Origin of the sequence: Mycobacterium sp., from assembly GCF_008709575.1 — a bacterium.
Taxonomy (GTDB): domain Bacteria; phylum Actinomycetota; class Actinomycetes; order Mycobacteriales; family Mycobacteriaceae; genus Mycobacterium.
The window spans coordinates 1-49,277 of record NZ_VYIK01000023.1; the positions used below are offsets into that span (position 1 = coordinate 1).

Sequence of the window (49,277 nt, forward strand, 5' to 3'; positions counted from 1 at the left end):
CCATGCGTGAGGCACCAACCACCGCTTCGCGCTCACTTTTAGCTGAGGCACCTCGTTTCAGGGGCTCGCACGGCCCGGCACGCAGCAGAAGTGGTGGTTGGCGGCCTCGGTGGCTCTCGCTCCGGCCGGGTCGAGCTCGGGCCCGCCCAGGCTTGCCGGCTGAATTGTCAGGACTGGCCGGTCTGCGTAGCGTGGTGACATGGCCGATGTGGGCTTGCAACAGCATGTGGACGAGGTCCGTGTTCTGCTGACCCGGGCTCGAGAGTTGTTCGGCGTCAATCCTGTCGAGCCGCCCACCGATATCGCGCCCGATCCCGCCCGGGTGGCGCCCTGGCTTGATTAGCCGCCCTGTCCGGGAACGTGCCTTCGGTTGCTGCGGCTCCGCGGGCGCAGGTCGTGTGCCATCAATTTCTCGATCGCCGCGCCGAGATCCTCGCTGGTGGGGACCTCCGCGGACGGGGTGTAGCCGGCTGCGACGATCTCGCCGCGGATCGCCATCAGCGCCTTGAGGTGGGACACGCCGGCAGTCAGCACGATGGCCTGCGCCAGAGTTGCGGCGTCGGTGGCCATCGCCGCCTCGCTCAGCGCGACGCTGTGCATCGATCCACCGCGACAGGAGCGAAAAAGGACGTGTCCGCTCGGGTGAACGGTGTCGTAAGCGGGATCGGCCTCCGGTGTCATTGACGGTCGTCAAAGGCGCTTGAACTCGTCGGCCGACACATCCTCGTGCTGCTCCCACAAGCTGGCCGACGTCGTCAGGTTGTGCGCGATCTCCGCATGGCTGTCGGCGAGCTGTTCGTAGCATTGACGGCGTTGCTCGAGCAGTTCGAGTCCGGCCGCCCGCAATTCGCCGAACACCGGCCCCAGCGAATCCAGGCTCTGCGCGATCGCCGCGTGTGTCGAGGGGATGGCCCGCAGATAGTCGGCGGTCTCTTCGTGGTGCGCGGCGGCTGCCCGCAAGTTCGCCGGCACCACCTGGATGCGATCTGCCATCCACGGTCTCCTTCTGACGAGCCGGCGAGCGCCACCGGCCATACCTCTATTGTGCTGCGACGGCGAAGGCCGCCGGTCTGGTGGGTGCCGGTGGGCCGGTCCTGGCCGGTGCGCTGACGCCGGCCGGCGCAGGAGGATGTTGCCAACCCAGAAAGGTCGGCCCGGCCACCACCGAGATGGGCTGTATCTGACCGTCGACGAGTGCTTCGCCGTTTCCCAGCGCCAGCGCATGGCGGGTGGTGAACATCCCGATATCTGCGGGCTGCACCTGCGCCGCGTCGATCGGGTCGGCGACCGCTGTTCCCGGTGCCGGGATGCTGATCCCCTGCTGGCGGAACGCATCGGCGATCGGTGTTCCGTCGACGGCGGCCTTGATCACCGCGGCCAGTTCCGGACTGGCGGCAGTGACCGTCTCGCCGTTGGGCAGGGTGAACGTCGTCGGACCGGTCGCCGGTTCGGATCCCGGCACCGGGTCCTGGTCGTCGACCCCGGTGTCGTCGGTGGGCGCCGCCGACGGTTGATCCTGCGGGTGCTCGGACCGCAAGTCCGGGTCGTCCGGCGCCGTCGGCGGCTGTGTCATTCCGTTGGCCGCCGGAAGGCCCGGAAACGTCAACCCGCCCGGGCTGCCCCAGTTGGGTGTCGATCCCGGTGCCCCGCCTCCCCCGAGGGTGGGCAGCACAGGCATCGGCGAGGTCGGCGCCGGCGCAGGCTGCGCCGGCGGGCCGTCGGCCACCTCGCCCGGGTCGTCGACCGACTCTGCCTCGCGACCAGGGTCCATCAAGGTCTGCGGGGGCACCGCCGGAATCCGATCGGCCCCGGCCGGCGAGGGCTCGACCGGCGCCGCCTCGTTCGCCGAAGCGTACAGCGCGGCCAAGGCCGCCATCAGCGCCGCCTTCGAGGTGTCGTCGAGGTCGGCGCCGGCGACCACGGCGCGTATTTCGCCGAGCTTGCCGATCAGGTAGCGGTGGAAATCGCGGGCCCCGGCGGGGGTGTCCAGATCGGTTCGCGCCCGTATCGCCGTCTCGACGTCGTGTTGCAGCTGGTCGAGCGCGTCTGCGCCGCCGACGGTTCTTTGGTGAGCGTTCAGGATCGCGGCAATAACCTGCAGGTCAATGTGGGCAGTTAACGAAGCTTGATGCGCCAGGGAAACCTCCGCGCTGCGGATCGAGTCCGCCGCACTGCCCGCCGGACGGTCGGGCGCGGGTTGGAAGACATCGGGATGGTAGCGCCGGATGGCGGCCAGCAGTGCGTCGCGCCGTTGGGGGCTCGCCGCAAACAACGTGACGGCGGCACCGAGGTCGTCGTCGGTGAGCCCGATGCGCCACGCGCTCGGATCACCGGTGCGGGCCGTGACACACTTGATCGCGGCGAGCACGTCGTCAATGGTCGTCATCGCCGAGACACGCGACCGGGCGCCAACATGCCGGCGACAGTAGTCATGCGGGATGACGCCGACAATTCACGTCGACCGGCACCCCCGTAATGTCCTTGCCGCCGGTTTTCAGCGCGACCCCGCATCGGGGCTGTATCGCCCGCGCAGCGACTCAAGCGCGGCCTTGTTGGCATGGTCGAGTTCGCGGGCGGCAGTGACGATGCTGATGATTTCTCGCTGTTTGGCGAGAAGAAACTTGTGGAATGCCCGCGCCCCCATGGGGGTATCGACGGCCAGAGCGGCCTGATTCTGCACAGCGGCTTCGATTTCCGCGCTAATCGCGTCCAGGCGATTGACTCCCTCGACGGTGGCCGCGTAAGCGTGCCGCAGCGCCGCGACCACCGCGTGGTCGGCGTCAGTCAGCTCGCCGTGCCGGTGCAGCAAAGCCGCCTGCCTGGCCCGGACAGCGGCCACCGAGGAGCTGGCCTGTTCTGCCATGGCATCAAGGTACTCAGCCGCCCCGCGGTCAACAACTCAACCGGCTGTCACAGCGGTCGCCGGATCTGCACATTGGTGCCCAGCGGACTGATTTGGACCGCGGCCCCGGCGTGCGGCGCTTCGACCACCAGATTGTTGCCGATCGCCATCTGCACGTGACCGGCGTGCGGGAAAACAAGATCGCCCGGGCGAACCTGTGAACGCGGTACCGCGATGCCGTCGTGAATCTGCTCGTAGGTGGTGCGGTCGAGGTGGAGTCCGGCCTGAGCGTACGACCATTGCGTCAACCCTGAGCAATCGAATCGGTCGGGGCCTGACGCGCCCCAGACATACGGCCGGCCCAACCGCGACAACGCCGCTCGGACCGCGATACCGGCCCGACTGTCGGGGGGCGGCAACCGCAACCCGGCTACGCTTCCGCCGCGCCGTCGCCGGGTCGGGTACCGCAGGCCCCGCAAAGCCGCCGCGTGTCGCCGGGCCTGCCGCCGGGCCGTAAGCACATGGGCGTGCTGCGCCCGCAATCGCGCTGCGCGGCGGCGAAGCGCCTCGCGGTACGCCATCGGGGTATCCGGGACTGCGGTGTCAGCGCGGGCTTCGTCGAGGACGCCTGTGGTCAGCCTGCGGGCCTGCGCATGGTCGTGCCGAGCCTGGTCGGTCACCGCCTCAACAGCGGCATCGACTGCCGTGCTCGATTGCCGGATGCGTCGGTTACGCTCGACCGCGAGTCGGTAGAGTTCATGTCCCCCGCCGGTGTTCGGCTCGGTAGCTTGTTCTGGTGCTTCGGCGCAATAAGCCCCGTTCATCGGGGCGGGGGTGGCAGCGCCGGCGAACAGGTCACACGCCCGGCTCAGTACTTCCAGTTCGCTGCTGCTCATCGGCGTGCCCTCCCACCGTCGTCCGCTGCCCCATGACCGATCGTGTCGGCGAAGGCCCGCACCCGCGGCAACGCTACCGGCGGGACGACACCGCGATTTCGGATGTCCCACAACTCCTCGGCGCTGACGCCCACGAGCGCGGCGATCACCGCCTCAGGCAGCGACGACTGCGCACACGCGCGGTCGAATCGCGCGCTTAGGCTCGTCGGCAAACGTTCGAGCAAGGTGCTGCGGGTTGCCTCGAGGGCGTGCAGATGGGCCAGGAGGCGGTCCGCGGAGTCCGAGCCGGCGGTGACGGCGACGCGCCAGGAGTTGGCGGCCAGCATCTCGGCCTTCACACACTGTCCGATCACAGAGAGAATATATGTCTCATAGTCGTTTGATGTCTTCACTGGTAACCGGGCAATCACCGAGTTGAGCGCCTCAAGCTGGGCTTCTGCGTATCCCTCGAGCACGTCGGTGTCGCTGTGCCGATCGACGACGACCGCCCCGGCGGGTCGTGCGGGCATCGCCTCGGCCGGCTTGGCCGCGAGCACGCGGGCCAGCTCGGCTTCCGCGTCGCCGGCGACGACCAACCGCGAATAGGTTCCCGGCGGCAAACCGAGACCGTTCTCGACCTTTTGAACTGTACTTTTATGCGGCCTGCGGGCACCGCGTTCGAGGTAGCTCAGGCCCATGACACTGACGCCGGTGACTGCTGCCAGGTCGGCCAACGACCAGTCGCGTGATTCGCGCAGGGCCCGAATCGCCGCCCCGGCCGACTCCCGACTCACCGCAGCCCTCCGGCCATATCCGGATAGTACACAGACCAGTCACCGCAACCGGGTATATACGATTTAATCTCTGTCGGCTTGCAAGGATTCCCGATAAGTGTATACGCTTTCTTCTACGTTTTCGACGAGGAGGCCGCGAGATGGGGTACCCCTGTTCAATCAACCCGGAACTGTGGTTTGGCTACGCCGACGACTACGACGGCGACGGTGCCGCCAAGGCGCGCGCCTACGAGGCATCGGCGACCGAGGCACGGCTGCTGTGCCTGCGCCAATGCCCGTTGGCTCAGCAGCGCCGCTGCGCCGGATACGCCGTCGAGCACGGGGAAGAGTACGGCGTCTGGGCCGGGGTCAAACTTCCCGGCGGTCAGTATCGCAAACGCCAGCAGCTCGCTCAGGCGCACGAAATCCTGCGCCGGATCGCCACCGGCGAGATCAACTCCCGGCAGCTGGCCGACAATGCCGCGTTGCTCGAGCGGAGCGAGCACCACGCTGTCCCGGTTGCCGCGGCGGTGTTCCATCTGGCCGCCGGCCGGATCGACCCCCGCTCAGCCGCCTGACGCGAATGGCGCGGTCGTTTCGGGATCGGTCCCGGTGCTGCCGCGGGACCCGTTCCGCCGACGGTGTCACCGTGGACCGTCTGCCGAGGATGTGAGCGGTCGTCTCGCTGTGCGTTCATATCTCCCGGAAGACCGACGCCACAATCCACCTGGGGATTACAAACCTCGCCCGGGGCCCGGCTCGAAATCGGGCAACGTCGGCCTCGGTGGTCTACCGCCGCTGAAAAATACACCGGACCCCAACTAGATCACGAGGGCGTCAAGCACGTATCCAGATTGCGCCGGGCGCCGCCGATATCGATCGCAACAAGGCGCGCGTCGTGTGACGCCTTGACCCCGCGATGGCGCCCGAAATGGCGACCGGGCGTGTTGACTGTGCATCCAGGGCGACGACACGCCGGCGTGATGTGCCTTGGATGCACGCTCTAATCCGCAGGCGCACATGCGATGCCGCAGGCGCACAGTCGACGGTAGCGCCGTTTTCCGAACCGCGTGGGCGAAGGGGGACTTGAACCCCCACGTCCCGAAGGACACTGGCACCTGAAGCCAGCGCGTCTGCCATTCCGCCACTCGCCCGAGGACAACCGCTGAAGCCTATCAGTGTAGTAGTCGGTTCCCCAGCCCTGCCGGTCCCCGGCGGCGACTGGCGCCATCGCGCGTCGGGCTCGCTTGCGGCGTCCGGGCTGCGTTTCTTCGGAGTTCGTCCCCGGTGGCTGAGCTGGCCCGATACCATGCGGGGGAGAAGAGAGGCGCTGCAACGCGCGGGATGCACACGAGAAGGTCCTCACCCGTGGCAGTGGCCCGCACAACCAGAGGGCAGGCGTTGGACATGGGCAGCCAGAAGGGGCTCGTTCGACGCGTCGAACGCAAACTTGAGTCCTCTGTCGAGGATGTGTTCGCCAGGATTTTCGGTGGCTCGATCGTGCCCGAGGAAGTGCACGCCATGGTGCGCCGGGAGGCGACCGACGGCATTCGCCTGCTACCGGGAAATCACATTTTGGCTCCGAACGCCTACGTCATTACCCTCGGTGTACACGACTACGAGAAACTGGGTACCGACCCCAATCTCAGGTCGGACGCTTTTGCTCAGCAGGTAGCCCGATACCTCAGCGAACAGGGGTGGCAAACGTATGGTGATGTGGTCGTCCGGTTCGAGCGGTCGCCGAGCCTGCATACCGGCCAGTTCCGTGTCCGCGGCACTGTCGACCCCGATGTGGCGCCCGATGTCGCGCCCCACCCGCCAGTCGGCGATTCCGCTCCCCCACAATCAGACCATGCGTTGACCGCAGAACCAGGAGTACCACCAATGACGGAGAATTCGAGCTATCCCGGCAGTCAGGGACAGGGACAGCCGGCCGACGATTATTACGATGATCGCTACGGGCCCGCAGAAGACGACATGCGTGGTGGTGAACCGGACCCGCGGTCGTCCTACCCGCCGCCGGAGCCGGGCGGCTACCCCGACCAGCGCGGCTACCCACCCAGGCAACCAGGCCCCGGCGGCTACCCCGACCAGCGCGGCTACCCGCCCAGGCAACCCGGCCCCGGCGGCTACCCCGACCAGCGCGGCTACCCGCCCAGGCAACCCGGCCCGGGCGGCTACCCCGACCGTCGCGGCTACCCGGAGCAAGGCGGTGGTTATCCGCCCTACGAACAGCGCCCCCCCGTCGGCTACGGCTATGACCGGGGCTATGACCGGGGCTATGACCAGGGTTACGGCCAGGGCCGTGGCCAGGATTACGAGCCCGGCTATGACGAGGGTTACGGCCAGACTTATGACCAGGGCTACGACCAGGGCCGTGACCAGGGTTACCAGCAGCGGGGCGGTGAATACGGACAACCCGCAGGCCAGGGTTACGCTGACTACGGCCGCGGACCCGGCGCTCCCGACGAGGGCGGCTACGACCAGCGTGGCTACCCGGGCGCTGGCTACGAGCAGGGTTACCCCGGTGCCGGGTACGACCCGTACCGGGGCGGCGGCTACGACCAGGGTTATCCGGGCCGACCGGGATATCCACCGCAAGACTATGCCGGCTACGGCGGTTATGCCGACGTCCCTCCCGCCGGCGGGGTGTCGGCGCCTCCTGGGGGTGGATACGGCGACGCGTCCCCGGACTACGACTACGGTCAGCCGGCGGCCGGCGGCGCGTATGACGACTCCGGTCAAGGCGGCTACGCCCCCGCCAGGCCCACGGTTACTCTGCAACTCGACGACGGCAGCGGTCGGACTTACCAACTGCGCGAAGGCACCAACATCGTGGGTCGCGGGCAAGATGCCCAATTCCGGCTACCGGACACCGGTGTATCGCGTCGCCACCTGGAAATCCGCTGGGACGGCCAGGTCGCGCTGCTCTCCGACCTCAACTCCACCAACGGCACCACCGTCAACAACGCGCCGGTTCAGGAGTGGCAGCTCGCCGACGGCGATGTAATCCGACTAGGCCATTCCGAGATCATCGTCCACATGCACTGAGGCCCGGGACTGGATCGAGCTGCCCGGCTTCACCCCGTGCCGAACGCCGTCCCAGTATCGTGACGTTGCTGATGTGCTCGGTGCGGCAGGCGCGGAGTACGCGAGCGCAGGACGGAGGGTACGCCAGATGCAGGGACTGGTACTGCAGCTGACGCGTGCCGGATTCTTGCTGCTGCTGTGGCTTTTCATCTGGTCGGTGTTGCGGATCCTGCGGACCGATATCTACGCCCCGACCGGCGCGGTGATGGTGCGCCGCGGCTTGCCGTTACGCGGCACCCTGCGGCCGGCAGGGCAGCGCGGGCGTGCCGCACGCTACCTGGTGGTGACGGAGGGAGCGCTGGTCGGGGCGCGCATCACGTTGAGCGGCCAGCCGGTGCTGATCGGCCGTGCCGACGACTCCACCCTGGTCCTTACCGATGACTACGCCTCGACGCGACACGCGCGGCTCTCGCAACGGGGTTCGGAATGGTATGTCGAGGATCTAGGATCGACCAACGGCACCTACCTCGACAGGGTGAAGGTAACCACGGCTGTCCGAGTCCCGATTGGCACGCCGATCCGGATCGGCAAAACGGTAATCGAGTTGCGCCCGTGACCCTGGTTTTGCGATATGCCGCCCGCAGTGATGTCGGCCTGGTGCGCTCCAACAACGAAGATTCTGTCTATGCCGGAGCCCGGCTGCTGGCGCTGGCCGACGGCATGGGCGGGCACGCCGCCGGCGAGGTGGCTTCGCAGTTGGTGATCGCCGCGCTGGCTCCGCTCGACGACGACGAACCCGGCGGCGATTTGCTGGCCAAGCTCGACGCCGCGGTGCGGGCCGGTAATGCGGCCATCGCCGCCCAAGTCGAGATGGATCCCGAACTGGAGGGCATGGGTACCACGCTCACCGCAATACTGTTCGCGGGCAACCGTCTTGGGCTGGTGCACATCGGCGACTCGCGCGGCTATCTGCTTCGTGACGGCGAACTCACCCAGATCACCAAGGACGACACGTTCGTCCAAACGCTCGTGGACGAGGGGCGGATCACCCGGGAAGAAGCCCACAGCCACCCGCAGCGCTCACTGATCATGCGAGCTTTGACCGGCCACGAGGTCGAGCCCACCCTGACCATGCGCGAGGTACGCGCCGGTGACCGGTACCTCCTCTGCTCGGACGGACTCTCCGACCCCGTCAGCGACGAGACCATCCTGGAGGCCCTAAAAATCCCCGATGTCGACGAGAGCGCCGACCGCCTGATCGAACTCGCCCTGCGCGGGGGTGGTCCCGACAACGTCACCGTAATCGTTGCCGACGTCGTCGATCACGACTACGGGCCCACCCAGCCGATCATCGCCGGAGCGGTGTCCGGCGACGACGGTGGGCAAGCGACCCGACCCAACACCGCCGCCACCCGGGCTTCGGCCATCAAGCCCCGCAAAAACGTGGTGCAACGCGTGCTGCCGCAAGGAGAAACCTTCGTCCGGCCTCGTCGCTCCCGCCGCCGCACGCTGATCGGCGTCGCACTGGCGGTGATGCTGGCGATTGCGGCACTGGCGTTCGGCCGCGCTGTGATCCGCAGTAATTACTACGTCACCAGCTACCACGACACCGTGTCCATCATGCGGGGCGTCCAGGGGTCGATTTTCGGGTTATCCCTGCACCAGCCGTACCTGATGGCCTGCATCAACAGTCGAAACGAGCTTTCGCAGATCAGCTACGGCCAGTCGGTGGGCGCCCTCAACTGCCGTCTGATGACACTGGCCGACCTGCAGCCGTCGGGACGCGCCCAGGTCGCCGCCGGGTTGCCGGCCGGCAGCCTCGAAGACGCCATCGCCCAGCTCCGCCATTTAGCGTCGACCGGGCTGCTGCCCCCCTGCCCGCCGCCGTCCCCGGCGACGCCGACCCCGACGGCGGCCGGTCCGCGACCGGCCCCGCCCCCACCATCGCGGGGCCCGTCGGCCCCGCAACACCCCTCCGGCCCGTTACCGACAACCGCCGCAGCACCGCCGACCGCGACACTCCCGTCACCGCCACTGCAGCCGGGAATCGACTGCCGGGCGGTCGCATGACAACACAGCCGCAACCGCCGGTCGCGGTAAAGCCTCCGATGCCGACCCGGCGCAACGCCGAACTGCTGCTGCTGTGCTTCGCGACCATCATCACCACGACGGCATTCGCTCTGGTGGCAGCCAATCAAGACCGCCGCGTGCATCGCGATCTCCTCACCTACGCCGCGGCTTTCCTGGCGTTGTTCGTCGTTGCGCACCTGGCTGTCCGGCGCTACGCGCCCTACGCGGATCCGCTGCTGCTGCCGGTGGTTGCGCTGATAAACGGCTTGGGCCTGGTGATGATCTATCGGCTGAGCCTGCCAGGCGACCTCTCCGATCGCGAGCATCCCGGAGCGAACCAACAGATGCTGTGGACGCTGATGGGCGTGGCCGCGTTCGCGATCGTGCTGACGCTGTTGCGCGACCACCGGCAACTCGCCCGCTACGGCTACATCTGCGGGTTGACCGGCCTCGTGCTGTTGGCGGCGCCGGCACTGCTGCCGGCGTCGTTTTCCGAACAGAACGGCGCCAAAATCTGGATTCGCTTTCCCGGCTTCTCGCTGCAGCCCGCCGAGTTCTCGAAAATTCTCCTGCTCATTTTCTTCGCGGCGGTGCTGGTGGCCAAGCGCGGGCTTTTCGTCAGCGCCGGCAAGCACGTTGCGGGCATGGACCTGCCGCGCCCACGCGACCTGGCGCCCTTGCTGGCGGCGTGGATCATTTCGGTCGGCGTCATGATTTTCGAAAAGGACTTGGGAACGTCGCTACTGCTGTACACGTCGTTTCTGCTGATCGTCTACATCGCCACCCAGCGGTTCAGCTGGATGGTGATCGGACTGGTGTTGTTCGCGTTGGGAAGCGCTGCGGCGTACTTCACGTTCGACCACGTCCGGATTCGGGTGCAAACCTGGCTGGATCCGTTCGCTGATCCCGAGGGCAACGGTTACCAACTGGTGCAGTCGTTGTTCAGCTTTGCCACCGGCGGCATTTTCGGCACCGGACTGGGCAACGGGCAACCCGGCACGGTTCCGGCGGCGTCCACTGATTTCATCATCGCCGCGTTCGGCGAGGAACTCGGCCTGGTCGGGCTGGCCGGCCTGCTATTGCTCTACACGATCGTCATCATCCGCGGCATGCGGACGGCGATCGCGGTACGCGACAGCTTCGGTAAGCTGCTGGCCGCCGGCCTCGCCTCGACGCTGGCCATCCAGTTGTTCATCGTCGTCGGTGGCGTGACCGAGCTCATCCCGCTGACCGGGCTGACCACACCGTGGCTGTCTTACGGCGGCTCCTCGCTGCTGGCCAACTATGTGCTGTTGGCCATCCTGGCGCGCATCTCGAATGCCGCGAGGCGTCCGTTGCGCACCCCGACGCGCAACACCTCGCCGATCGCCTCGGCGAGCACCGAGGTGATCGAGCGGGCATGAACGCGTCCCTGCGCCGGATCTCGCTGACCGTGATGGCGTTGATCGTCTTGCTGCTGTTCAATGCCACTTTGACCCAGGTTTTCACCGCCGACGGGCTGCGTGCCGATCCGCGCAATCAGCGGGTCCTGCTCGACGAGTACTCACGCCAGCGTGGCCAGATCACCGCCAACGGCCAACTGCTTGCCTACTCGGTAGCCACCGACAGCCGCTTTCGCTTCCTGCGCGTATACCCCGACCCGCTGGTATACGCACCGGTCACCGGGTTTTACTCACTGCGCTACTCGAGCACAGGTCTGGAACGCGCCGAGGACCCCGTGCTCAACGGTTCGGACCAGCGGCTGTTCGGTCGCCGGTTGGCCGATTTCTTCACCGGCCGCGACCCGCGCGGCGGCAACGTCGACACGACGATCAGCCCGCGCGTGCAGCAGGCCGGCTGGGACGCAATGCAACAGAGCTGCAGCGGTCCGTGCAAGGGGGCGGTGGTCGCGCTGGAACCCTCCACAGGCAAGATCCTCGCGCTGGTGTCCTCGCCGTCCTATGACCCCAATCTGCTGGCGTCGCACAACGTCGAGGAACAGTCGCGGGCCTGGCAACAACTCCGTGACGATCCGGCCTCGCCGCTGACCAATCGCGCTATCGCCGAGACCTACCCTCCCGGTTCGACCTTCAAGGTGATCACCACAGCCGCGGCCTTACAGAGCGGAGCCACCGCGGACGAGGAACTCACCGCGGCGCCCACGATCCCGCTACCCAACAGCACCGCCACCCTGGAGAACTTCGGCGGCGCTCCGTGCGGCGGCGGGCAGACGGTGTCGCTGGCCGAGGCGTTCGCCCGCTCATGCAACACCGCCTTCGTTCAGCTGGGCATGCTCACCGGCGTTGACTCTCTGCGCCGTACCGCACGGTCGTTCGGAATGGACATCGCCCCCGAACCGATTCCGCTGCAGGTCGCCGAATCTACGCTAGGCCCGATCCTGGACGCCGCCGCGCTGGGGATGTCGAGCATCGGTCAGAAGGACGTCGCGCTGACACCGCTGCAAAACGCGATGGTGGCGGCGACCATCGCCAACGGCGGTGTCACCATGGCGCCGTACCTGGTCGACAGCCTCAAGGGGCCCGACCTGGCCAACATCAGCACCACCGCCCCGATCAAACTTCGTCGCGCGGTGTCGCCGGAGGTCGCAGCTAAGCTAACGGAGTTGATGATCGGCGCCGAGAAACTCACCGGGCAGACCGGGGCCATCCCCGGCGTGCAGATAGCATCCAAGACCGGCACCGCCGAACACGGCACCGATCCGCGCAACACTCCACCGCACGCGTGGTACATCGCATTCGCACCCGCGCAACGCCCCAAAGTGGCCGTTGCGGTCCTGGTCGAAAATGGTGCCGACCGGCTCTCCGCAACCGGCGGCGCGCTCGCTGCGCCGATCGGGCGTGCCGTGATCGAGGCCGCGTTGCAGGGGGGGCCATGAGCCCACGGGTAGGGTTGACGCTGTCGGGTCGTTATCGGCTGCAGCGCCTGATCGCCACCGGCGGCATGGGACAGGTCTGGGAGGCAGTCGACAATCGTCTGGGTCGCCGGGTCGCGGTCAAAGTGCTCAAGAACGAGTTCTCCTCCGACCCTGAGTTCATCGAGCGATTCCGCACCGAGGCCCGCACGACTGCGATGCTCAACCATCCCGGCATCGCCAGCGTGCACGACTACGGCGAAACCCAGATCAACGGCGAAGGCCGGACCGCCTACCTGGTGATGGAGCTGGTGAACGGCGAGCCGCTGAACTCGGTGCTCAAGCGGACCGGCAAACTTTCGTTGCGCCATACGTTGGATATGCTCGAGCAAACCGGCCGTGCGTTGCAGGTCGCGCACGCCGCCGGCTTGGTGCATCGCGACGTCAAACCCGGCAACATCCTGATCACCCCGACCGGGCAGGTGAAGATCACCGACTTCGGGATCGCCAAAGCCGTCGACGCCGCGCCGGTGACGCAGACCGGCATGGTGATGGGCACCGCTCAATACATCGCCCCCGAACAGGCTCTCGGTCACGATGCGACCCCGGCGAGCGATGTCTACTCGCTGGGGGTCGTCGGCTACGAATGCCTGGCAGGTAAACGCCCGTTCAGCGGTGACGGCGCGCTCACGGTGGCGATGAAGCACATCAAGGACCCGCCGCCGCCGCTGCCCGCCGAGCTGCCCCCCAATGTGCGCGAACTCATCGAGATCACCTTGTCCAAAAACCCCGGCATGCGATACCGCAGCGGGGGGCCGTTCGCCGACGCCGTGGCCGCGGTCCGCGCGGGCCGCCGGCCTCCCCGGCCGGTCGGCGGCCGGGCCACCCCGACGGCTATTCCCTCCCCGGGTTCGTCCTCTGGTCCTTCCCCGGGTCCCGCGGGCCGTGGCAGGGCGGCAGCAACCAGCGCCATGACCCGGGCCCCGACCGCCCGGCGATCATCTCGGTCCGGGGCGGGCGGTCACCGCACGCCTCCGCCACGGCGCACCTTCTCGGCCGGGCAGCGCGCCCTGCTGTGGGCAGCCGGCGTGCTGGGCGCGCTGGCGATCATCATCGCGGTGCTGATCGTCATCAACTCGCGTGCCCAGACCGATCAGCCCCAACAGTCGACCCCGACCGTCACCGATACCGGAACCCCCGGGGGCGCGTCCCCCCCGGCGGGATCGGGGTCGGTTCCCGCGCACCCGTCGGATTGGACGGATCGTGCGGTGACGGGTAATCCTGGACTGCAACGCGGGCAGCCCGCCATTGGCGGGGCTCCCGCGCCGATGCATGCTTGCGACGCGTCGCCGGCCCGACACGAGAAACGGCAATGACCACCCCGCAACACCTGTCCGACCGCTACGAACTGGGCGAAATCCTCGGCTTCGGCGGGATGTCCGAGGTTCACTTGGCCCGCGACGTCCGGCTCCACCGTGACGTGGCGGTCAAGGTGTTGCGTGCCGATCTGGCCCGCGACCCGAGCTTTTATCTGCGCTTTCGCCGCGAAGCACAAAACGCTGCGGCGCTGAACCACCCGGCGATCGTCGCGGTGTACGACACCGGCGAGGCAGAAACCGACGCCGGGCCGCTGCCCTACATCGTGATGGAATACGTCAACGGCGTCACGCTGCGCGATATCGTCCACACCGAGGGTCCGATGCCACCGCAACGGGCCATCGAGGTGATTGCCGATGCCTGCCAGGCGCTGAACTTTTCCCACCAGCACGGCATCATCCACCGTGACGTCAAGCCGGCGAACATCATGATCAGCACTACCAACGCCGTCAAGGTGATGGATTTCGGCATCGCCCGGGCGATCGCCGACAGCGGGAACAACGTCACTCAAACCGCAGCGGTCATCGGAACGGCGCAATACCTCTCGCCCGAGCAGGCCCGCGGCGACACCGTCGATGCCCGCTCCGATGTCTACTCGCTGGGGTGCGTCCTTTACGAAATCCTGACCGGAGAACCGCCTTTCGTCGGCGACTCACCGGTCGCGGTCGCTTACCAGCATGTGCGCGAAGACCCCGTTCCGCCCTCGCAACGACATGGCGGCATCTCCCCCGAGCTCGACGCCGTCGTGCTCAAAGCCCTGGCCAAAAACCCGGAGAACCGCTACCAAACCGCCGCGGAGATGCGCGCCGACCTGGTCCGGGTGCACAACGGCGAGCAACCCGAGGCGCCCAAGGTGCTCACCGACGCCGAGCGGACCTCGCTGCTGGCGGCGAGCCATTCCGGTGATTCATCACGCTCGCACACCGACGCGCTGCCTCACCAGGAACCAGATTTCGCCGGTGACCGCAACGTCGGTTCGGTGGGCCGCTGGCTGATCGCGGTCGCGGTGCTGGCGGTGTTGACCGTCGTCGTCACGGTCGTCATCAACACCTTCGGCGGCAACATGCGCAGCGTGCAGGTGCCCGATGTGCGGGGCCAGACGTCCGCCGACGCCATCGCGACCCTGCAAAACCGCGGCTTCAAGACCCGCACCCAGCAAAAACCCGATTCGGCGGTGCCGCCCGACCACGTCATCGGCACCGATCCCGGCGCCAACGCCTCGGTAGCCGCCGGTGACGAGGTCACCCTGAACGTGTCTACCGGCCCTGAGCAGCGTCAGGTGCCTGACGTGTCGTCGCTGAGCTACGCCGCCGCGGTCAAGAAGCTGAAAGCAGCCGGTTTCGGGCGGTTTCGTCAGGTGGATTCGCCGTCGACTCCGGAGATGAAGGACCGGGTGCTGGCCACCAATCCGCCGGCCAATCAGACCTCGGCGATCACCAACGAGATCACCATCGTTGTCGGCTCCGGCCCGGCGACCAGAAAAGTTCCCGACGTCGCCGGACAGTCCGTCGAGCTCGCGAAGAACAACCTCAGCGTCTACGGGTTCGGCAAGTTCACCGAGGCCGAGGTCGACAATCCCCGCCCTGGCGGCGAAGTGATCGGCACCAATCCCCCCGCCGGTGCGACCGTGCCGGTGGACTCGGTGATCGAACTGCAGGTCTCCAAGGGCAACCAGTTTGTGATGCCCGACCTGTTGGGTCTGTTCTGGACCGAGGCCGAACCACAATTGCGGGCTCTGGGCTGGACCGGGGTACTGGTCAAGGGCGCCGACGTCGACGCCGGCGGCGCGGCGCACAACCGGGTCGTGTACCAAAGCCCCCCGGTGGGCCAGGGCGTCAACAAGGACGCCACTATCACGCTGAAGTTCGGTCAGTGACCCGAGCCCGCCGGGGAGCCGACGGTAGCCTGTGGCGGTGCAGATTTTAGTCGTCGACAACTACGACAGCTTCGTGTTCAACCTCGTTCAGTACCTCGGGCAGTTGGGAGTCACGGCAGCGGTCTGGCGTAACGACGACGCCCGGTTGTCCGACGCGGCCGCGATCACCAGCGAATTCGACGGGATCCTATTGAGCCCGGGCCCCGGAAAGCCCGAACGCGCAGGCGCGTCGATCAGCCTGGTCCACGCCTGTGCCACGACGGCTACGCCCCTCCTCGGGGTCTGTCTGGGTCACCAGGCTATTGGTGTCGCGTTCGGCGCCACCGTCGACCGCGCCCCCGAACTGCTGCACGGCAAGACCAGCAGCGTTTTTCATACGAATACCGGTGTGCTACAGGGGCTTCCAGATCCGTTCACGGCGACCCGGTACCACTCGCTGACGATCCTGCCGGACACCTTGCCGGCTGAGCTCGCAATTACCGCCCGCACGCGCAGCGGCGTGATCATGGGAGTGCAGCACACCGAGCTGCCGATCCACGGGGTTCAATTCCATCCCGAGTCGATCCTGACCGAAGGCGGGCACCGGGTGCTGGCCAACTGGTTGGCCGACTGCGGCCACGTCTGCGACGACGCATTGGTGCGGCGGCTGGAACGCCAAATTCAGGCCAGTGTGGGTGTGGCGGGGCCGCACGGCCGGCCGACGCTATCCGGCGCGGGTCATTCGGTTCAGTAGTTGAGCGGGCCGGTCGGCTCGGCGAAATGCATGCGTACCGGCTCGGTGTAACCGACGATGTGCACGTCTGCCACCGCTTCTTCGGTGTAGCCCAGACCGAACCGCGCGACATACTGCTTGTAGACATTCACCGGCGCAGCGGCGGCCAGCGCTGCCTGCATGGCCGCGGCGTTGCCGATAGCGCTGATGGTGTACGGCGGACTGTAGGTACGTCCGTTGAGCAGCAGCGTGTTTCCCACACAGCGTGGTGCCGACGTGGCGATGATGCGCTGGTCCTGCATCTGCACGGCCTCGGCGCCGGCGCTCCACAGCGCATTGAGCACGCCCTGGATGTCTTGCTGGTGCACAACCAGGTCGTCGGGGGCGGCATCGCGCGGGAATCGGCCGTTGGCGTCTCGCGCAGCATCGCTCAGCGTGACCACCACGCCCGGCCCGTGTAAGGGGTCCAAACCCGCGTCGGCGGCCAACTCCGCATTGCGCCGCAGCATCGCCGTCAGCGCAGCGTCGGCGGAGCGTCCGTGGGTGGCGTCCAGCCTGGTGGCCAGACTCTCGCGTTCGGTGCCCAGCCGATCCACCGAAGCCTGCGCCTGGCGCACCAGGTCGACCAGCCGCGGCGCGTCGCTGCGCCGGATCTCTTCGCCACCGGACACCCCGTGGGTCGCGCCCAACAGCAAGCCGGCGAGCAGACAGACCACCGGAACGCCGAGCCGCCACGGCGAGCGGCGGGCGATCGATCTGGCCATCGCTCTCCCTGCGTTGATCGCAGCGTGGGTTAATCTCTTAGCCGAACCCGTGCAGCCGTCTCCGCTATCGTTGCACGTTCCTGCAACACCGTGTCGTCGAGGTACCCATGCCCAAGTCAAAGGTCCGCAAAAAGAGCGATATCACCGTCACCGCGGTGAGCCGTACCCCGGTCAAGGTCAAGGCCGGGCCGTCCAGCGTGTGGTTCGTCGCGCTGTTCACGGGTTTGATGCTGATCGGCTTGATCTGGCTGATGGTGTTTCAGCTGGCGGCGACCGGTCCTGATGCGCCTGCGGTGCTGTCCTGGATGGCCAACCTGGGCCCGTGGAACTATGCAATTGCCTTCGCTTTCATGATCAGCGGGCTGCTGCTCACGATGCGGTGGCACTAAGAACGTGGCACTAAGAACGTGGCACTAAGAACTAAGCCATCGCTGGGGCCGTGCATCAATCACACCGGTGTGATTCATCCCCACTGTTGATAACCGTTGTGGATAACCGCATCGGCTCTGCTGGAATCCGGGGGTAGCGTGCATCCCAATCCGACCGAATGGGCCCCCTCGAGCGCCGCGATCGCTGGTGTGGGCGCTGTCGGTGTCGCCATGGCTATCGCCAGCGCGACCTTGGTCGAAGACACCGCGGGCCGGCTGTTGACCGGCATTGCCGCGGCCGGTCTGATCGTGTTCGCGAGCGCATCGTGGCGCGCGCGACCAAAGCTGGCAATCACCGCGGAGGGCCTGCAGGTGCGCGGATGGTGGCGGACGCAGTTGTTGCGCCGTCCAGACATCAAGATCATCCGGATCACGCAATTCCGTCGACTCGGACGCACGATGCGGCTGCTGGAGATCGACGCGGTCGACGGCCGGCTATTCGTGTTCTCGCGCTGGGATCTCGGCGGCGATCCGCTCGATACTCTCGACGCGCTCACGGCCGCCGGCTACGCCGGCGCTTGAGCCGCGGCGTCAGGAAATGGTGATCGACTCGATGACCACCGCCGTGATCGGCCGATCGCTCTGGTCGGTTGGGGTCGCGGCGATCTCGTCGACCACCTGTTGCGACTCCGGGTCGATCACCTCCCCGAAGATGGTGTGCCGGCGGTTCAGATGCGGCGTCTTATCGACGGTGATGAAAAACTGCGACCCATTGGTTCCCGGGCCCGCATTGGCCATCGCCAGCAGATAGGGCCTGTCGAACTGCAATTCGGGATGAAACTCGTCGGCGAACTTATAACCCGGACCGCCCCGTCCGGTTCCCGTCGGGTCGCCGCCCTGAATCATGAACCCGCTGATCACCCGGTGAAAAATCGCGCCGTCATAAAACGGGCCCGCGGTGCCGCCCGAGGCGTTCTGGGTCGAATATTCCTTCGTGCCCCGCGCCAGGCCGACAAAGTTCGCGACGGTCTTGGGTGCGTGGTTGCCGAACAGGGCGACCTTGATGTCGCCGCGGTTGGTGTGCAGGGTGGCAGTGGCAGTCTGAATGGGGCTGATGGTCACGCCATGACAGTCTGCCACCACCGCGGCGCACCCGGCCGGGCGGTGCCGACAGCGCACCCGATGCCGATGGTGGCAGGCTGGAAGTTCGACTACCAGCGCGGCAGAAAGGCGGCACATGACGGCGACAGATGACACCCGGTTGACTCCGCGGCAGCGACTGACCCGGGGCTTGAGGTACTCCGCCGTCGGGCCGGTGGACCTCACCCGCGGGCTGGTCGGGCTGGGCGTCCACTCCGCGCAGGCAGGGACCTCGACCCTGCGCCGGCGCTACCGCGACCGCCGGTTGGCTGCCGAGCTGCAATCGGCCCGGGACGCCGTCACCGCCGAATTGGCGGCCGCGCGTCAGGTGGTCGCCACTCTGCCGCAGGGGCGACACCCGGCCCGCCGGTCCTGCCACGCTGGACGGCGAATGTGGGTGATCACCGGCATCGTCGCGGTGGCGCTCAGCGGCGGCGCGGTCGCTTGGTCGATGGTGCGGCGCTCCGCGCGCCAGGACAGCTCGCCCCGCCCACCCAGCGTCGACGTGCACCAGCAACTGTAGGGCCGGTGGAGCCTAGGGGATTCGAACCCCTGACTTCTGCCTTGCAAAGGCAGCGCTCTACCAACTGAGCTAAGGCCCCGCTGCCGCCAGTGCGGCGACCGCAGCCCATGGCACCACCGGTGCTGCGAAGCGTCCCGGTGAACACCTGGTGGTGGGCCTAGGAGGACTCGAACCTCCGACCTCTTCGTTATCAGCGAAGCGCTCTAACCGCCTGAGCTATAGGCCCCAACACGCGCGCAGCCGAGCGCCGAGACTACCGCACCCAACCGTGCGCCCCCAAACCACATCGCCGGCCGCCCTAGTCGCGGTCGGCCAGCGTCACTTCGACGCCCCCGATCAGGTCGGTGGTCAGGTTGTAGACGAAGGCGCCTATCGTCGCCATCGCGGTCAACAGCACGATGTTGACCAGCCCGATCAGCAGCGCGCCGCCGAAGATCGTGCTGCCGGAGACCAGTTGGGTGCTGCCGCTGGTGTTGTTCAGCAGGTCGCCGACGTTGCTGTTGAGCTTGCTCCACACGCCCATGCCGCCGAGCACCAGGTACAGGAACGCAACGGCGATCATCCACACGAAAAACAGCGCCACCGAGAGCACCAAGGATACTTTCAGGGTGCTCCACGGGTCGATCCGGCGAATCTGCATACTGGCCCGCACCGGACCGCGCGGCCGCACACCTACCTGGACAACCCCGACGTGCCGGTCCCGGCCGGCACCGGTCGCCGCACCCCGAGCCCGGTCCTGGACGGGGTTGCGCGGAACCGGCCCGGACAGGTCGGGCAGTTCGCTGGGATAGGCCTCGGGCTCGGCCGCCGCTGTCCCAGTGGCGCCGGGCGGCGCTGCGCCTGCGACGAAGCGGCTCAGCCGCGCCTCGACGCCGGGCGTGTGCGCCGGCTGCGCTTCGTGCTGTACCGGCGCTGCGACCGGCGGGCGCTGCTGGGCTTGCCGGGGACGGCCGGCGCGCTGCAACGGGGCTGTCTCGCCGCCGCTCGATGCCCGGCCCGCAGGTGGCCGGTGCGGGCCGTCGCGCTGCATGGAGCCGGTCCCGTTCGGCTTGTCGCCCGGTTCGGGGGTTTTAGGCTCGTCCGGTGCACTCACCGCAACTCCTTAGCTGTGCACCCGGCCGCAGCAGCAGCCGGCGCGTGCATCATGTCGTCTCGGTACCCGCGTCGTCCTCACCGTCGGCCACACCGGCCTCTTCGGCGTTGCGGGCGATGGCTAACAGTGTGTCGCCCTCACCCAGGTTCATCAACCTGACCCCTTTGGTCTGACGTCCGGCCTTGCGAACTTGCCGCGCCGCCGTGCGGATCACCCCTCCGCTGGAGGTGATGGCGTACACCTCGCTGTCGTCGTCCACGATCAGCGCTCCAACCAGCTTGCCACGACGGGCGTCGTACTGGATGGTCAGGATGCCCTTGCCGCCGCGGCCCTGGGCGGGGTACTCCTCGATCGCCGTGCGTTTGGCGTATCCGCCGGATGTGGCTACCAGCAAATACGTGCCTTCCCGGACCACGTTGAGCGACAACAGGTAGTCGTCGGCGTTGAACCGCATACCCTGGACACCCGACGTCGCCCGGCCCATCGGCCGCAGCGCCTCGTCGGTCGCCGAGAACCGGATCGACTGCCCGTTGGCCGAGACCAGCAGCAGATCGTCGTCGGCAGAGCACAGCACCGCGCCGACCAGTTCGTCGCCGTCGCGCAGATTGATCGCGACGATCCCGCCCGAGCGGTTGGACTCGAAATCGCTCAGCTTGGTCTTTTTGACCAGGCCGTTGCGGGTCGCCAGCACCAAATACGGGGCATCGGTGTAGCTGCGGATCTGGATGACCTGGGCGATGCGCTCCTCCGGTTGGAACGCCAGCAGATTGGCGACGTGCTGTCCGCGGGCCGTGCGGGAGGCTTCGGGCAACTCGTACGCCTTGGCCCGGTATACCCGGCCTGCGGTGGTGAAGAACAAGATCCAGTCGTGTGTCGAACAGACGAAGAAGTGCCGGACGATGTCGTCCTGCTTCAAGCCGGCCCCCTGCACGCCCTTGCCGCCCCGTTTTTGGCTTCGGTACAGGTCGGTTTTGGTGCGCTTGGCGTAACCGGTCTCGGTGATGGTGACCACGACGTCCTCGCGGGCGATCAAGTCCTCGTCGCTTACCTCGCCGTCGGCGGCCACGATCCGGCTGCGGCGCTCGTCGCCGTACCTGTCGACGATCTCGGCCAGCTCGTCGCGAACGATCGTCCGCTGGCGTTCCGGTTTCGCCAGGATGTCTTCCAGGTCGGCGATCTCGGCCTCGATCTTGGCCAGGTCGTCGACGATGCGCTGACGCTCCAACGCCGCCAGCCGCCGCAGTTGCATGTCCAGGATGGCCTGCGCCTGGATCTCGTCGATGTCGAGCAGCTCGATCAGGCCGGCCCGGGCGATGTCCACGGTTTCCGATGCCCGGATCAGCGCGATCACCTCGTCGAGCGCGTCGAGCGCCTTGACCAGACCACGCAGGATATGTGCGCGTTCGTTGGCCTTGCGCAACCGGTAGGTCGTGCGCCGTACGATCACGTCGAGCTGATGCTCGACATAGTGGCGGATCATCTGGTCGAGCCGCAACGTGCGCGGCACCCCGTCGACGATCGCCAGCATGTTGGCGCCGAAGCTGGTCTGCAGCTGGGTGTGCTTGTAGAGGTTGTTGCACACCACCTTGGGCACGGCGTCGCGCTTGAGCTCGACGACGATGCGCAGACCGACCCGGTCGCTGCTCTGGTCTTCGATGTTGGCGATGCCGCCGAGTTTGCCGTCGCGGACCTGTTCGGCGATCGAGGCGATGAAGTTGTCGTGGTTGACCTGGTAGGGCAGCTCGGTGATGACCAGCGACGAGCGGCCGCGTGAGTCTTCTTCGACCGCGACGACACCGCGCATCCGGATCGACCCTCGCCCGGTCCGGTAGGCGTCGGTGATGCCTTCGGTGCCCACGATCAACCCCGCGGTGGGGAAATCCGGGCCTTTGACCCGCTCGGTGACCGCGGCCAGCGTTGTCTCTTCGTCGGCGTCGTAGTTGTCCAGCGCCCAAAACACCGCTTCGGCGAGCTCGCGCAGATTGTGCGGCGGGATGTTGGTGGCCATTCCCACCGCGATGCCGCCCGACCCGTTGGCCAGCAGATTGGGGAACCGGCTCGGAAGGACAGTCGGCTCCTGCACCCGGCCGTCGTAATTTGGAGTGAAATCGACTGTCTCTTCGTCGATCTCACGCAACATCTCCATTGCCAGCGGCGTCAGACGAGCTTCGGTGTAGCGCATCGCGGCCGGCGGATCATTGCCGGGCGAACCGAAGTTGCCCTGACCGTCGACCAGCGGGTAGCGCATAGACCACGGCTGGGCCATCCGCACCAGGGTGTCGTAGATCGAGGCGTCGCCGTGCGGATGGTAGTTCCCCATCGTCTCGGCAACGGAGCGAGCCGATTTCGCGTGGCTACGGTCCGGACGAAAACCCGAGTCGTACATCGCGTAGAGGACCCGGCGATGCACCGGTTTGAGGCCGTCTCGCACCTCTGGCAACGCCCGGCCGACGATAACGCTCATCGCGTAGTCGATGTAGCTGCGCTGCATCTCCTGCTGAATGTCGACCGGTTCGATCCGATCGGCAGCATCGCCGCCGGGCGGCAGCGTGGTATCAGTCATCTAGTCCTCGTTTGCCATCGAGCAGGGGAGCCAAGGCATCATCAGACATCCAAGAAACGAACGTCTTTGGCGTTGCGGGTGATGAAACTGCGGCGCGCGTCGACGTCTTCGCCCATCAAAATCGAGAACAGTTCGTCGGCTGCAGCGGCGTCATCGAGGGTGACCCGGCGCAGCACCCGAACCGAGGGATCCATCGTGGTTTCCCAGAGTTCCTTGGCGTCCATCTCACCCAGACCCTTGTAGCGCTGGATTCCGTCGTCTTTGTTGATCTTCTTCCCCGCTTTGAGTCCGGCCGCCAGCAGACCGTCGCGCTCGCGGTCGGAGTAGGCGAATTCGGGCTCGGAACGTTGCCACTTGAGCTTGTAGAGCGGGGGCTGAGCCAAGAACACGTGGCCGTTCTCGATCAGCGGCCGCATGAATCGGAACAACAGGGTGAGCAGCAATGTCGATATATGCTGGCCGTCGACGTCGGCGTCGGCCATCAACACGATCTTGTGGTAGCGCAGTTTGGAAATGTCGAACTCGTCGTGGATTCCGGTGCCCAGCGCGGTGATGATCGACTGCACCTCGGTGTTCTTTAGCACCCGATCGATTCGCGCCTTCTCGACGTTGATGATCTTCCCTCGTAACGGAAGGATCGCCTGGAACATCGAGTCGCGGCCGCTCTTGGCCGAGCCGCCAGCCGAATCACCTTCCACAACATACAGTTCCGAGCGTCGTGGATCCGTGGAACGGCAGTCTGCCAGCTTACCCGGAAGTCCACCCAGATCCGTTGCGCTCTTGCGGCGGACGAGTTCTCGCGCTTTACGGGCGGCGATCCGCGCCTGCGCAGACGACACCGCCTTGTTCACCACTGTCTTGGCGTCGGTGGGATTCGCCTCGAACCAGTGACTGAGCTGTTCATTACACACTTTTTGGACGAAAGACTTCACCTCGGTGTTGCCCAGCTTGGTTTTGGTTTGACCCTCGAACTGCGGTTCGGTGACCTTGACCGAGATCACGGCCGCGAGCCCTTCACGGATGTCGTCGCCGGTCAGGTTGGGGTCTTTGTCCTTGAGCAACTTGCGGTCTTTGGCATATTTGTTGACCACCGACGTCAACGCTGCCCGGAAACCCTCTTCGTGCGTGCCGCCTTCGTGGGTGTTGATCGTGTTGGCGAAGGTGTGCACCGATTCGGAATATCCGGCGTTCCACTGCATGGCGATCTCCACCTCGTGCCCGGGACCCTTGCCGGAGAAGTCGACGATCGTGCTGTGGATGGGATTTTTGGTCCGGTTGATGTGTTTGACGAAGTCGACCAACCCTCCGGGGTAGTGGAAGACGCGGTGTTTGACCTTGTGCGGGCCGTCACGTTCTTCGGCCCGGTCGTGCGCCGACCGCGGCGCCGCGGCGGTGTCGCTGACGACCTCGTCGACGATTTCCTCAGCGGTCACCCGTTCGTCGATCAGGTCGATGGTCAGGCCCTTGTTGAGAAACGCCATTTCCTGCAGCCGCCGAGCGACGGTCTCGAAGTCGTACTCGGTGGTCTCGAAAATGTCCGGGTCGGCCCAGAACCGGACGGTGGTTCCCGTCTTCGTTGTCTTCTCACCCTGTTTGAGGGTGCCGGGAACGGAGCGATCGTAGTGCTGAAACCACTCGTAGCCGTCGCGGGCGATTTCAACCTCGAGCCGCGTCGACAGGGCGTTGACCACCGAAACACCCACGCCGTGCAAGCCACCCGAGACCGCATAGGCGCCGTCGTCGCCGCCGAACTTGCCGCCGGCGTGCAGCTGGGTCATCACGACATCGACGGTGGGTATGCCCGTCGCATGCATGGCCACCGGGATACCGCGGCCGTCGTCGCGGACCTCGACTCCGCCGTCGGCGAGAATCTTCACGTCGACTCTGGTCGCGAAACCCGCCATCGCCTCGTCCACAGCGTTGTCGACGACCTCCCAGATCAGGTGATGCAGGCCCCGCTCCCCGGTAGAGCCGATATACATGCCCGGTCGTTTCCGGACAGCCTCCAGGCCTTCGAGAACCTGGATATCTCCGGCGTCGTAGGAGTTGCGGGCCTTTTTCTGGGCAGCCACAGTCGGAAAGCTCTCCTTGGGGTTGCACACGCGCAGTCCAGTCACTGCGCGCGGGTTCTCCTCCAGTCTACCGGCAATAGGCGCCCGCACCCATTCTGTGAGGGTGTTTCCACACAGCTGTCGGCGCCGTCCGCGGAATTTTTCGGCATGCTCTGGGTTGTGACGGCGGGCACGCCCGATCGCACTATTGTCGTGGCTTTAAGCCGACCTGGCCGAAACCGTCAGCCGTAGGTGTCGCGCGGCCCTCGCCCGGCGACATGCAGCGGTCCTTTACGCCACGACGGTGCGGCCGGTCCGGTAATTTTCAGCGCCGTCACGACGCCGTGGCCGACCTGCGCTGCGATCTTGGCCAACAGTTGTGGTTGCATCATCCGCAACTGGGTCGCCCATGCGGTAGATTCCGCCGCGACGCTGAGCACACCTTCGCGAAGGGCGGTCGGTGTGGCATGGTCGGCGATCTGGTGACCGACCACCACAGCCCACTGGCCCACCACCAACCCTTCTGCCACCCGCGACGACCAGCCGTGTCGTCTCGCCACCTCCCGTGCGGCCTCGCCCAACGGCTGGGGGTCACGGACGTCAGGACCCGGCCCGGACCAGCTCCGCCGTCTGGAGCTGCCCGCGACGCGGCGCATCGATACCCCCCGCCCTCGTCCGAGGTCTTTACCTTGACTGCGGCCCTGACTGCGCGCCGCACTGCGAGCCTCGTCCAGCGCACGCCTGACCAGGTCCATTTCACCGCGTCGGCTGCGCTGCGCCGCTGACCCGGGAACCACCCCGCCGTCTGTGTCAGTCACTTCAGCACCGCCGAGACACGTCCGTCATCGTCGTCGTGCAAGACAATAGCGACGCGGCGCGCATCCCACTCGCGGGGAATGTCGTCAGGCACTGCCGTGGTGACCAGTACCTGCTCGGCCGAGCTCGCGGCGGCCGCCAGCGCCTCTCGCCGGGCCGCGTCCAACTCGGCAAAGACGTCGTCGAGCAGCAACACGGGATCGGCACCCTCACCCCGCAACAGCTCGTAGCCCGCCAACCTCAAAGCCAATGCCATCGACCACGATTCCCCGTGACTGGCAAAACTTTTCGCTGGTTGATCACCGAGCCGCAACTCCAAGTCGTCACGATGCGGACCAACCAGGCACATGCCGCGGTCAATTTCGGCCGCCCGGCGCGCCGACATCCCGGCCGCCAGCGCGCCGGCAAGAACGTCGATGTCACCGGCGTCGCTGCCATCGCACGCCCCGGTGTCGACACTTGCGCGATACCGGATCGCCGCCGATCGCGATCCCGGTGCCAGCAGCGCATACGCCTTGCGTACCTCCGGCGCCAACGCGTTGACCAGTTCCATCCGCGCCACCATCAACTCCGCCCCGCGCACTGCCAGCTGCTGATCCCACACCGCCAGCGACTCCGCGATGTCGGTGGTGCCATGACCGCGCTGTCGCGTCGCACTCGCCGTTTTCAGCAGTGCCGTGCGCTGCCGCAGCACCTTGTCGTAGTCGGCCCGCACCGCAGCGATACGGGGCCGCCGCATGGCGGCCAAGTCATCGAGGTATCGACGCCGCTCAGCGGGATCTCCGCGAACCAGGGCCAGATCTTCTGGAGCAAACAGTACCGCGCGCAACACCCCGACGACAGCGCGCGGGCTGCGCACCGGCGCGCGGTTCAGGCGGGCCTTGTTCGCACGGCCAGCCACGATCTCCAGATCGACCGAACATTCGCGACCTTCGTTGACAACGATTGTCGACACCAGTGCCCGCGCTGCCCCTATGCGTATCAAAGGGGAATCCGTAGCGACCCGATGTGAACCAAGCGCAGACGAATACCATAGTGCTTCAATAAGATTCGTTTTCCCATAACCGTTAGGACCGACAAACACGGTTCGCCCCGGCGCCAGTTCGAGATCGGCATGCGCCCAGGAGCGAAAATCACGCAGCCCCAGGTGACGAACGTACACGCGTCGACCGCTAACCCGGCAATCGGACCGGCATCAACAGGTAAGTGTAATCCGTCGACAAAGCCGGAAACGGACCGTGACCGATGGGCGCGGGATCGTCGTCGCGCACCGGCCGCAGCACTGCCGGTTTGCGATCGGTGGTGAAACCGAATGAGACCCGCTCGGCGTGCAACGCTCCCAGCCCCTCGCTGAGATAAGTCGGATTGAACGCGATGATCAAGGGTTCACCGGCAAAATCCACCGGCAGATCCTCTTCGGCCCGGCCTACGTCGTCAGCGCCCGCCGACAATCGCACAGTGCCCGCTGAAAATTCCATCCTCATTTGTGCGCCCCGCTCAACAACCAACGCCATCCGTTTGATGGCTTCGGTCAGTTCGTTGACGTTGATCGTGGCGACCGCGGTGTGCTCGGTGGGCACCAATTGCCGAAACTTCGGGAACTCGGCATCGAGCAAGCGTGTGGTGGTGCGTTTGCCGTTTCCGCTGATCCCCAGTAGACCTTCGTTGCCCACCGCAGAGCCGGATCCCAGCGACACATGGACCTCGCCGCCGAAACTGCCCGTCTTGGCGGCCTCCGCCAGCGTCTTGGCCGGCACCAGCACGGCCGCCTCCACGTCGGCCGCAACCGGTGACCACGTCAACTGACGAACCGCCAACCGGAATCGGTCGGTGGCCGCCAACACCACCGTGTCCCCCGAAATTTCCACCCGTATCCCGGTCAACATCGGCAGGGTGTCGTCACGGCCCGCTGCCACGGCCACCTGCGTGATGGCTTCAGCAAACAACTCCGCCGACAGGGTGCCGGTCTCAGCCGGTAATGCCGGCAACGTCGGATAGTCCTCGACCGCCATGGTGGGCAACGAGAATCGGGCGCTGCCGCAGCTGATCGCCAATCTGGTGCCGTCGACGTGCACGTCAACAGGCTTGTCGGGCAACGCGCGGCTGATCTCAGACAGCAGCCGACCGGAAACCACAACTTCTCCCCCAGAGTCGATTTCAGCCGGCATTCGCACCTCGGCGGATACCTCGTAGTCGAACCCGGAGATCGTCAACGAATTGTCCGTCCCCGTCAAGAGAACGCCGGCCAATACCGGCACGGTGGGTCTGGCAGGCAGGTTGCGCGTCACCCAGGCCACGGCGTCGGCGAACTCGTCGCGGACCAGACGAAATCTCAAATCGGACACACCGACCTTGGTCGTGGCCACGTCCATAGCGTCCCTTCACCAGCTCGAACTACACGGTCACAGGTCAGCGGTCGCCCGCGGTGACGAAGGCTGACACCGGTACCGATCATTACGGCCGCAACCGCCACCGATCTTCAACCGTAAAGCTTCCGGGGCCAACTTGAAAGCTCGTGGCTGGGGCGATAGCACAATGCTCCGGCACCGGAGACGAAGGTGTGCACGGCCGCTTTTTCGAAGGTGAAGGAAGAGATGACATACCAGTATCAGTAGTAAGTCTTGTGGATTGTGGGGATAGCACGACATCACCGCTGCTGGGTAAGCAAATATGGCTGTGGATGACGGTGGTCACAGTTGTGGGCTCGCTGGGTTGGAGTTGGGGATGGCTGGTGGGTGTGCGGGGCCGCTCCACCGGATGAAGACGGTGCGGACCGGTTGTTGACACGTGCATCGACAGGTTCCGGTAACGCGCGGGCTCAGCGCTTGGAGCGTTGACGGATACGCGTGGTCAGTTCTTTGACATGGTCGAAGACCTCCCGGCGTTCGGCCATCTCTCCGCGTACCTTGCGCTCGGCGTACATGACGGTGGTGTGGTCACGTCCGAATGCCTGGCCGATCTTGGGCAACGAGAGGTCGGTGAGTTCCCGGCACAGGTACATGGCGATCTGGCGTGACTGGGCCAGGGCGCGAGTCTTGCCCGGTCCGCGGAGTTCTTCGACGGTGGTATCGAAGTATTCGGCGGTGGCGGCCATGATGGTAGCCGCGCTGATCTGCATGCTGCTGGCATCGGCGATCAAATCGCGCAGCACGATTTCCGCCAGAGCTTTGTCGAGCGGGGCTTTGTTCAATGATGCGAACGCGGTGACTCGAATTAACGCACCCTCGAGTTCGCGGATGTTGCGTTCGATGCTGCTGGCAATGAGTTCGAGGACGTCGTCGGGAACGGCGAGACGCTCCATCTGGGCTTTTTTGCGCAAGATGGCGATGCGGGTTTCCAGTTCGGGTGGCTGCACGTCGGTAATCAGTCCCCACTCGAAGCGGGTGCGGAGCCGATCTTCAAGTGTGGCAAGTTGTTTAGGCGGACGGTCGGAAGAGATGACGATCTGTTTGTTCGCGTTGTGCAGCGTGTTGAAAGTGTGAAAAAATTCTTCCTGGATTCCTTCTTTGCCCTCGATGAATTGGATGTCATCGACAAGAAGCACGTCGACATCGCGGTAGCTGCGCTTGAACGCGACCTTGCGGTCGTCGCGGAGTGAGTTGATGAAGTCGTTGGTGAACTCTTCGGTCGAGACGTACTTGACGCGCATCCCGGGGAACAGCCGTTGCGCATAGTTGCCGGCCGCGTGTAACAAGTGGGTTTTGCCCAGACCCGATTCACCCCAGATGAACAACGGGTTGTAGGCACGGGCCGGCGCTTCGGCAATCGCGAGAGCTGCGGCGTGCGCGAAACGGTTCGAGGCGCCGATGACAAATGTATCGAAGGTGTAGCGACTGTTCAGGCTGTTGCCGACGGCGCCGGGATCGTCACTCGGGCGACGGGCGGTGAAGTAGGACGGCCAGCTGTCATGAGCGCTGGCGAGTGCTTCGCGGTCTTCGTCGACGTCGTCGCGGTCGGTCTCGAGATCTTCTGACGCCGGACTCTGGGAATCCTCAGGTGGTGGAGCGATGCGTACGCCCAGTTGGATCTGTTGTCCTAGCAGTCGGCTCAGTGCATCGGTGATCGGGGTGCGCAGATGACGTTCGATTTCGTTTTGCACGAAGCTGCTCGGCACTGAGAGCAGGGCAAAACCCTCCACGATGGTCAGCGGTTGCACGAGGTTCAACCAGGCCTTTTGTTGGGGAGTCAACCTGGTAGGAAGCGATTGGCTGTCAGCGCGTCCGTCGTCGGTGGCGTTGTCACCGTTGAGTTCGGAGACGACCGCATCCCACACGGTCGCAAAACCGACACCGGGATCATCGGTCAACGACAGATCCCCCTGGTTCCCAGTCGAACTATCTACGGCTGACGCTGACAACCTGTCCACATAGTTATCCACAGGTGTGGACAAGATGTGTAGCGGTGCGCATTATGGACGGGGATACGCCGAACCGGTGGGTTCGTGATCCCCGTCACGTTGGCGGGCGCCGTTCCGGGTTTGGAACGGCATGCCCGAAGCTAACAGTTTTCGTTACACCTGCCAACCGTTCTGCAATATTGCCTGAGGATTGATTGCGCGACGAGGATGAGGACGAGGTTGGTGTGAAACCGGTCAAGTCTGGTGCGTGCAACGACGGGCGGGGTTTGACCCGGCGAAGACGGGTCAGTACCCTCGAACAGTCGCCCGAAAGTCGGCGATACGGTTGCGATCCGAGGATTCGGGGTCCGCGCCGGTTGACACCGGGGTACGGGGCTCATCGCGGGCTGCGCGTGCAGAGCCGTGGCCGTTTCGGGGTGGCCTGAGCAGCAGAGGGTGCCTGACGTAGCGAGGAGAAAGTCGTGGCGAAGGGGAAGCGGACCTTCCAGCCGAACAACCGGCGCCGAGCTCGCGTGCACGGCTTTCGGCTGCGGATGCGGACTCGGGCGGGTCGGGCGATCGTGTCTAATCGGCGTCGTAAAGGGCGCCGCACCCTTACTGCGTGATTCGTTGCAGGTGTCACAACGGTGCTTCCCGCACAAAACCGCATGACGCGGTCGGCGGATTTCGAGGCGACGATTGCCCATGGTGCGCGGGTGACACAGCCGGATTTGGTGATGTACCTGTGGCGGGGACAGCCGATGTCACCGCCCAAGGTGGGCTTGGTTGTGGCGAAATCGGTGGGCGGAGCGGTGCAGCGGCACCGGGTGGCGCGGCGGCTGCGGCACGTGGCACGGGGTTTGCTGGCGCAATTGGATGCATCCGATCTGCTGGTGATCCGGGCGCTGCCGCATAGCTGCACCGCGACGTCGGGTGAGCTGGACGAACAGTTACGCGCCGGGTTACAGCGGATTCGGCAGTTGTCGGGACGTGCGCGGTGAGTCCAGCCCGAGGATCGACGCCGCGGGGGTGGTTCTGCGACGTCGGTCGGGTGGTCGCGCGCGGCATGATTTTTCTGATTCGGTTGTATCAAAACACGGTATCGCCTCTGCGATTGCCTAGTTGCCGGTTCACTCCGACTTGTAGTCAGTATGCGGTGGACGCGCTGAGCGAATACGGGTTGTTGCGGGGAAGTGGGCTGTCGGTGGTTCGTCTGGTCAAGTGCGGGCCGTGGCATCGGGGAGGATGGGATCCGATACCGGATCGGCGGGAGGGCAGAGCCGCAAGCGGTGCCGGCGTCTCGGGGTCCCGCGCACAACGAGGGGACGCGTCCGTTGTTTAACTGGTTCAGCCTGGATTTTGTCTACTATCCGGTGTCGGCCATTATGTGGCTGTGGTACAAGGCATTTGCCCTGATACTGGGTCCGACGAACTTCTTTGCGTGGGCGCTGTCGGTGATGTTTTTGGTCTTCACGCTTCGGGCCCTGCTGTATAAGCCGTTCGTCCGTCAGATCCAGACCACGCGCCAAATGCAGGAGTTACAGCCGCAGATTAAGGCGCTGCAGAAAAAATACGGCAAGGACCGCCAGCGGATGGCGCTGGAGATGCAGAAACTGCAGCGTGAGCACGGTTTCAACCCGATCTTGGGGTGCCTGCCGATGTTGGCGCAGATCCCGGTGTTTTTGGGCCTCTATCACGTGTTGAGGTCGTTCAATAGAACCCAGGGCGGATTCGGACAACCGCATCTTTCGGTCGCGCAAAACCGGGCGACCGGTAATTACGTGTTCAGCCCCACCGACGTAGCGCACTTTCTGGATGCGAATCTGTTCGGCGCCCCGATCGGCGCGACGATGACGCAACGGACTGGTATCGAGGCGTTCACCGACTACGGGGCGTTCAGCCGCCCCGCGGTGATTGCCGTCGGTGTGCCGGTGATGATCATGGCGGGGATCGCGACCTACTTCAACAGCCGTGCCTCGATCGCGCGGCAAAGTCCGGAGGCTGCCGCAAATCCCCAGACGGCGATGATGAACAAGCTCGCCTTGTATGTGTTTCCGCTGGGCGTGGTGGTCGGAGGCCCTTTCCTGCCGTTAGCGATCATCTTGTATTGGTTTTCCAACAACATCTGGACCTTTGGCCAACAGCACTATGTGTTCGGCATGATCGAGAAACAGGAAGAGGCGAAAAAGCGCGAGATGCAGCAGCGACGGGCGGCCAACGCTCCGGCACCCGGCGCTAAACCGCAGCGGCCGGGCAGGGGCACGTCGCGGGCCGAAATCCACGACGGTCCGGTGGACGAGGCGACGGGGTGGAGAACTCGAGCGGGTAAAAGGATCGAACCGACTCGCGACGGTAATGCGGCGAACCGCACCCCGCGGGCGGGGACGAAACCGAAAAGGCGCAAGCGGTAATGGTGGGTGCAGCCGACGGCGGCGGCTGCCGGGCCGGGCGGCCTCCGTCGAAGCGGCGGTTCCCGCGGGATGTGAAGAGGAAGAGGCAACGATGACCGATGCTGAAATGAGCCAGCGCGAGTCGGCCGACGGCCGAGCTGCCGAAGTCGCGCAGAACGCGATGACGCCGGCCGCCGAAGGCGACACCGACTCCGAAGAGCGGTTGGTGGTCGAAGGAGAGATCGCGGGCGACTATCTGGAAGAGCTGCTCGACCTGCTCGACTTCGACGGCGACATCGACCTCGACGTCGAAGGTAACCGTGCGGTGGTCAGCATTGACGGCAGCGAGGATTTGACGAAGCTGGTCGGCCGCAGGGGCGAAGTACTTGACGCGCTGCAGGAACTGACCCGGCTGGCCGTGCACCAGAAGACCGGTTCGCGCAGCCGGTTGATGCTCGACATTGCCAGCTGGCGGCGTCGGCGTCGGGAGGAGCTCGCCGCGCTCGGAGACAAGGTCGCGCGCCGCGTGCTGGAAACCGGGGAGCGCGAAGAGCTGGCACCGATGACGCCGTTCGAACGCAAGATCGTGCACGACGCGGTCGCGGCGGTGCGGGGGGTGCGTAGCGAGAGCGAGGGCGCCGAGCCGGACCGCCGGGTCGTCGTGTCACGGGATGCGGGGGCAGGCTGAGTTACATCTGTGTAGTTCGGCTTCGTCGAGGCCCCAAGGCCGGTGGGCGCGGGAGAGAATGTTTCACGTGAAACAAGGGTTGGCGCCACCGGACTGCGCGAGCGCGGTCTTCGGACGCGGGCTGGACCGGGCTGTGCGCTATGCCGAGCTGCTCGCCGGGCCCGGCGTGGCACAGGGTCTACTTGGCCCGCGCGAAGCGAACCGTATCTGGGATCGGCACCTATTGAATAGTGCGGTAGTCGCCGAGCTCCTGCAGCCGGGGGAACGGGTGGTCGACATCGGAAGTGGCGCCGGCCTGCCCGGGTTGCCACTGGCCATCGCCCGTCCCGACCTGGAGATGGTGTGCGTGGAGCCGATGCTGCGGCGGACGGCGTTTCTCGCGGCCATCGTGGCCGATCTGGAGCTCGACGTCGCTGTCGTCCGCGCACGAGCCGAGGATCCCATGCTTCCCGACCGGATCGGGGAGCGGGACTGCGCCGTGTCGCGGGCTGTCGCGGCGCTCGACAAGCTGACCCGCTGGAGCGTGCCGCTCCTGAGACCGGGTGGACGGATGGTGGCGATCAAAGGTGAGCGCGCATCCATAGAAGTGCGTGAGCATCGGCGTGGGATGGCTGCGATGGGTGCAGTGGGTGTCAAGGTGATGGAGTGTGGCGTGAACTACGTGGATCCGCCCGCACGGGTCGTGGTGGCCCGGCGAGCGCTGGGACCGCGAGACGGGCGCCGAACGGGACACAAGTCCAGACGGGGCAACGAGGAGACGCCATGAAGAGGGACCGGCCTGGGGACACTGGCTCCGGTGAGTTGTGCGCACCGCACGTTTCACGTGAAACATCGGCGGAATATGACACGCCGATCGGAGCCGCCGCCGAGCGCGCGATGCGGGTGCTACACACCGTGCACGAGCGACTACCCCGTCCCGCACGCTGCCGGCTCTTCACCATCGCCAACCAAAAAGGTGGTGTGGGAAAGACCACGACGGCGGTGAACCTCGCAGCGGCACTGGCGATTCAGGGTCTCAAGACCCTGGTGATCGACGTGGACCCACAGGGTAATGCGAGTACCGCGCTCGGCATCGCCGAACGGCACTCGGGGATGCCCTCCTCCTACGAGGTGTTGCTGGGAGAGATCCCGTTGCGCGCTGCGATCCGGCAAAGCCCGCACAGCGAGCGCCTGTTCTGCGTTCCCGCGACGATCGACCTGGCGGGGGCGGAAATCGAATTGGTCAGCATGGTAGCCCGGGAAAACCGGTTGCGGACCGCGCTGGCCGAATTGGAGCACTGCGACTTCGACTACGTTTTCATCGACTGCCCGCCCTCGCTGGGTCTGCTGACCATTAACGCACTGGTTGCCGCGCCTGAGGTACTGATCCCGATCCAGTGCGAGTATTACGCGCTGGAAGGAGTATCGCAGTTGATGAACAACATCGAGATGGTGAAGGCACATCTGAACCCCCAACTCGAGGTGACCACCGTCGTGCTGACCATGTATGACGGCCGAACGAAGCTGGCGGATCAGGTCGCCGCGGAGGTGCGGCGCCATTTCGGACGCAAGGTTTTACACACCGTCATCCCGCGTAGCGTCAAGGTCTCTGAAGCGCCTGGTTACAGCATGACGATCATCGATTACGATCCCGGCTCGCGCGGGGCCATGAGCTATCTGGACGCCAGCCGCGAACTCGCCGCCCGCGAGCGATCAATCGGGCAGTCAACACCGGCGAAGGGACAACCATGACACCACCGGTCCGCAAACGAGGCGGTCTCGGCCGCGGATTGGCGTCGCTGATTCCGACGGGGCCCTCCGAAGCCGGGCCGGGAGCGACCGACCTTAGCCCGGGGATGGGCCAAGCTGCTGCCGACGTGGTGCTCGGCGGCTCAGCGGCGCCGGGGTCCGCCGGCATCGGCGCGGTCTATCGGGAGATCGACCCGGCCGCAATCGAACCGAATCCGCGTCAGCCGCGGCAAGTCTTCGACGACGAAGCGATGGCCGAACTCGTGCATTCGATCCGCGAATTCGGTCTCATGCAGCCCATCGTGGTCCGGATGCTCGGCGGATCGGGTCAAGCCCAGCGCTACCAACTCGTGATGGGGGAGCGACGCTGGCGCGCCGCCCAACAGGCCGGACTCACAGCGATCCCGGCAATCGTGCGCGAGACCGGTGACGACAACTTGCTTCGCGATGCGCTGCTGGAGAACATCCACCGTGTGCAGTTGAACCCCTTGGAAGAGGCGGCGGCCTATCAACAGCTGCTCGATGAGTTCGGCGTCACCCACGATGAACTGGCTGCCCGGATCGGCCGGTCCCGACCGCTGATCACGAACATGATCCGGTTGCTGCGGCTGCCGATCGCCGTCCAGCGCCGCGTCGCGGCGGGCGTGCTGTCCGCCGGTCACGCCCGGGCCCTGCTGTCGCTGGAGGGTGGCCCCGAGGCCCAGGAAGAACTGGCCGCCCGGATTGTCGCCGAGGGATTGTCGGTGCGGGCCACCGAAGAAGCCGTCACTTTGGCCAACCGCGGGGACGCGGCAAAGCCGGCACCACCGCGGCGCAAACCGATCCAGATGCCCGGTCTGCAGGACGTTGCCGAACGACTCTCCAGCGTTTTCGACACCCGGGTCACCGTCAGCGTCGGCAAACGCAAAGGCAAGATCGTCGTGGAATTCGGTTCGGTGGACGATCTGCAACGCATCGTCGGTCTGATGAGCTCGCCGAAACCCTGAACCTGGCGCTGGCTGCTCCGAGCGGGACTGGCCGCACGGCGGGGAGTCTCTTATCCTTAGCTGTTAGCGCATATCAGCCGGCCAATGCCGCGACGTGCGGGCTGCCGCAGGGAGCGCCCGATCGCTTAAGCCGGGCGATTGGCGGGGAGACCAGGAACCATAGACAGCCGCGGGAGTCTAGTGTGTCGGCACGAATCGCACCGCTGCGGCTCGAAGACTTCGAGCGACTTCCCAAGCACGCACGCCGATGCGTGTTCTGGGAAGTCGATCCTGCGACCCTCGGCCGGGAGGCTCACCTCGCGGACCCGGAGTTCGATAAGGAAGCCTGGCTCTCGATGGTGATGCTGGAATGGGGCTCGTGCGGGCAGGTGGCCATTGCAGATCCCGCGGAGTGCGGCTCCGGCGAACCGCAATATATGGGTTACGCGTTCTATGCTCCACCGCGGACGGTGCCGCGGGCTCGGCGATTTCCCACCGCGCCGGTGTCCGCCGACGCGGTGCTGCTGACCTCGCTGAGAGTTGAGTCGGGCGATGAAGCCGACAACCTGTCCTATGACCTCATCGCCCGGGTGGTCGACGAATTGGTCCGCCGGGGAGTCCGGGCACTGGAGGCGTTCGGGCGCACGCCCGAGGTTGCCGATCTGCTCGATCCGGCGACCGTGGGCCCCGATACCCGTCCGGTACTGGAAGCACTCGGCGACTGTTCGATCAACCACTGTGTGATTGCCGCGGACTTTCTGACCGACGTGGGATTTGTGGTGGTGGCCCCGCACCGCTATTTCCCTCGGTTGCGACTCGAGCTGGATAAGGGTTTGGGCTGGAAGGCCGAGGTCGAAGCCGCCCTGGAGCGATTGCTGCAGGACGCCCAGCTGCAACAGCCGGTGGCCGCGGGCGGACCATTTACGAACCGCTGACTCGACCGGCCTGTTCCACCGACAGCTCGTGGGCGAGAAGTTCGGCGAAGGTGAAAGTTCCTGTGGGCCGGTCGTTTTTACCAAGCAGATACAGCCGCTTGACCGCGGCGAGAATACCTTCGGCGATGGCGTCCCGAATCTGGGCCGTGACCAGCATTGCGCGGTCGCCGGGATTGGTGATGTAACCGATATCGATCTGGACGGTCGGCATCCGGGTCAGTCGAAGGATGTCCCAGGTGCGGCCGTGAGTTCGGCAATCGCGTAAGCCCGTGCGCGCCACCACTTCTCGCTGAATGAAGTCCGCCAGATTGCGGCCAATGGTCGATACCGAGCCATGTGAATTACCGAAGTGGAACGAGGCCACGCCATTGGGTGACGGACTGGCCTGAGTGGCGCAGCGCAGGCTGATCATTAAATCGGCACCCACGGAGTTGGCCGCCGCGGCACGTTCGGCATCCGACGGACTCCGGCTGTGCGGCCGAGACAGGAAGGTCTCCATGCCGATCGCGGCCATCCGGCCTTCGAGCCGACTCGCCAGGTCCCACAGGATGTCTGCTTCGCTGATCGGCCCGGCGGCATCGTGCGTGATCAGGCCGTGGTCTGCACCGCCGCGACCGGGATCGATGATGATCCGCTTGCCGGACAGCTTCGGACCGGACCGGCGCACCAGCTCTTCCTCGCGGAGTGCGTGCGGAGACCCGCCGCTTACCCGTGCACTCAGAAAGTACAAGGAGCGCAACGTTTCCGGGCCACAGATGCCGTCGGCGTAGAGCCCGTACTCGCGTTGGTAGGACATCAGCGCGTTATGGGTCTGCAAGCCGAAATAGCCGTCGACCAAACCGGTGTAGAAGCCGAGGTCTTGCAGCCTGGCCTGCAACGTGGCGACGTCGTCGCCGTACATGGGGGCACCGAATTGGTGATGCAGCGTGCGCGCGCCCAGTCGGTACGACGCTTCTTTCAGCGCGCGATAAGTGGCCTCGCCGACGACACCGTCGACCAACAGGCCGCGATGCTGCTGGAAAGCCCGCACTGCCCGATCGAGTTGCTCGTCGAACACGTCAGCGGCGACGTGTTTTCCGGTACTGAGATCATCGTCGGGGCTACTCAGATGGCCCAGTGCGACTAGCGCAGCCCGAATTTCCGCAACCGCTGCATTGCGGTCACCGCAGCGCAGCGCGTCGCTGGCACGAGGGTGCGGCGTCGACATTCCAGGGCCTCCGGTGAGCCGGTATGCAAAGACCTGCCAATGCTTGACAGGCTTGCCGGTATTGTCGCAGATCCACGCCGATTTCAGGAAAAGACCAGGCGATCGCCGGGGGCCTGCGCCGCGCCGGTTCAGCACCCGGTCGCTGCCACGCCAGCCGGAGCCGGCTGGGGCCGGCCGGCTGCCGGGGCGCGCTCCGGACGTCGGAGGTGCCGGCTGGCCAGCAACCCGGTGTCGGCGGAGTTGCACGTCGCTGCCACGAACAGCGCCGCCAGCGTGTCCGGTGTGTCGTCCGGCAGTACCAGCAGCACTCCCGGCCGGCCGGCGATCTGCACAGGCCGGGCACCGAGCACCCGGGCGCTCGCCGGGTAGCCCAGGCCCGCCAGGCAGGACGCCCGCCGCTGCGGATCCTGCAGCGGGCCGTAGTCGGGTTCGAGGGCGAGCAAGTCCAGGATCTGGGGGTCCGACAGCGGAATCACCAGAGGTGCGGGCGAGACCGTGACGTGCCGCACGGTGGTCGGTTCGCTGGGTGTCGAGGTGGGCGCGCCGATGAGCGCCGTGGCTCCGAGACCGGCGGCGGCGACGGCCGCGAGCAGCCCGGCCACGGCGCCGATCACTCGGGCCGGGTTGACTCCCGGTGTCACCGCGTGGGCAGCGGAGTCCAACCCGGCCTGCGGGGATCCCGCCGGATTCAGCCCTGCCCGCAGGTCGGCGAGCACAGCGTTGTCCGGCTCGCGGTGATTACCGGGATCACTGCCAACGACACCCATCTGCTTTAGTGTGCGCTATCGGCGGGGCGGCGCGATGACCGGCTCAAGCTGGGTGGGCGGAGGACCTGTCGGTGTCCAGGTAGGCCAACACCGTGGCCAGTCGAGCTCGGGCACGGGCACAGCGACTCTTGACGGTGCCCTCGGCCACACCCAGCATCCGCGCGGTGTCGGCGATCGAATAGCCGTGCATGTCGACGGCCACCACAGCTGCGCGTTGTTCGACCGGCAGGCGCAGCAGCGCCCGTTGCACCGCCAAGGCGGTTTCGACCTGGCTGGTCCGATCGGCGACCGGATAGCTGTCCTCGAGGGCAACGGTGGCGTGGGTTTTGTTGCGGCGCATCCGGTCCAGGCAGGCGTTGACCACGATACGGTAGAGCCAACTGGTGACCGCGGCGTCGTGTCGGAAAGACGCGGCCGCGCGGTGCGCCGCGAGCATCGCATCCTGGAGTGCGTCGGCCGCATCCTCGGGGTTGCGGGTGGTGGATCGGGCGAGTCGGTGTAGGGCGCGGTGATGGCGGTAAAACAATTCCTCGAAGGCGTAACGGTCCCCGGCAACATGCGCCACCAGCAGTTCGGCGTCGCTGCGCTGGTGGTGTCGCACCCGGACCCGGAATCCCACGGCCGGACAGTAACCAATCTCGCCGGGCCGGTCACTTCACCGTCACAACGGATGTTGGTCGTTGTTGGCCACCTGTGCACTAGCTGGCAACCGTGACGCTGGCGTCAGGCTCGCCGCGCGTCGTCGAGGTGCCGGCGCGTCGCGGCCGACCCGCCTCAGGCGGCGGCTGTGACGGTGACGTCGGAGATCGCGGTGCGGCTCTTGCCGTCGATCGTTCCCAGCGTCGAGATCCACACCAGCAGGTTCGACGTCGGCGACGAGGCATGAACCGGGATGGCATTGTGGCCCGGATGCATCAAGATCGGTTGAGTCAGCGCAGTGGTGTCTTCGAGTTTCGCCGGAGTCGGCGTGGGCGATGACCGGATCTGGATCTTCGTGCCGGTACTGGGCAGGTCGACTGTCACGGCGCTCACCATGGTGGGTTTGGGGAGCTGCAGCAGCAGTCCGACCCCGCTCTTGAAGCCGGGGAAGGGAACGGCGTCGCTGTAGGTGTCGGTCTCCCAGGCGGTGGCCGGATTCCCGTCGATCGCCAGGCCGGCCTGGCCGGGGTTGTCGGCATCACCGCCGGGGGAGAAGACGGTAGCCCGCAGGGGTCTGACGATGCTGCCCGGTAGGGCTGCGCCGCCGGCCCGGGTCGTGCTTGGGGTCGAGGTCGACGGCGCGTTCAGGCCGAGCCGGTCTTTGTCCAGGCCGGCGCCTAAATCGCCGAATATCCGACCCAGTACCGACGCCAGCACCAGCAGGGCTACCACGAGCACCGCGACGGCGGCACCGATCCCGATCGCGAGGTTGCGGCGGTGCCGCAGGTAGGGGTTTTCTGTCGCCGATCCGGAGCGGCCGAGCAGCCCGGGTTGCGGCGCATCCTCGGGCGATTCGTCAACCGGCGCCAGCTGGTCGGTGCGGTCGGCCACCGTGGTGGCTTGTTGCAGCAGGTTCAAAAGCGTTGCAGCGCTACGTATTCCGCCGTCAGCTTGAATCGAGCGGGTGGCCGCCGCAGAGATCTGGAAGGGGATGTCCGGGTCGATTAAGCGTGGTTCGACGGGTTGGCCGGACGGATCCCGCTCGGCAGGTGCCAGACCGCTGCGCACTCCGCTCGTCTCGGGTAGCGGCCACCGGTTGACCAGCAGGGCATAGAGCGCCGCACCGATTCCGCGGATGTCGGCCTCCGGGGTAGCGTCGGGCATGGTGGCCGGAAACGCCAGCACCACATCACCTTCGATGCTCACCCGTATCCGGCTGGGGTGGTCTGCGGAGAGCGCCGCACCGGCGCGGTGGGCGGCCTCGGCGGCGGCGGCCAGGGTGTGCATCGCACGGGCGGCGCCGATCGGGGAGGGGCACGTATTAGCCACCTCCTGCAACGAACCGCCCCGGATCCACTCGGCGACCACCAGCCCGCCGTAGCCCGTCCGCACGACGTCGAGAATCCTGGCGATGCCGGGCTTGTCGATGTGGCTGAGCCGGAGCGTGCGAGAGAGGATCTCCTGCAGCTCGTCGGGGGACAAGTCGCCGTCTGGGTCGACGAAGGTCAGCGCCACCTGCCGATCGAGGGCGGTGTCCAACGCCTGCCAGAACCGAAGGTGCGGCGCCCCGCCATGAAAGACCAACAGCCGGTAGCGCCCGTTGGCGATGCTGGCGCCCGGAACCAGCTGGATGTCTTCGGCTGGGTGGCGCGAAGCTGAGTGCGGTGGGGGATCAACGGCCCGCCGCCGGGGCGGGGCGGGGTCCGACGCGGTTTCGGACACCGCGCCGTCCCGAGTGCCGTCCGTCACCTCCGGTCCTTTCCCTGTGTTAGTCCCTGTGTGAGTCCCTGTGTGAGTCCCTTTGCGGGCTTCGACTATTTGCTCCATCGGCCCGGGCCGGACCGGCGCGTGAAGCGGATATCTGCCCGGAGCCCGCGACTTCCTGGGTTCAGGGTACGGGACGAGGTCGTACCCGGGCGGGCGATCACACCGCGCAGTCGTGCCCGCGGTCGGTTTGCTGGTCCTACACACAGCGACGAGCCGGCCCCGGACCGCGACCAGGGCCGCACGTGCCTCGGGAACCCCGGCACGCAGCATTATCGCGGCCATGATCGGCGCCATGATCACCGCGAGCACCGCCAGCCGCACCAGTGATCCGGTGGCCCCGCGGTGGACCGTGAGCACGTCCAGACCCAGCAGCCGATCCGCAGCGTGTGCCACCATCGCAGCCACCAGCGCCGCGGCCAGTGCCACCAGGATCGTGCGGACGTCGGCCGCGCCGACCAGGTGACCGCCGGGTGGGCGCAGCGCGTTGCGCAACAGCACGTAGCCGACGATCGCGCCGGCTAAGAACCCCAGCCCGTTAGCCAGTCCCAGATAGCCGGCGACCAGTTCGCGGTTGTTCGCCACCAGCGGCGCGAGCAACGAGGCGATGATCTTGACGGTGGTGATGACGACGATGATGACGATCGGGGTCCAGGGCTGCTCACGAGCGTAGAAGACCCGTAGTTGCAGCAGCACCAGCGCGTAGGGGATCAGCGTGAACGCCGACAATCTGATCGCCGCACCCAGGTAACCGGCGTCGACCTCACCGAAGCGCCCGTAAGCGAACAGCGCGCTGCCGATCGCCGGGCCGCCGACGGTCATGAATGCCACCGTCGGGATCAAGGTGATCATTGTCAGCCGGGTGGCCAGTGACAAGTCGCCCAACACCGCGTCGATGTCGTCGTCGGCGGCGTTGCGGCTCAGCCGCGGCATTACCACCGTCAACACGGTCACCCCGATCATGCCGAACGGGAGCATCAGAACCAGCCATGTGTAGTTGTAGATCGCGGGCCCCGACGCCGCTGCGGTGCTGGCGATCTGGTTGCCCACGACCAAACCGAGCTGGCTGATCAGCACGTAGCACACCATCGCGGCGGCCATCGTGCCAAAGCGTTTGAGCCGTTCGTCGATTCCCCATAACGGGCGCAGGCTGATCCGTTGCCGACGGAGGGCTGCGAGCAGCACCGCGGTCTGCGCGGCCACCCCCAGTGTGGTGCCGATGCCCAGCACCAACAGCTTGGGATCACCCATCCGCACCGGGTCGACGGAGAGCTGACCGGGTACCGCCAGGTAGGCACCCAGCGCCGCGATCGCCACGAGGTTGTTGACGACGGGCGCCCAGGCCGGCGGGCCGAACACGTTGCGGGTGTTCAGAATCGCCATGAATACCGACGACAGCCCGTAGAAGATCACCTGCGGCAGCAGCAGATAGGCGAACGCAGCGGTCAGCGCCGCGTTGACCCGAGGCTCGGGGCCCAGCATCAATCGCACCAGCAGCGGAGCTGCGGCCACCGCCAGCAGCGTGGTCACCAGCAGGAGCGTCGTCGCCAGGGTGACCAGTCGGCGCACAAACGCGGCGCCGCCGTCGGCGTCGTCATGTTCGGCCCGGGCCAGCACCGGCACGAAAATCGCGGTGAACGTCGCCTCCAACACCAGTGCGGCGATGAGGTTGGGCAGCTGGTTGGCCACCGAGAACGCGCTGGACAGCGCCGCGCCCAGGATCGCGGCCAGCAGCACGATTCGGGTGAAACCGGTGAGTCGGCTGACCAGTGTCGCGAACGCCACGCGCCACGAGCGTGACACGACCGCGGCATCGGAAAGCTGGGGCTGGGGCCGCGGCGCCGGTCGGGACCGCGGCGATTGCCCCGGGGGCGGGCCGACCCGGCGCTGGACCCGTCTCATATCCGGTCCTTCTCGCCGGCGAGGTCCTCCACCCGGCTCGGATCGTCGACCGGCACGGTGGGGGCGCGCCGGGGACCCGGATAGGGACGGTCGAGGTCGGCGCGGTCCGGCTGACCGCGAAAGCGGTGCCAAAGCCGGCGTCCGGCCAGCGTCACCAGGACCGCCGCCGCGGTCAGGGTGATCGAGAACAGGACTTTGCCGTAGGCGTTGGAATGCACGGACAGCCGTACCGGCTCACCCAGTGCGACGCCATCCGGGGTGCGCAACGCCACGTCGACGGCGACCCGCTGGGTGAAGTTCACTTCGATCGGCACCCGCAAGGGCAGATAACCGGGTGGGAGCACGATTTCGCCGACGTCGGTCACGGTCATGCCGGGCGGGGCGTCGACGTGCAGCCGCACCCGGATCGGCACCGCGAGCCCGTTGTGCAACGCCAGCGGCAGTGGGCTGTGCTCGGTGGCCAGTGTGTAGGAGCCGCCCGGGTTGACGATCGTCACCGCGCCGAACAGGTCGTCGATGGTGGTGCGGTCGATCTGCAGCTGCGCCTGCGCCCGTTCGTTGCGGATGTCCGGGGGCTCGGATTGGCTCAACGCCCGAAGCATGTCCTCACGCAGCGGCGCGGTGTAGGCGGCACCGGTCAGGCCGGTCCGGGCATCGGTGGTCAACGCCGAGGCCAAGTCGTCCAGCCGGTGCACCGCGACGGCGATCTGGGTGATCACGCTGTCGTCGAAGCGTCCCCGCCCGGCGGGGTCGGCGGGCACGGATTGGGGCGTGCCGGTCACCGCGGCGGCGTCGGCGATGAGCGCCGGCAGCGGTCGGGGCACCGCCAGTCCGGAGCGGACGGCGGCGGCCAGCGTCGAGAGGATCATGCCCGCGTCGTCGGAGTGCGGAGACCAGGTCGGCGGCGGTACCAGGATCTCGGTGCGCGGCCGGACGTCGGGGGTCAAGCCGCGCCACAGCATCGAGCCCAACGCATCCTGGCGGCGGGCGGTGCGGGAACCATCGCGGATTCGCGACGCCAGCGAAGCGTCCAGGTAGGTGGGCGCCACCGGGTCGGTGCCGGCCGCGGCCAGCGCGGCGCTCAGGGACGGGTCGAACGGTGCCTCGACCAGGCCCTCGGACACCCGCATCGGTGTGGTGTCGGCGGTGGCCGGTGATGCGGCCGGCCCGTCGTGCGCGGCCGCGACCACGACCGGGGCGTCGCTGGCGCTCAGCAGATCCACCGTGCGGCGGGTGAGCGAGCCGTCGGCCATCACGGTGGCGCCCCGCACCGAACTGATGCCCAGGATCTGGTCGACGACGTCGCCGGTGGTCCTGGTGGCTGTCGCGCTGAGGTTCGGATCGTCGACGCGTTGTACGGCGTCGAGGTCGGCCTGGGCATACGGAGTCGGCGCCACGCAGATGCGGCGGGCCAGAGCGCGTAACCGCTGCAGCCAACCGGTCGCGGCGGCCTGGCCGATGCCCGGGTGCGTCGGTGTGCCGGGGCCCGCGTTGTCCGGAGAGTCGGCGACGACGTAACCACTGGTCATCGCGTTCACGGTGACCAGCAGGTCCGGGTCCACGGCCAAGCACAGCGAGCGGCCGACGGCGCCGTCCGGGTCGACTTCGCGCCCGGTGGCGAACTCTGCTGCCGACAGCAGGGTGTCCAGCCGGCCGCCGGTGGCCAGCGAGGTGGCCAGCTCGTCGTCGATCAGCCGGACCGGCATTGTTCCGCCCGGTAGGCCGGGAATCAACCGTGGCCGGGCGGCCAGCGGCCACAGCATCGTGAGCTGTACGGGATTGGAGGTGTCGGGGGCCACGACGGAGCCCAGCGCGTCGGCGGAGCGGTCGGCGGGATTGGCCGGTACCCCCATCACCGGGAGCAGGAACCGGGCGTTGTCGAGCCGGGCGGGGTCACCGTAGTCGGGGGTTCCGTTGACGTTGACCAGCAGCGGGTAAACACCGGGACGGTGGATGCCCAGCGACGGTCCGGTGAGCGAGCGCAGTGGAGCCGACAACGTGAACCCGGCCTGCTGACCACGCTGGAGTTCGCCGGCCACCGTGCGGAAGTCGGCGACGGGCTGGTACTGGGTGGTGCCGCCGGTGAGAGTGCCACGCAGCCCTGCCGGCGACTGTACCGGCGCGGCGTGCTCCAGGCGGACCATGACGTCACGGACCGGCCGGTCGCCCACATTGGTGACCGTGCCGGTGACGGTGACGACGGCATCACTGGTGGTGGTGACCACGTCGGGGGTTACTTCGTCGATGCGGGCCTGCACGAACGGCGTGCCGCTGGGTTCGTCGCCGGCGGCCCGCGGCACGGCGGGAAGCGTGAACGCAGCGCCCAGGCCGGCCAGGACGCCGGCCGCTGCGGCGAGGGGCAGCACGACGGCCCGCCGGAGCCGCGAGGCGGTCACGGCGCTGGACCGCGACCGTTCTTTCGGCCCGGCGCAGGTTCATCGAGACGGGCATCCAGACGAGCAGCGTTAGTCCGCGAATGGGTTTGCGGCCGTCGCCGCGGCGCGGACGGGGGCAGCGGGGGCAACGCGGTCGGACCGCCGGCCCGCAGCTTGTCGATCAGCTCGTCGGCCACCTCGGCCAGCCGGCGCTCGTCGGCGTAGGCCAGTCGGGCGGGCAGCTCGTGGATCGGCACCCAGGCGACCGCGGCGACCTCCAGGTCGTCGTCACACAGCTCGCCGCCCGAGCACCGCATCAGGTAGTGATGCACGGTCTTGTGCACCCGCCGCCCGTCGGTGACGAACCAATAGTCGATGCTGCCCAAAGCGGCCAGCACGCTGCCCTGGATGCCGGTCTCCTCGGCGACTTCCCGGATCGCGGTCTGCTCGGCGGTTTCGCCGAGTTCGATGTGGCCTTTGGGCAGCGACCACAAGATCCGGCCACGACGGTCGACCCGACCGATCAGCGCGGCGACCTGATTCTCGCGGGGCCCCTCGATGCCGTTGATCACCAGCCCGCCCGCCGAGGTCTCGTGCACGGTGCGCAGCGCGTTGGGCTCGTGGCGGGCGCCGCGGGAACGGCGCGGCTTTGCCGGGCCGGCGGCTGCGGTGGTGTCGGTGTGGTTTTCCGCCGATTCCCGGGCAGCACGCCGGACCCGGCGCCTGCCCCGGCGCCGACGCGGTTTGGCTTGATCGCCGTCGGACACCTATGCGATATTAGCTGGCACGCCTGGGTGTTCCCGGGTGCACTCGCCGGATCGTGCTGGATTGCCCAACCCTGACTGCTTGGCGGGCCTTGGGTGCGCCGCGCGGTGGTGCGCCGGACTAGGCTCATCGAACGTGCCCGAAACCGCCCAGGACGCCGATCTGCTGACCGCGGCCGCCGTGGCGCTCAACAGGTATGCCGGCCTGTTGCGCGAACTCGGCTCGCTGTTCGCCGCGGCCGGCCACCAGCTGTACCTGGTGGGCGGATCGGTGCGGGACGCGCTGTTGGGGCGGCTGAGCCCGGATCTGGACTTCGCCACCGATGCCCGCCCGCAGCAGATTCAGACCGTCGTGCGGACCTGGGCCGACGCCATGTGGGACACCGGGATCGAGTTCGGCACAGTGGGCGTCGGCAAGGGCGAGCATCGGCTGGAGATCACGACGTTTCGGGCTGACCGCTACGACCGGGTGTCGCGCAAACCCGAGGTGCGCTTCGGGCACCTGCTCGAAGAGGACTTGGTGCGCCGCGATTTCAGCGTGAACGCCATGGCGGTACGGATCACCGCCGCCGGCGCGGGCGAATTCATCGATCCCCTGGGCGGTTTGGCGGCACTGCGCGCCGGGGTTCTGGACACGCCGGCGCCGCCGGCTGAGTCGTTCGGCGACGATCCGCTGCGGATGCTGCGCGCGGCGCGGTTCGTCTCGCAGCTCGGCCTCGCGGTCGCGCCGCGGGTGCGGGCCGCGATCGAGGAGATGGCGCCGGAACTGGCCCGGATCACCCCCGAACGGGTGGCCGCGGAATTGGACAAGCTGCTGCTGGGCAATGATCCCGTCGCCGGGATCGAGCTGCTGGTGAGCACCGGCATGGGTGCGGTGGTGTTGCCCGAGGTCGGCGCCATGCAGATGGCGATCGACGAGCACCACCAGCACAAAGACGTCTACCGGCATTCGCTCACCGTGCTGCGGCAGGCGATCCGACTGGAGGACGAGGGACCGGACCTGGTGTTGCGGTGGGCCGCGTTGCTGCACGACATCGGTAAACCGGCCACCCGCCGCCACGAACCCGACGGCGGGGTGAGCTTTCACCACCACGAGGTCGTCGGCGCCAAGATGGCGCGCAAGCGGTTGCGGGCCCTGAAGTACCCCAGGCAGATGGTCGACGACGTCTCCCAGCTGGTGTATCTGCACCTGCGCTTCCACGGCTACGGCGAGGGCAGGTGGACCGACTCGGCCGTGCGCCGCTACGTCACCGACGCCGGCCCGTTGCTGGGCAGACTGCACAAGTTGGTGCGCGCCGACTGCACCACCCGCAATAGGCGGCGGGCGGCGCTGCTGCAGGCCAACTACGACGACCTCGAGGCCAGGATCGCCGAGCTGGCCGCCCGGGAAGACCTGGCCCGGGTGCGCCCCGATCTGGACGGCAACGAGATCATGGCCCTGCTGGGGATCCCGCCGGGCCCGCAGGTCGGCGAGGCGTGGCGCTACCTCAAAGAACTGCGGCTGGACCGCGGGCCGCTGTCGCGCGAGGAGGCGACTGCCGAGCTGCTGGCCTGGTGGCACGCGCGCGGGAACCGGTAGCGGCGCCGCGGCGTCTCACTGGCATGGACTACTGCCTGGCCACCGGCGAGGGTGCGGCGACGATCTGGACCGCGCAACCCGACCTCGACCTCGATGGCGACGGCCGGTTCGACGCGGTCGGGATGGATTTCGACGGCGACGGCCGGCGCGACGACGCCCTGGCCGACCTGGACGGCGACGGCATTGCCGACCACGCCGTGCTCGATCTCGACCACGACGGGACCCCGGAGACCTCCTTCACCGACGACGGCTCGGGTACCTGGGCGGTGCCGGCCGATCGGGGCGGGCGGCTGCGCTGGTGGGGGCTGGACGGCGCCGAACACACCGGGGGGCCGCTGGTCGACTTCGACGGCGACGGTGCCGCCGACGACCGGCTGTTCGACACCAACGGCGACGGGCTGGCCGACCGGGTGATCGGTCGCGGCGATGGCGGAGTGCGCGGTTACGTCGACACCGACGGTGACGGGCGCTGGGACGTCGAGCTCGTCGACCGCGACGGGGACGGCACCGCGGACGCGGCCAGCAGCCTGCGTGCCTAAACCTAACCTGCAGGCGAAGGCCCTAAACCTCCTCATACCGTTTAGAACAGGCCCGAGAAGTCGGCCGAAATCGCACTGAGCGCATTCGTGATGACGTCGTATTCGAATCCGGCCGCCAGCGTGCCCAGCGCGGTGTTAGCCGCGATCGGCAAGCCGAGGGCGTCCAGCAGGTTTCCGTTGCTCAAGTTGTCGGTGAACAGGGTCAGATCGTAGTCCGGGAGACTGGTGAGCAGGGCATTGACGATGTCGGCAGTCGGCAGCAGCGTGGAATAAGCCGAGGAGGCAGCGCTCGAGAAGGCGTCGACGATGTCGGTGAGCGTCGCCATGGGATTACTGATGTCGGCCGACAATGCACTCATGAGGTCTAACAGGCTGGGCAGCGACGACGATGCGCCCGACGGCAACAACACAGCCGGATTTGCCAGATCGGCCTCGAAGGCTTTGATACCGCTTTCCGTGTCGGTGGCGAGGGTGCTCAAGACGGTTTGCAGGCCGTGCAGGGGTCGACCGCCGAGTCCATCGACCCTGGCAAGAGAGTCGCGGTGGCGATCTGCTCGGCCGTCGGGCCGCTGCCGTCGACGCCGCCGTCGAGATAGGTGTCGTGGATCTCCGCGATACCCAAAAACGCGTTGAGGTCGGACAGGAAGTCGATCGGGTAGCGCGGGAAGTCGGCGTAGCCGTCGTATTCCAGCGTGTAGATCGAGGTGATGTAGTCGTCGGACGGGGTCGCCCCGTCGAAGCTGAACCCCAGGCTCGGCAGGTTCGGCTGCAGGTCGGTTGTCTGACCCGACGTCGTCTCGAAGCCGGCGAAGCGTTCCAGCAGCCCGCCATTGGGGTTGCTGGGGTCACCGATCAGCAGGAAATCCAGACCGGAGTCCGGCTCCGGGATCCCGCTGGGGTCGAGCTGCTGCATTACCAAGCTAGTGTCCCGCGCCGTTAATTCGTTTTATTAATCTTCCAATGGACTCCAGGATC

At 66.7% G+C, this 49,277-nt stretch carries 47 protein-coding genes and 3 tRNA genes; 24 read left to right on the forward strand and 26 right to left on the reverse strand.

All coding sequences use genetic code 11. The features are described from left to right. Nucleotides 1-199 precede the first annotated feature (199 nt). A complete protein-coding gene (locus F6Q13_RS07110) occupies nucleotides 200-343 on the forward strand; it encodes a hypothetical protein (protein ID WP_293054467.1) in 144 nt (47 codons plus the stop codon). Here F6Q13_RS07110 and F6Q13_RS07115 read toward each other — a convergent pair. The 6 genes from F6Q13_RS07115 to F6Q13_RS07140 form a co-directional block, all read right to left on the reverse strand. Next, nucleotides 340-681 (reverse strand): DUF2694 family protein, encoded by a 342-nt coding sequence (locus F6Q13_RS07115; RefSeq protein WP_293054471.1) that lies wholly within the window; start codon nucleotides 679-681, stop codon nucleotides 340-342. The genes F6Q13_RS07110 and F6Q13_RS07115 overlap by 4 nt on opposite strands. A gap of 9 nt (nucleotides 682-690) precedes the next feature. Continuing rightward, entirely contained in the window at nucleotides 691-993 is a 303-nt protein-coding gene (locus F6Q13_RS07120) for an ESX-1 secretion-associated protein (protein ID WP_293054474.1), read from the reverse strand. 46 nt (nucleotides 994-1,039) lie between these two features. Next, a complete protein-coding gene (locus F6Q13_RS07125; protein WP_293054477.1) occupies nucleotides 1,040-2,386 on the reverse strand; it encodes a DUF4226 domain-containing protein in 1,347 nt (448 codons plus the stop codon). 108 nt (nucleotides 2,387-2,494) lie between these two features. Then, nucleotides 2,495-2,863: a DUF4226 domain-containing protein gene (locus F6Q13_RS07130; protein WP_293054480.1), complete on the reverse strand. Its 369-nt coding sequence runs from the start codon at nucleotides 2,861-2,863 to the stop codon at nucleotides 2,495-2,497. A 47-nt stretch (nucleotides 2,864-2,910) separates the two neighbouring features. Beyond that, on the reverse strand, nucleotides 2,911-3,738 hold the full coding sequence (locus F6Q13_RS07135) for a C40 family peptidase (RefSeq protein ID WP_293054483.1): 828 nt from the start codon (nucleotides 3,736-3,738) through the stop codon (nucleotides 2,911-2,913). Beyond that, complete coding sequence (locus F6Q13_RS07140) at nucleotides 3,735-4,511, reverse strand: helix-turn-helix domain-containing protein (protein WP_293054486.1); 777 nt, start codon at nucleotides 4,509-4,511, stop codon at nucleotides 3,735-3,737. The genes F6Q13_RS07135 and F6Q13_RS07140 overlap by 4 nt, the downstream gene beginning before the upstream one ends. 140 nt (nucleotides 4,512-4,651) lie before the next feature. On the opposite strand from F6Q13_RS07140, the gene F6Q13_RS07145 reads away from it, so the two are divergent. Next, a complete protein-coding gene (locus F6Q13_RS07145; RefSeq protein WP_293054489.1) occupies nucleotides 4,652-5,068 on the forward strand; it encodes a WhiB family transcriptional regulator in 417 nt (138 codons plus the stop codon). A 493-nt stretch (nucleotides 5,069-5,561) separates the two neighbouring features. On the opposite strand, the gene F6Q13_RS07150 is transcribed toward F6Q13_RS07145, so the two are convergent. Next, a tRNA-Leu gene (locus tag F6Q13_RS07150) sits at nucleotides 5,562-5,644 on the reverse strand. A gap of 253 nt (nucleotides 5,645-5,897) precedes the next feature. Between F6Q13_RS07150 and F6Q13_RS07155 the strand changes: the two genes are divergently transcribed. The 8 genes from F6Q13_RS07155 to F6Q13_RS07190 all read left to right on the forward strand — a co-directional run bounded on the left by F6Q13_RS07155 (nucleotide 5,898) and on the right by F6Q13_RS07190 (nucleotide 16,427). Continuing rightward, the gene (locus F6Q13_RS07155) at nucleotides 5,898-7,541 is read left to right on the forward strand and encodes an FhaA domain-containing protein (RefSeq protein WP_293054583.1); all 1,644 of its coding nucleotides are present in this window, start codon (nucleotides 5,898-5,900) and stop codon (nucleotides 7,539-7,541) included. 127 nt (nucleotides 7,542-7,668) lie between these two features. Further along, complete coding sequence (locus F6Q13_RS07160; protein WP_293054492.1) at nucleotides 7,669-8,136, forward strand: FHA domain-containing protein; 468 nt, start codon at nucleotides 7,669-7,671, stop codon at nucleotides 8,134-8,136. Then, nucleotides 8,133-9,590: a PP2C family serine/threonine-protein phosphatase gene (locus tag F6Q13_RS07165; protein ID WP_293054495.1), complete on the forward strand. Its 1,458-nt coding sequence runs from the start codon at nucleotides 8,133-8,135 to the stop codon at nucleotides 9,588-9,590. Before F6Q13_RS07160 ends, F6Q13_RS07165 begins: the two co-directional genes overlap by 4 nt. Continuing rightward, nucleotides 9,587-10,993 (forward strand): FtsW/RodA/SpoVE family cell cycle protein, encoded by a 1,407-nt coding sequence (locus tag F6Q13_RS07170; RefSeq protein WP_293054498.1) that lies wholly within the window; start codon nucleotides 9,587-9,589, stop codon nucleotides 10,991-10,993. The genes F6Q13_RS07165 and F6Q13_RS07170 overlap by 4 nt, the downstream gene beginning before the upstream one ends. Beyond that, nucleotides 10,990-12,465: a D,D-transpeptidase PbpA gene (gene pbpA, locus F6Q13_RS07175; protein ID WP_293054501.1), complete on the forward strand. Its 1,476-nt coding sequence runs from the start codon at nucleotides 10,990-10,992 to the stop codon at nucleotides 12,463-12,465. Before F6Q13_RS07170 ends, pbpA begins: the two co-directional genes overlap by 4 nt. Continuing rightward, nucleotides 12,462-13,817 carry a serine/threonine-protein kinase gene (locus F6Q13_RS07180; RefSeq protein ID WP_293054504.1) on the forward strand — a complete coding sequence of 452 codons (1,356 nt, stop codon included), beginning with the start codon at nucleotides 12,462-12,464 and terminating at the stop codon, nucleotides 13,815-13,817. Before pbpA ends, F6Q13_RS07180 begins: the two co-directional genes overlap by 4 nt. Beyond that, nucleotides 13,814-15,694, forward strand: a complete 1,881-nt coding sequence (pknB, locus tag F6Q13_RS07185; RefSeq protein WP_293054507.1) for a Stk1 family PASTA domain-containing Ser/Thr kinase — start codon at nucleotides 13,814-13,816, stop codon at nucleotides 15,692-15,694. Before F6Q13_RS07180 ends, pknB begins: the two co-directional genes overlap by 4 nt. Before the next feature lie 37 nt (nucleotides 15,695-15,731). Continuing rightward, the gene (locus F6Q13_RS07190; RefSeq protein ID WP_293054510.1) at nucleotides 15,732-16,427 is read left to right on the forward strand and encodes an aminodeoxychorismate/anthranilate synthase component II; all 696 of its coding nucleotides are present in this window, start codon (nucleotides 15,732-15,734) and stop codon (nucleotides 16,425-16,427) included. Here the strand turns inward: F6Q13_RS07190 and F6Q13_RS07195 are convergent. Beyond that, nucleotides 16,421-17,170 (reverse strand): DUF881 domain-containing protein, encoded by a 750-nt coding sequence (locus F6Q13_RS07195; RefSeq protein ID WP_293054512.1) that lies wholly within the window; start codon nucleotides 17,168-17,170, stop codon nucleotides 16,421-16,423. The two genes, F6Q13_RS07190 and F6Q13_RS07195, sit on opposite strands and share 7 nt — an antisense overlap. 107 nt (nucleotides 17,171-17,277) lie before the next feature. On the opposite strand from F6Q13_RS07195, the gene crgA reads away from it, so the two are divergent. Beyond that, nucleotides 17,278-17,559, forward strand: coding sequence for a cell division protein CrgA (gene crgA, locus F6Q13_RS07200; protein WP_293054515.1), 282 nt, complete (start codon nucleotides 17,278-17,280; stop codon nucleotides 17,557-17,559). Between the two features lie 138 nt (nucleotides 17,560-17,697). After that, on the forward strand, nucleotides 17,698-18,120 hold the full coding sequence (locus F6Q13_RS07205) for a PH domain-containing protein (RefSeq protein WP_367141243.1): 423 nt from the start codon (nucleotides 17,698-17,700) through the stop codon (nucleotides 18,118-18,120). A 9-nt stretch (nucleotides 18,121-18,129) separates the two neighbouring features. Here F6Q13_RS07205 and F6Q13_RS07210 read toward each other — a convergent pair whose 3' ends face one another. After that, entirely contained in the window at nucleotides 18,130-18,678 is a 549-nt protein-coding gene (locus F6Q13_RS07210; protein WP_293054521.1) for a peptidylprolyl isomerase, read from the reverse strand. 97 nt (nucleotides 18,679-18,775) lie between these two features. On the opposite strand from F6Q13_RS07210, the gene cwsA reads away from it, so the two are divergent. Beyond that, nucleotides 18,776-19,201: a cell wall synthesis protein CwsA gene (cwsA, locus tag F6Q13_RS07215; RefSeq protein ID WP_293054523.1), complete on the forward strand. Its 426-nt coding sequence runs from the start codon at nucleotides 18,776-18,778 to the stop codon at nucleotides 19,199-19,201. Between the two features lie 6 nt (nucleotides 19,202-19,207). Here the strand turns inward: cwsA and F6Q13_RS07220 are convergent. The 9 genes from F6Q13_RS07220 to dnaA form a co-directional block, all read right to left on the reverse strand. Next, nucleotides 19,208-19,280 (reverse strand) — tRNA-Ala (locus F6Q13_RS07220). 70 nt (nucleotides 19,281-19,350) lie between these two features. Continuing rightward, nucleotides 19,351-19,427, reverse strand: a tRNA-Ile gene (locus tag F6Q13_RS07225). Nucleotides 19,428-19,499: 72 nt separating this feature from the next. After that, nucleotides 19,500-20,294, reverse strand: coding sequence for a DUF3566 domain-containing protein (locus F6Q13_RS07230; RefSeq protein WP_293054526.1), 795 nt, complete (start codon nucleotides 20,292-20,294; stop codon nucleotides 19,500-19,502). Between the two features lie 49 nt (nucleotides 20,295-20,343). Continuing rightward, nucleotides 20,344-22,857: a DNA gyrase subunit A gene (gene gyrA, locus F6Q13_RS07235; RefSeq protein ID WP_293054529.1), complete on the reverse strand. Its 2,514-nt coding sequence runs from the start codon at nucleotides 22,855-22,857 to the stop codon at nucleotides 20,344-20,346. Nucleotides 22,858-22,898: 41 nt separating this feature from the next. Then, nucleotides 22,899-24,929: a DNA topoisomerase (ATP-hydrolyzing) subunit B gene (gyrB, locus tag F6Q13_RS07240; RefSeq protein ID WP_293054586.1), complete on the reverse strand. Its 2,031-nt coding sequence runs from the start codon at nucleotides 24,927-24,929 to the stop codon at nucleotides 22,899-22,901. Between the two features lie 221 nt (nucleotides 24,930-25,150). Continuing rightward, on the reverse strand, nucleotides 25,151-25,705 hold the full coding sequence (locus tag F6Q13_RS07245; protein WP_293054588.1) for a DUF721 family protein: 555 nt from the start codon (nucleotides 25,703-25,705) through the stop codon (nucleotides 25,151-25,153). Nucleotides 25,706-25,722: 17 nt separating this feature from the next. Beyond that, complete coding sequence (gene recF / locus F6Q13_RS07250; RefSeq protein WP_293054532.1) at nucleotides 25,723-26,886, reverse strand: DNA replication/repair protein RecF; 1,164 nt, start codon at nucleotides 26,884-26,886, stop codon at nucleotides 25,723-25,725. Between the two features lie 10 nt (nucleotides 26,887-26,896). After that, a complete protein-coding gene (dnaN, locus tag F6Q13_RS07255) occupies nucleotides 26,897-28,096 on the reverse strand; it encodes a DNA polymerase III subunit beta (RefSeq protein WP_293054535.1) in 1,200 nt (399 codons plus the stop codon). 446 nt (nucleotides 28,097-28,542) lie between these two features. Next, nucleotides 28,543-30,030 carry a chromosomal replication initiator protein DnaA gene (gene dnaA, locus F6Q13_RS07260; protein WP_293054537.1) on the reverse strand — a complete coding sequence of 496 codons (1,488 nt, stop codon included), beginning with the start codon at nucleotides 30,028-30,030 and terminating at the stop codon, nucleotides 28,543-28,545. Nucleotides 30,031-30,542: 512 nt separating this feature from the next. Between dnaA and rpmH the strand changes: the two genes are divergently transcribed. From rpmH to F6Q13_RS07305, 9 genes are all read left to right on the forward strand, one after another. Beyond that, nucleotides 30,543-30,686: a 50S ribosomal protein L34 gene (gene rpmH, locus F6Q13_RS07265; protein ID WP_083088040.1), complete on the forward strand. Its 144-nt coding sequence runs from the start codon at nucleotides 30,543-30,545 to the stop codon at nucleotides 30,684-30,686. Nucleotides 30,687-30,707: 21 nt separating this feature from the next. Next, the gene (rnpA, locus tag F6Q13_RS07270; RefSeq protein WP_293054546.1) at nucleotides 30,708-31,061 is read left to right on the forward strand and encodes a ribonuclease P protein component; all 354 of its coding nucleotides are present in this window, start codon (nucleotides 30,708-30,710) and stop codon (nucleotides 31,059-31,061) included. Between the two features lie 65 nt (nucleotides 31,062-31,126). Then, entirely contained in the window at nucleotides 31,127-31,402 is a 276-nt protein-coding gene (gene yidD, locus F6Q13_RS07275; protein WP_293054589.1) for a membrane protein insertion efficiency factor YidD, read from the forward strand. Beyond that, entirely contained in the window at nucleotides 31,395-32,471 is a 1,077-nt protein-coding gene (gene yidC, locus F6Q13_RS07280; RefSeq protein ID WP_293054590.1) for a membrane protein insertase YidC, read from the forward strand. The genes yidD and yidC overlap by 8 nt, the downstream gene beginning before the upstream one ends. A 91-nt stretch (nucleotides 32,472-32,562) precedes the next feature. Then, nucleotides 32,563-33,138 (forward strand): R3H domain-containing nucleic acid-binding protein, encoded by a 576-nt coding sequence (locus tag F6Q13_RS07285; RefSeq protein WP_293054549.1) that lies wholly within the window; start codon nucleotides 32,563-32,565, stop codon nucleotides 33,136-33,138. A 58-nt stretch (nucleotides 33,139-33,196) separates the two neighbouring features. Next, the gene (rsmG, locus tag F6Q13_RS07290) at nucleotides 33,197-33,904 is read left to right on the forward strand and encodes a 16S rRNA (guanine(527)-N(7))-methyltransferase RsmG (RefSeq protein WP_293054552.1); all 708 of its coding nucleotides are present in this window, start codon (nucleotides 33,197-33,199) and stop codon (nucleotides 33,902-33,904) included. Continuing rightward, on the forward strand, nucleotides 33,901-34,869 hold the full coding sequence (locus F6Q13_RS07295; protein ID WP_293054555.1) for a ParA family protein: 969 nt from the start codon (nucleotides 33,901-33,903) through the stop codon (nucleotides 34,867-34,869). Before rsmG ends, F6Q13_RS07295 begins: the two co-directional genes overlap by 4 nt. Then, the gene (locus F6Q13_RS07300; RefSeq protein ID WP_293054557.1) at nucleotides 34,866-35,852 is read left to right on the forward strand and encodes a ParB/RepB/Spo0J family partition protein; all 987 of its coding nucleotides are present in this window, start codon (nucleotides 34,866-34,868) and stop codon (nucleotides 35,850-35,852) included. The genes F6Q13_RS07295 and F6Q13_RS07300 overlap by 4 nt, the downstream gene beginning before the upstream one ends. A gap of 182 nt (nucleotides 35,853-36,034) precedes the next feature. After that, nucleotides 36,035-36,766, forward strand: a complete 732-nt coding sequence (locus F6Q13_RS07305) for an acetyltransferase (RefSeq protein WP_293054560.1) — start codon at nucleotides 36,035-36,037, stop codon at nucleotides 36,764-36,766. On the opposite strand, the gene F6Q13_RS07310 is transcribed toward F6Q13_RS07305, so the two are convergent. The 6 genes from F6Q13_RS07310 to F6Q13_RS07335 form a co-directional block, all read right to left on the reverse strand. Further along, a complete protein-coding gene (locus tag F6Q13_RS07310; RefSeq protein WP_293054563.1) occupies nucleotides 36,753-37,973 on the reverse strand; it encodes an N-acetylmuramoyl-L-alanine amidase in 1,221 nt (406 codons plus the stop codon). The genes F6Q13_RS07305 and F6Q13_RS07310 overlap by 14 nt on opposite strands. 128 nt (nucleotides 37,974-38,101) lie before the next feature. Next, entirely contained in the window at nucleotides 38,102-38,740 is a 639-nt protein-coding gene (locus F6Q13_RS07315; protein ID WP_293054566.1) for a hypothetical protein, read from the reverse strand. Nucleotides 38,741-38,783: 43 nt separating this feature from the next. Then, entirely contained in the window at nucleotides 38,784-39,359 is a 576-nt protein-coding gene (sigM, locus tag F6Q13_RS07320; RefSeq protein WP_293054568.1) for an RNA polymerase sigma factor SigM, read from the reverse strand. Nucleotides 39,360-39,514: 155 nt separating this feature from the next. Continuing rightward, a complete protein-coding gene (gene murJ, locus F6Q13_RS07325) occupies nucleotides 39,515-43,045 on the reverse strand; it encodes a murein biosynthesis integral membrane protein MurJ (protein WP_293054571.1) in 3,531 nt (1,176 codons plus the stop codon). After that, nucleotides 43,042-45,441 carry a hypothetical protein gene (locus tag F6Q13_RS07330; protein ID WP_293054573.1) on the reverse strand — a complete coding sequence of 800 codons (2,400 nt, stop codon included), beginning with the start codon at nucleotides 45,439-45,441 and terminating at the stop codon, nucleotides 43,042-43,044. Before F6Q13_RS07330 ends, murJ begins: the two co-directional genes overlap by 4 nt. Continuing rightward, nucleotides 45,438-46,187 (reverse strand): NUDIX hydrolase, encoded by a 750-nt coding sequence (locus tag F6Q13_RS07335; RefSeq protein WP_293054575.1) that lies wholly within the window; start codon nucleotides 46,185-46,187, stop codon nucleotides 45,438-45,440. Before F6Q13_RS07335 ends, F6Q13_RS07330 begins: the two co-directional genes overlap by 4 nt. Before the next feature lie 133 nt (nucleotides 46,188-46,320). Between F6Q13_RS07335 and F6Q13_RS07340 the strand changes: the two genes are divergently transcribed. Together F6Q13_RS07340 and F6Q13_RS07345 are read left to right on the forward strand one after the other, a co-directional pair. Beyond that, nucleotides 46,321-47,763: a CCA tRNA nucleotidyltransferase gene (locus F6Q13_RS07340; RefSeq protein WP_293054577.1), complete on the forward strand. Its 1,443-nt coding sequence runs from the start codon at nucleotides 46,321-46,323 to the stop codon at nucleotides 47,761-47,763. Between the two features lie 23 nt (nucleotides 47,764-47,786). Further along, entirely contained in the window at nucleotides 47,787-48,302 is a 516-nt protein-coding gene (locus F6Q13_RS07345) for a pullulanase (protein ID WP_293054592.1), read from the forward strand. Nucleotides 48,303-48,343: 41 nt separating this feature from the next. On the opposite strand, the gene F6Q13_RS07350 is transcribed toward F6Q13_RS07345, so the two are convergent. Then, the gene (locus F6Q13_RS07350; protein WP_293054579.1) at nucleotides 48,344-48,781 is read right to left on the reverse strand and encodes a hypothetical protein; all 438 of its coding nucleotides are present in this window, start codon (nucleotides 48,779-48,781) and stop codon (nucleotides 48,344-48,346) included. After that, entirely contained in the window at nucleotides 48,778-49,215 is a 438-nt protein-coding gene (locus F6Q13_RS07355) for a PE-PPE domain-containing protein (RefSeq protein ID WP_293054581.1), read from the reverse strand. The genes F6Q13_RS07350 and F6Q13_RS07355 overlap by 4 nt, the downstream gene beginning before the upstream one ends. Nucleotides 49,216-49,277: the final 62 nt, after the last annotated feature.

What these genes read in the sequence shown, in the direction of transcription:
- F6Q13_RS07110 (WP_293054467.1), top strand. Translation starts at nt 200, where the DNA reads ATGGCCGATGTGGGCTTGCAACAGCATGTGGACGAGGTCCGTGTTCTG.
- F6Q13_RS07115 (WP_293054471.1), bottom strand. Translation starts at nt 681, where the DNA reads ATGACACCGGAGGCCGATCCCGCTTACGACACCGTTCACCCGAGCGGA.
- F6Q13_RS07120 (WP_293054474.1), bottom strand. Translation starts at nt 993, where the DNA reads ATGGCAGATCGCATCCAGGTGGTGCCGGCGAACTTGCGGGCAGCCGCC.
- F6Q13_RS07125 (WP_293054477.1), bottom strand. Translation starts at nt 2,386, where the DNA reads ATGACGACCATTGACGACGTGCTCGCCGCGATCAAGTGTGTCACGGCC.
- F6Q13_RS07130 (WP_293054480.1), bottom strand. Translation starts at nt 2,863, where the DNA reads ATGGCAGAACAGGCCAGCTCCTCGGTGGCCGCTGTCCGGGCCAGGCAG.
- F6Q13_RS07135 (WP_293054483.1), bottom strand. Translation starts at nt 3,738, where the DNA reads ATGAGCAGCAGCGAACTGGAAGTACTGAGCCGGGCGTGTGACCTGTTC.
- F6Q13_RS07145 (WP_293054489.1), top strand. Translation starts at nt 4,652, where the DNA reads ATGGGGTACCCCTGTTCAATCAACCCGGAACTGTGGTTTGGCTACGCC.
- F6Q13_RS07155 (WP_293054583.1), top strand. Translation starts at nt 5,898, where the DNA reads ATGGGCAGCCAGAAGGGGCTCGTTCGACGCGTCGAACGCAAACTTGAG.
- F6Q13_RS07160 (WP_293054492.1), top strand. Translation starts at nt 7,669, where the DNA reads ATGCAGGGACTGGTACTGCAGCTGACGCGTGCCGGATTCTTGCTGCTG.
- F6Q13_RS07170 (WP_293054498.1), top strand. Translation starts at nt 9,587, where the DNA reads ATGACAACACAGCCGCAACCGCCGGTCGCGGTAAAGCCTCCGATGCCG.
- pbpA (WP_293054501.1), top strand. Translation starts at nt 10,990, where the DNA reads ATGAACGCGTCCCTGCGCCGGATCTCGCTGACCGTGATGGCGTTGATC.
- F6Q13_RS07180 (WP_293054504.1), top strand. Translation starts at nt 12,462, where the DNA reads ATGAGCCCACGGGTAGGGTTGACGCTGTCGGGTCGTTATCGGCTGCAG.
- pknB (WP_293054507.1), top strand. Translation starts at nt 13,814, where the DNA reads ATGACCACCCCGCAACACCTGTCCGACCGCTACGAACTGGGCGAAATC.
- F6Q13_RS07195 (WP_293054512.1), bottom strand. Translation starts at nt 17,170, where the DNA reads ATGGCCAGATCGATCGCCCGCCGCTCGCCGTGGCGGCTCGGCGTTCCG.
- crgA (WP_293054515.1), top strand. Translation starts at nt 17,278, where the DNA reads ATGCCCAAGTCAAAGGTCCGCAAAAAGAGCGATATCACCGTCACCGCG.
- cwsA (WP_293054523.1), top strand. Translation starts at nt 18,776, where the DNA reads ATGACGGCGACAGATGACACCCGGTTGACTCCGCGGCAGCGACTGACC.
- gyrA (WP_293054529.1), bottom strand. Translation starts at nt 22,857, where the DNA reads ATGACTGATACCACGCTGCCGCCCGGCGGCGATGCTGCCGATCGGATC.
- dnaN (WP_293054535.1), bottom strand. Translation starts at nt 28,096, where the DNA reads ATGGACGTGGCCACGACCAAGGTCGGTGTGTCCGATTTGAGATTTCGT.
- yidD (WP_293054589.1), top strand. Translation starts at nt 31,127, where the DNA reads ATGATTTTTCTGATTCGGTTGTATCAAAACACGGTATCGCCTCTGCGA.
- F6Q13_RS07285 (WP_293054549.1), top strand. Translation starts at nt 32,563, where the DNA reads ATGACCGATGCTGAAATGAGCCAGCGCGAGTCGGCCGACGGCCGAGCT.
- rsmG (WP_293054552.1), top strand. Translation starts at nt 33,197, where the DNA reads ATGTTTCACGTGAAACAAGGGTTGGCGCCACCGGACTGCGCGAGCGCG.
- F6Q13_RS07295 (WP_293054555.1), top strand. Translation starts at nt 33,901, where the DNA reads ATGAAGAGGGACCGGCCTGGGGACACTGGCTCCGGTGAGTTGTGCGCA.
- F6Q13_RS07300 (WP_293054557.1), top strand. Translation starts at nt 34,866, where the DNA reads ATGACACCACCGGTCCGCAAACGAGGCGGTCTCGGCCGCGGATTGGCG.
- F6Q13_RS07310 (WP_293054563.1), bottom strand. Translation starts at nt 37,973, where the DNA reads ATGTCGACGCCGCACCCTCGTGCCAGCGACGCGCTGCGCTGCGGTGAC.
- F6Q13_RS07315 (WP_293054566.1), bottom strand. Translation starts at nt 38,740, where the DNA reads ATGGGTGTCGTTGGCAGTGATCCCGGTAATCACCGCGAGCCGGACAAC.
- murJ (WP_293054571.1), bottom strand. Translation starts at nt 43,045, where the DNA reads ATGAGACGGGTCCAGCGCCGGGTCGGCCCGCCCCCGGGGCAATCGCCG.
- F6Q13_RS07345 (WP_293054592.1), top strand. Translation starts at nt 47,787, where the DNA reads ATGGACTACTGCCTGGCCACCGGCGAGGGTGCGGCGACGATCTGGACC.
- F6Q13_RS07355 (WP_293054581.1), bottom strand. Translation starts at nt 49,215, where the DNA reads ATGCAGCAGCTCGACCCCAGCGGGATCCCGGAGCCGGACTCCGGTCTG.